The following is a 57,671-nucleotide window of genomic DNA, read 5'->3' as shown; positions in this document are numbered from 1 at the left end:
CGATCGTCAGTTCTCTAGCCAGGATCAGACAGACACCCACGGCTGGTACCAGATGAAGATCGATGAGGATCAGTAACGGAATCAAGATCAGTAGCTTATCTACCAAGGGATCGAGAAACTTGCCCAGATCGGTTACCAGATCCAGCTTGCGCGCCAGATAACCATCCAGCCAGTCAGTTGCAGCCGCCACCACAAATACGCTCAACCCAATCCATCGCACAGTTTGCTCGTGACTATAAAGACAATAAACTACTACAGGTAAACCGAGCAATCGGGACAGCGTGATCGAATTAGGTAAATTCATAGCTAGAGATGGTGGGAGAGGGTGATTTGCGGGAATACTAGTTAGGTCAGCATTCAATCTCACTACAGATAGCAATTCCGTGAGTTCGACACCGCCGCACCAACCGAGCGTTTCCCCATCAGCAGATTGCAACCGATAGTATGGACAACAGACACAACAACGTGCCGACACTGACACCGCTCTCAGTTCAAGAAGCGATGGCTTCAGTCCCCTTTTTGAGTGAATTACCGGCAGCAGCGATCGCCCCAGCACTAGCTCATGCGGCGATTCGCAATCATCCAGCCAACCAAATGATCTTACTCGAAAATGATTGGGGTAGTTCGGTTTACTTTGTGTTGAGCGGCTGGCTCAAAATTCGGACATATAATGCCGACGGACGCGAAATCACGCTCAATATTGTCGGGAGAGGGGAAATCGTCGGTGAGATGGCAGCCTTGGAGCAAGCACCACGTTCTACCGATGTCCTCAGTCTGACTCCAGCCACTATCGTCAATATCCCAGCGGATGATTTTGTCCGACTGCTCAAAACTGAGCCACTAGCCGGAATGCGCCTCGCCCAACTCATGGCAAGACGCTTGCGCCAAGTCAATCGCCGCCTGCGCCTGCGGGAATCCAATAGTGCGTCTAGAGTTGCCGATACGCTGTTATTTTTGGTTGAAGGACAGGGCAAAACCGGATCGCACGGCATGGAAATCCCCAATTTACCCCATCGCGAACTCAGCAGTATGAGCGGTTTAGCCCGCGAGACGGTGACGCGGGTACTCACCAAGATGGAAGCCGCAGGACTAATCTCGCGCAAGCAAGATATTTTGCTCATTCCAGATATAGCGGCACTGGAAGCAAGTATTGTGTAGGGGAGTGGTGGATGGTGAATGGTAAATGTAGGGTGTGTTAGGCACAAGCCGTAACGCACCAGTAGTAGGGTGGGTTGAAGTAGAGCAGAAATGTAGAAATGTAGGGTGGGCAATGCCCACAGACAATTTAGAGCTGAAGCAATCAGAGTTTAAACTGTGTTGTTCGATTACCTCCGGTACGCTACGCGAACGAACAATCTCTTCACGAATCGATCGATACTAATAAACCAAAATATTTATATTAGAAATGTAGGGTGGGCACTGCCCACAGACCATTTACAGCCAAGCAATAAGAGTTTAAACTGTTTGATTGGATCGCCATTTTTACACCAATCGGTCAACAATAGCTCTTCCAAATATTTGCATTACTAAATCGAAAATGGTGTTGGTGGGCAGTGCCCACCCTACAAAATATCTATCTTAAATTTAGGGTGAAAATCGCGATCTTTTCACTGCTTTGACAAAGCCAAGACTAGAACGTGAGGATCGATCGAATGGCTTTACCATCACGCATCGCCGCAAAGGCATCATTGACGCGATCGATCGGCATCACACTACTCACCAGATCGTCGATATTAATCTTCCCCTCCATATACCAATCAACGATTTTCGGCACATCAGTCCGCCCCTTAGACCCACCAAAAGCCGTGCCCTTCCAAACCCGTCCCGTCACCAATTGAAAGGGTCTGGTGGCGATTTCTTGCCCAGCTCCAGCTACGCCGACAACAACACTCACACCCCACCCTTTGTGACAGCATTCGAGAGCTTGACGCATCAAATTGACATTGCCCGTACATTCAAAAGTATAGTCCGCACCACCTTTAGTCAGATCCACTAGATAGGGCACCAGATCGCCCTCCACTTCCTGCGGATTGACAAAATGAGTCATCCCAAACTTTTCAGCCAGAGCGCGTTTAGCTGGATTGATATCCACACCGACGATCCGATCTGCTCCCACCATCCGCGCTGCTTGAATCACATTCAAACCCACACCACCCAACCCGAACACCACCACATTCGCACCCACTTCGACTTTGGCAGTATTGATCACCGCACCAATCCCCGTTGTCACCCCACACCCGATCAGACACACCTTCTCAAACGGTGCATCGGGACGAATTTTCGCCAACGCAATTTCGGGAACCACCGTATAGTTGGCAAAAGTAGAAGTCCCCATATAGTGGTGCAACATTTGCCCCTCATAGGAAAAACGACTGCTCCCATTTGGCATCACCCCCTGTCCCTGAGTAATCCGAATCGCTTGACAAAGATTGGTTTTGCCGCTGAGACAATAATCACAATTCCGGCACTCCGGCACATAGAGCGGAATCACTCGATCGCCCACTTGCAGACTCGTGACCCCCGCCCCGACCTCGACCACGACCCCCGCCCCCTCATGTCCCAAAATTGCCGGAAACAAGCCTTCTGGGTCAGCTCCAGAGAGCGTATAAGCATCGGTATGACAGACTCCAGTCGCCTTAATCTCGACTAATACTTCTCCCGCCTGGGGTGGTGCCAGATCGACGGTCGTAATTTCTAGAGGTTTGCCTGCTTGGAACGCAACGGCGGCTTTAACTTGCATGGTGAGTGTGGGGTGTGGGCTGTTTATTCTATCCTAATTGATTGGCAGATGCTTGAATTGCCGATCTCGCCGCTATTAGATCGAGGTTGAACCGATTACTCAGTTTTTAATGGCGATTTCCAAAGTCCGATCGATGGTTAAGCAAATTGCTAAATAACGCCAGTTCGGGATAAGGATTTGCGATCGATCGACTCCACTCACAGATCGATTCCCAGGCGAAGCTAATGCGAAGCGCGAATCGCTGCCCACGGATCGACCCTTGTGCAGGGGAGTTTGAGGGGCGGCACTCCGCTCCTCAACGGGGGGTCTGGGGGTCGGCGGCTCGCGCTCCTCGGCTTTGCCGAGGGTTTAGCGAGACAAGACAGTACCCCCAGATCCGGGTTCTGCCCACACCAGCAAAACTCGCATCCCACCAATTCTCTCCGTCTACTGCTGCGCTTATTACCAGCAGATTAGACATGACGAGATCGCCCGTCGCCCCAAACTCGCCACCTAGAAAGTTAAATTGTAAAGAAATGCAAATATAATTAAACTGATAAGAGTATTCATCAGAACATCGATCGTATAGGGGTAGTAGGAATAGATGCGTGTAGCCATTGCAGGAGCAGGTTTAGCCGGACTAGCTTGTGCTAAATATTTATCAGATGCCGGACATACCCCCATCTTGTTTGAAAGTCGGGATGTCCTGGGCGGTTTAGTTGCGGCTTGGCAGGATGAAGATGGTGACTGGTACGAAACGGGACTCCATGCCTTCTTCGGGGCTTATCCCAACATGCTCCAGTTGATGAACGAACTGGGGATTGAAGACCATCTGCAATGGAAAGAACACGCGCTGATTTTCAATCAGCCAGAGAAACCAGGCAAATATTCATATTTCAGCGTGCCGGACATCCCAGCCCCATTTAACGTCATCGTTTCGATCCTCCGAAACAATGACATGCTCACCTGGGAACAAAAAATCAAGTTTGCACTTGGATTGTGGCCTGCCGTCCTGCGCGGACAGAAGTATGTCGAAGACATGGACAAATATAGCCTACTTGAATGGCTCCGACGGCAGGGAATTGACGATCGCGTCAATTCAGATATTTTTGTCGCAGCATCCAAAGCTCTGACTTTTATCAATCCTGATGATGTGTCAGCGACGATTCCGTTGACAGCGATCAATAAGTTCTTGAAAGAACGCTATGGCTCTAAAATCGCCTTTTTAGATGGGTCGCCGACCGAACGCTTGTGTCAGCCTATCGTGGAGCATTTTCAAGCCCGTGGTGGCGAAATTCGGATGGAACGACCGCTCAAACAAATCGTCCTAGACGATGATGGTACGGTCAAACATTTTGTGATGCGCGGACTCAACGGTCAACCAGATGAAATTGTCGTGGCAGATGCCTATGTCTCGGCGATGCCTGTGGATGTCATCAAGACCTTAATGCCCGCACCATGGCGGGAGATCGAGTTCTTTGAGAAGATGCAGGAACTAGAAGGCGTACCAGTGATCAACTTGCATCTGTGGTTCGATCGCAAGTTGACAGATATCGATCATCTTTTGTTCTCGCGATCGGATATTCTCAGTGTATATGCCGACATGAGTGTCGCTTGCAAGGAGTATGAAGATCCGGACAAGTCTATGCTCGAACTGATTATCGCGCCTGCCAAAGACTGGATCGAGCGATCGGATCGGGAGATCGTCGCCGCTACTATGACCGAACTAGAACGCTTGTTCCCACAGCATTTGACGGGTGACAATCCTGCTAAATTACGTAAATCGAAGGTAGTGAAGACACCCAGATCGGTTTATACTGCATCTCCAGGGCGGCAAGATTGCCGCCCGAGCCAATCGACCCCAATTGCCAATTTCTTTCTAGCTGGTAGTTACACGATGCAAGAGTATCTGGGGAGTATGGAAGGTGCGGTACTTTCTGGTAAGCTTGCAGCACAGGAGATTGCGAATTATCAACCCGTAGTAGCAAAACCGCTAGCTACTGCCATGTAGAAGTAGGGGGTGGCGGATCGAAAGGAGCGTGTCACAATAGCGAAGTGTTGTTCGCGAAATCAACCGCCATCGCTCCAACAATTCACACTTTCACTCCCCTACCTGCCGACCCCCTACCCTCTCTGAAATGCTGCAACTGGAAAAGTCCCTATCGATCGTGACAATGCTAACATCAACCGAGGAATCGTATGAACTCTGTCGTCAAATAACTGCTGAATACGGCAAAACCTTTTATTTGGCGACACTATTGATGTCAGTCCCCAAGCGGCGGGCAATTTGGGCAATTTATGCCTGGTGTCGCAATACCGATGAACTGGTGGATGGAGCAGATGCAGATGAGACGACACCAGCGACACTCGATCGCTGGGAGAGCCAGTTGGAAGGGATATTTAGGGGTATCCCAACTGATAAATACGATGTAGCACTGGTCGATACGATCGCCAGATTTCCGGATCTGGAGATTCAACCATTTCGGGATATGATTACCGGACAACGGATGGATCTCCGCAAAAATCGGTACTACAGCTTTGAAGAATTATCGCTGTATTGCTATCGGGTTGCGGGTACAGTGGGGTTGATGTCCAATGCGATCGTCGGTGTCGATGAAAGTCAATTTACTGCACCCTGGAGCGAGCATCATCGGGATATTCCCACCGAACAGGCTGTAGCTCTGGGGATTGGCAAGCAGTTGACCAATATTTTGAGAGATGTGGGGGAGGATTCCGAGCGGGGGCGGATTTATTTGCCTTTGGATGAGTTGGCTTTGTTCAACTATACCGAGACAGATTTGATGAATCAGGTGGTCAATGACAATTGGCGGGCGTTAATGAAGTTTCAGATCCAACGCGCTCGCAAATATTATCAACAAGCAGAAAGTGGCATTAGCCGATTGAGTCCTGATGTGCGGTGGCCAGTTTGGGCGGCTTTATTGCTCTATCAACAGATTCTCGACTCGATTGAGCGCAATGATTATGATGTGTTTACGCGTCGCGCTTTTGTCAGTATGCCCAGAAAGTTGTGGTGTTTGCCAGGTTCGCTAATCCGAGCGCAGGTCAAATAACAGCAAGTGGCGGCACTTTAAGTCGTTCGCGATTGTCATCAATAGTATTCCGATCGATCTTTATTGCTCTAGTGTTAGTTGTCGGCTAATTGTAGGCAGTGTTCGTAACCGATTGCCTCAAATCGTGCCGCTGATTATGGGAGTGACGATCGCGAGTTAACGTTAATTTGGAAGCGAAGTTACCTAAAGATCTTCGCCAGAATTCAGCTTGATGATGTTTACTTATCAAAGGTATTTTATTCAATGGAAACTGCAATAAAAAAGTCTGATTTCGTGCTCAATCCATATATGAAGAGTAACGATCTATGGGCAACGTATCAGGTGTTAAATACTGTGGTTCCTTACTTACTGTTGTGGGTTCTGGCAATTCAAGTTTTCCCGATTTCTGGATGGTTGCTGATACCGATCGTTATTTTGATGGCACTATTTTCAGTACGGTGCTTTTCACTGATGCATGATTGCGGACATTATTCACTCTTTAGTTCCAAAAAAGTGAATAGATGTGTAGGGTTTGTGCTAGGAATTATCAATGCAATTCCGCCCTATGCATGGTCGCGAGATCATGCTTATCACCACAAAACTAATGGCGATTGGGAGCGGTATCGCGGGGTAGCTGATTTTATCTCTACTGAAGAGTTTTCGCAGCTAAGTTCAGCCGATCGCCAGTTTTATGAATTGCTACGTCATCCATTGATGGCTATTCCTGGTGGGTTTTTCTATCTCGCAATTCAGCCGAGACTGACCTTGGTACTCGGTATTTATGGTTTTTTCAGTCATGTAGCTACTGGCTTTGGTCGCACTCCGAGGCTCGGTTTAGCCGAAATTGTCTCCACTCACAAATCCAAGCACTGGCAATCGACAGGCGAATTTTGGGATCTGTTGTTGAACAATATCTGTGTATTGAGTAGCTGGATAATACTCAGCCATGTTTTGGGAGCAGGTTTCTTCTTGAGTATGTACTCGATCGTCTTGACGATTGCGGCAGTCATCTTTATTTATCTATTTTTCGTGCAGCATATTTTTGAGGGGACTTACGCTCACAAAAATGCCGATTGGGATTATCTATTGGGTGCGCTTGAAGGTAGCAGCTATCTAAAATTACCAGCAATCCTCAACTGGTTTACCGCCGATATCGGCTATCACAATATTCATCATCTGTCCGAACGCATCCCTAACTATCATCTGGCAGCTTGTCACGATCGCAATCGACATCTACTCTCGAATGTCAAAACATTAAGACTCGGTGACATGCTCGATTGTGCCAAATTTATCTTGTGGGATGCTGCTACCGATAGTTTGATATCAATCGAATCATTCGATCGCAGTGTCGCAACAGCAGCTATAGACGTAACATCTAAATTGCAACCAGTTCCAGTAAGTTCCAAATAATTACGATTAAGATCCCGCTCCTGTTAATCACTCAATTATCCAAACTTTGAGGTTCGCTCCCAATGAATTTATTACTATCTGCGCTGGTAATCTTTCTAGCAATCCTGACACTTGGGCTGTCTATCTATCTGCTGACAGCTCGTCCTTATCAGTCTGCCAAATCTGTTGCTACTTCCTATGATGATTGGACTGAAGATGGCATTTTGGAGTTTTATTGGGGCGAACATATTCACTTAGGTTATTATGGCTCACCGCCACAACAGCGAGATTTTCTGGCGGCTAAAGCTGATTTTGTGCATGAAATGGTGCGGTGGGGCGGTCTAGCTCGGTTGCCAGCAGGTACTAGTGTGCTGGATGTGGGTTGTGGGATTGGCGGTAGCAGTCGGATTCTAGGGCGAGATTATGGGTTCGCAGTGACGGGGATTACGATCAGTCCGCAGCAAGTGCAACGCGCTGGGCAGCTTACGCCACCGGAACTAGATGTCCATTTTCAGGTGGATGATGCGATGGCACTATCCTTTCCCGATGCGAGTTTTGATGTGGTCTGGTCGATCGAAGCTGGCCCACACATGCCTGACAAAGCGGTATTTGCGAAAGAGTTGCTGCGGGTACTCAAGCCAGGTGGGGTGCTGGTAGTGGCAGATTGGAACCAACGCGACGCTCGCCAAATTTCGCTCAATTGGTGGGAAAAACCCGTGATGCAGCAACTACTCGATCAGTGGTCGCACCCAGCCTTTGCGAGTATTGAGGGCTTTTCAGAGCTGTTGGCAGCGACAGGCTTGGTAGAGGGGCAGGTAACTACCGCAGATTGGACGGAGCAGACTCTCCCCTCTTGGCTGGATTCGGTCTGGCAGGGAATTGTCAGACCAAAAGGATTGGTGAGCTTTGGGGTCGGTGGGTTTATCAAATCTGTGCGGGAGGTACCGACGATTTTATTGATGCGGCTGGCATTTGGCGCGGGACTGTGCCGATTTGGGATGTTTCGAGCGGTACGCGGACATGGTAGCGAAAAAGTAGCCGCCAAATCAACAGCACATCAGCTCCCCGACTTCTCCAAGCAGTCGGGAATCTAGCCTCGTAGATATTGGATTGCGTGAGACTTGCATCATCAAAAATCGGGGAAATTAATGAATTGCCCTACCTTTCGATCGGTTGAGCGTACTTATACAGCGTGAGTCCGATACCAATCGATCGTGTTTTTCAAGCCTGATTCGATATCAACTTTGGCAGTAAATCCAAAATACTCTCTCGCTTTTTGAGTATCCAAACAGCGACGCGGTTGTCCATTTGGCTTATCAGTTTGCCAGACGATCTCGCCTTGGTAGTCCATCAATTTACAGATGAGAGTAATCAAATCCTTAATCGTAATTTCATAGTTGGTACCAAGATTGACGGGATCTTCGCGATCGTAACTAGTAGTGGCGATCGCAATCCCTCGCGCGGCATCATCGACATAAATAAACTCGCGACTGGGACTACCGTCACCCCAGACTGGAATCTGCTTGTCTCCAGCTTGCTGCGCCTCATGTACCTTCCGAATTAAGGCGGGAATGACATGCGAACTCTCAGGTTTGAAGTTATCAGCAGGGCCATATAGATTCACAGGCAAGAGATAAATACCATTAAATCCATATTGCTGACGATATGATTGCAATTGTACTAATAACGCTTTTTTAGCAACACCATAAGGGGCATTAGTTTCTTCGGGATAACCATTCCAGAGATCTGCTTCTTTGAATGGTACGGGTGTAAACTTGGGATAGGCACAAATTGTGCCAACGCATACAAATTTGCCAACTCCCGCTTGATAAGCGGCATGAATGAGTTGGGTACCCATCATCAAGTTGTCATAAAATAATTCGGCTGGTTTGAGTTGATTTAAACCAATTCCCCCTACATGTGCTGCGAGGTGGACGATGATGTCTTGGTCTTTGACTGCTGTGTGGCAGTTGGCGAGTACCCGCAAGTCACAATCGGCAGATCTCGGGACTGTAATGTGAGCACGATTGGCACCAGCCGCTAGTAGCTGGCTAATGACTTGTGCTCCGAGAAATCCGGCACCTCCAGTAACGAGAATACGCTTAGTAGATAAATCTAGATTTGTCATAAATTCGATTAATGCGGGTGTCTAAATGTTAACTGTAAAAGCGGGTATTAATAACTACGTCAGAAAGCGTAAATATTTGACGCTGCCAAGTCGCCCCAAATCTAGACAGTAGTCACCCGCTCCAAACCTTGGCTGGGGCGGATACAGCTCCGCCCCAGCCAACATGCTCGGTATGGGAGTCAACATGGTTGACGCTGAGAACGGCAACTGTGCAACGTTCTAATCGTGCATGGTAGCTAGTGCTTGACGGACGATCGCCACATCGGGTAATGTCTCTTCACCGACATAATTTGGCGACTTCAATCCGAGGGCATGAAGATCGGTATCGACCATCAGGTGGACTAGTTCGGTAAAAGTGACCGATGGTTTCCAACCGAGCTGTTGGTGGGCTTTGGTGGGGTCGCCAATCAGTAATTCAACTTCGGCTGGACGCAAATAGCGGGCGTCAAACTCGACATAATCTTGCCAATTGAGATTGACATAATCGAATGCAACTGTCAAAAACTCGTGGATAGCGTGGGTTTCACCAGTGGCAATCACATAGTCATCGGGCTGCTCCTGTTGCAGCATCAGCCACATGGCGACGACATAATCCTTGGCATAGCCCCAATCCCGTTTTGATTCGAGATTGCCCAAGTAGAGTTTATCCTGTTGCTTGGCAACAATGCGGGCGATCGCGCGAGTAATTTTGCGGGTAACGAAGGTTTCACCACGCCGAGGTGATTCGTGATTGAACAAGATCCCGTTACAGCCAAAGATATTATACGATTCGCGATAGTTGATCGTTTGCCAGTGCGCGAAGAGTTTGCCGCAGGCGTAGGGGCTGCGGGGGTAAAACGGCGTAGTTTCTGACTGCGGGACTTCTTGCACCAATCCATACATTTCGGACGAGCCAGCTTGATAATAGCGGACTTGGAGTTTAGTCCGCTGTTCGTAATCACGAATGGCTTCGAGCAACCGCAACGCACCCATCGCGACTGTATCGACGGTATACTCGGGGGCGTCGAAGCTCACTCGAACGTGGGATTGGGCACCGAGGTTGTAGACTTCTTGGGGCTGGGTGAGTTCGAGGAGGCGGCGGAGGGTCACGCCGTCGGCTAAGTCGCCGTAGTGGAGAAAGAGTTTTGCCCCAGGTGTATGGGGGTCTTGGTACAGGTGTTCGATCCGATCGGTATTGAAAGTCGATGTCCGCCGGATGATGCCATGAACTTCGTATCCTTTTTCGAGCAGGAGTTCGGCTAGATAAGAGCCATCTTGACCAGTAATACCAGTAATTAATGCACGTTTTGTTTCTGTCATTTTAATCGTTCTTCAGCGATTGGTAAGGTCGTTGGGGTCTAACTGTCCCATCATCATATATCCCAAGTGCGATCGCATCTTATCAGTTTTTCACCGAGAGATATTCGCTACTTTTAATATGCCCCATTATTTTTGGGTATTACCGTTAAGAGTACAGTTTTGCATACGATCCGCAGATCCAGCCAAAAGCTACGCCGCTTGACGTAGCTGACATCGATCCGAATTCGTTTGGCGTAGGGGAGATCGTTGCGACCGGAAACTTGCCATAATCCTGTAATCCCTGGTCTAATCGTCAATACTCGATCGATCTGATTTCCATATCGTTCGATTTCTTCAGGTACGAGCGGACGCGGACCCACTACACTCATCTCGCCTTTGAGGACATTGATAAATTGCGGAAACTCATCTAAGTTCGTGGTTCGCAAGAACTTACCAATCCGCGTAATTCGCGGGTCTTCCTTGAGCTTGAAATTTTCGGAAAACTCTTGACGCAGGTCTTCTGACGATGCCATCATCTCATGCAATAGTCGATCGGCATCCGGGATCATTGTCCTAAATTTGATACAGCCAAAGTGGCGATGATGCCTACCGACGCGTTCTTGGATGTAAAAAATCGAGCCTGATGAAGTACAAGCGATCGCGACAGCTAACACTAGGTAGATTGGGGCGCACAACACCAGCACTGAGAGCGAGAAGACAATATCAAATAGCCGCTTGACAACATCGCTAGATTTGAGATGCGCTATTTTTAGGGCTACCGACTTGACGGTCGTACTGGCAATAGGTTGACTATTTGCGGTCATTTTACTCCTCAATTTCACTCTATCACCAATATTTCCCAGATTATACAGAAAAAAAACCCACTCTCACCGCTCGATTGTCCATGCTTTTGAGTCACTCAGACTTCACAAGACCAGCGATTTAGCTCCCAATTTCCACTGGTGATAGTAGCGATCGACTAAACTCAGATATTGGGATTGAAAAACTGGCGTCGCAAAACCTTCGGCATGGGCGCGAATCACCTCGGCTTGAAACCGATCGTGGTAAGTTTCAAAGATGGAGATCGCCTCAACTATCGCTGCTGTAGTTTGAGTAGGAAAGAGGATTCCCGTGCCACCATCGGGATGCGCGCGAATATCCAACACAGTTTCAGCAGCACCGCCAACACCATAAGCGACAACTGGCGTACCACAAGCCTGTGCTTCTACCAATACAATACCAAAATCTTCGCAAGCTGCATAGACAAATGCTTTGGCACGAGCTAAATAATCTTGGACAACTGAGTCAGGGCAGAACCCGATTACTCTGACGTTAGATTTGGCAATTTGTTGCAATTTTTGTAATTCAGTGCCCGTACCAATCACCACTAGCTCTCTCCCATTGAGATTAAAGGCTTCGACAATGAGTGCGACCTGCTTGTAACCGACTAGACGACAAACTGTCAAGTAAAAGTCTTCTTTGTCAGCTTGACACGTAAACCTGTCGATCTTGACTGGGGGATAAATCACATCGGCCAGGCGGCGATAGCATCGCCAAATCCGGCTGGCTGTAAAATGAGAGTTGGCAATAAAATAATCTACCCGATTGGCAGAGAGGACATCCCACTGGCGCAAGCGATGCAAAAGGTAGCGGGTAAGGATGCCAGGGATGCCGTCTCCGAGCCGACTTTGGTGTAAATAATCAAAAGTCAAGTCCCAAGCATAGCGCATGGGCGTATGGCAATAGCACAGATGCAATTGTTGGGGTGTAGTGAGGATGCCTTTGGCGACTGCATGGGCGGAGGATAGAATCACATCATAATGCCGCAAGTCCAACTGTTCGATCGCGATCGGCATTAAGGGCAAGTATTTCTGAATCCCCCTTTCGGCTCCAGGTAAGTTTTGGAGGAAGGTGGTGCCAATTTGGCGATTGTAGAGGTAACTAGCGGGATTGGTGGATTCAAAGTCAATCAGGGCATAAAGATCGGCGTCGATACATTGCAAGATTTCTTTGACTACTAGTTCTGAGCCGCCAGTGGCTTGGGGTGTCAGCCATTCGTGGACTAGAGCATAGTTGATGTCTGTAGGGATGCTAGTATTCTCTTTTAACACAGCGGGGCACGGAGGTTGCACGGAGCAACACGGAGGGAGTTATTAGTTCATTTTAGGGGGTAAGGGGCGGATAATTTGGAGCGGTTTAGAGCTACACGGGGATCTGCTCGATCCAGGTTTTGATAATCAATGCGCGATCGAAATCTGGTTGAGTGAGATAAATCGCGACTAAGTTATTGAGCATTCGGAGCAAAAACTGCCGATTGGTAATTGGTTGAAGGATTTCTGGCGGTAAGAAGGGAATATCTTGTTGATAGATATCCATCAATTTTTGCCGACAGTCTTCCACAAATAAGATCTCGCCGCGATTGAAGACATCTACAAATATCCCCGCGCCTTCAAAGTTGGGACGAATCAAAAAATGTCCGGGCATTCCAATCCCTACCATCGGGAAGTCGATCGATTTAGCGATATGTAGATACATTAGGGCTAATGAGATCGGAATCCCAGTACGGCGATCGATGACATCATTGAGGAAGCTATTGCAGGGATTATAATAATCAGTGCCATTACCATAAAACTTGAGTTCTGTGTACAGATATTCATTGATAGTTTGGATGACTTTGAGCGGGTACTGTGTTTCGGGCAATCTTTTCGCTACTTCGGCTCCCATCGAGTCTAAAATTCGTAGGTAGCGATCGATCTCTAAATCTGGATACTCAATTTGGGCGACATATAATGCAGATGTTGATAAGTCAATATCTCGATCTGGTTTGTTTATTTCAGCGATGAATCGATCTAGGGGAGTAGTCATTTGGTGGATGGTGAATGGTGGATGGTGAATGGTGGATGGTAAATGTCGGGTGTGTTAGGCGACAGCCGTAACGCACCAAAGTTGCAAGCAGAGGATCTAACTTAGGATTGCAATACCTACTTATGAAGATCTTTTCCTGAACTATATTTCCACGATTGAAGCGGTATAGTATGATGTGGGCACTGCTCACCAGCTAGGTTCTAGGTACAATCTATCTGACAACTTATTGCATCTATGCTACTTATGAAGATCGTTTCCAGATCCATATTTCCATGCTTGCAAAAGTTGTTGATAATAATACTGTTGCGATGGTGGCAGTTGGGCGAGTAATGGGCTAACTAATTGGGCAAGTGGATAGAGTTGGCTATATGTACCCAAATTAAGATAGTTAATCAACCAATCGAGTAACGTCATGACACCCACATGAGGGACGATCGGAATGACAGCTTGGGGACTAGAAAGTGAGGTTTGAAATAATGTGCGGGAGAGTGCCGGAAACTGGACGACATCTTGCAGAAAGGGACGGAGGACATCATCGCCTAAGTACTGCATTGACTGGAATACTGCTGCTAATAAATTATTGATCCGATCAGGATTGATGTGTTGGTTTATCCCCACACTCATAGCACGTTGAAACATCCACGTAACGGCAATGTTGGGCTGGTAAGGTTGGAGTAATTGGAGATCGCGATGACTGAGGGCATCAGCATGAATCGCCATTTCAATCCCACTAGTCAGTCTAGACAAATGACGAATCATCGCGCCAAAACCCCCGAAACTCACTGGAGATTGACTACCACTACTATCGCCAATTAATAAGACTCGATCGGATGATAGTTTCAGCGGACTATCGCGATAGGAGGGAAAGCAGCCAAATAGACATCGCCCAAAATTGAGCTGGGATAATTCGACTTGCTGATATGTCGGCAGTAATCGCAAGTATTCCTCAAACAGAAATTCTAAACTAAACCTGTCAGGATGTGCATCCATGTAGGTAAATAGATAAGTCGTGCGCCCATCTCGTGCGGGAAATGCTTCCCAGAAATACTGACACTGATGTTGGATGGGGGTAATCGCCGCAAAAATATCACCCGTCTCATTGAGCGGGTATCCCGTCGCACAGCTCCCAACTACCAGACAAATACCCTCCGGTTTGACACCAGCTCTCGCTTGGGCTGCAATTGGGGAAAAATGTCCCATCGCATCAATGAATAACTTACTAGTCAATGTTGCATCCTTAACAGCAATTTCGACACCATTCGGATGAATCGTGACTCGATCGCATGAGGTATATTCGAGTAACTTACCCCCAGCATCCAAAAATTTTGCCTTGAGGGTGGCGAGTAGATAGATGGGATCTACGCCAATATTCAACACATCGCGCACCCAAATATCGGGTGTATTGGGAAAAGAGATGCGGGCTGGGTTGTACTCAGTGACGATCGCAATTGCTAATTCTGCCTCAGATAGTAGTTCCATCTCTACTAGCACCATCAATTCGGCGCGCGAGATATTCCACTCCTGCACTCGCCCTTGAAGTTCTCCCCGCTCGATGACAACCACTTGGAAACCACGCCGTTGGAGAGCCGCCGCGAGGATAATTCCCAATGTACCACCCGCGATCGCGATCTCGAAATCGGTGGTTTTTAAAAATTCATCGCTTGAAACGACCATTTCTGGTGGGGAAATCTGTCCCTGACGCAAATTTTGCCACATTTTATCGACGCGATCGAGATTGGCAATCGTATCGGCAGGAAATTTGGCAGCCATGTCAGTAGCGATCGGCATAGAATTAGAGCAGAGAATTACTCACTATGGTAGATCGTATGGATACTCAATCTCAACCACGATTGCTAATGAAAATCCTCATCGGTGTCGCTTGGCTCGATGGTGAAATCCAACCCCAAGAACGCCAATATCTGGCGAAAGTTGCTCAGACACATCACTTGGAGCAAGACACCCAGATCGATTCATTGTTGACTGGTAATCTCAAAGTTACCGCCACAGACTGCGAGCAGTGGATTCAAGACTATCTGGGAACTCGATCGATCTATGATGACGATCTACTCATCGAAGCAATTAGTGGCTTAATCTACAGCGATGGAGATGTAGCCACTGCTGAAGCCAAACTTCTAATCGATATTCAATCAGAGCCAACTGCGATATCATCACCCACACCACCACTCATCGCTAAAATTCAGCGACTTTATCAAAATTGGCTCCACAAAGTTTAGTTTGGTTTGGTTTTAGAGAGTGTTTAGAAATACAGAGATCTACCCCCCAACCCCCCTTGTGAAGGTGGGGCTTCTATCCCCGCTCGTAAAATGACTCGTTCCCTTTCAAACCGCCCGATTACAGCTCAGATTCAGGCTATTTTCACCAGTGAAACCTTCCTGTATATTGTCAAGCGATCGCTCCAGGCAATCTTAACTTTATTTCTAGCTTCAATTCTGTGCTTTGCGATCGTCCAGCTATCCCCAGGCAATTTTCTCGATACGCTCAAGCAAAATCCGAAGATTACGCCCCAACGGATTAAGGAACTGATGGAGCAATTTGGATTGAGTGATAATAAAGACTTTGGAACTTTGGTGCAGCAGTATTTTAAATGGCTATCTCAAGCCCTCCAGGGCAACTTGGGCTTGAGTATGCTTTACTTTCAGCCCGTGACATTGCTGATCGGACAACGAATTAGAGCAACTTTAGAACTAGCGATCGCGTCCATTATTTTAACATGGGCGATCGCGATTCCCTTGGGAATTATTGGAGCTGTCAATCAAAATAAATTTATCGATAAATTCTTGCGTGTCATCAGTTATACCGCCCAAGGATTTCCAAGCTTTGTAACAGCCTTATCGCTACTCATCGTCGCTCAAATTTGTTCGCCACTGTTACCTGTCGGTGGGAGAACTAGTATCAATCATGGCGAATTAACCGCGATCGGTCAGTTACTTGATATCCTGTGGCACATGATCCTCCCCACAATTGCGCTGACAGCGACGGGATTTGCGGGATTGCAACGGATTACCCGAGGTGAATTATTGGATGTCTTGCGTCAAGACTATATTCAGACAGCTAGAGCCAAAGGCTTATCAGAAAATCGGGTAATTTATGTCCACGCACTGCGGAATGCGATCAACCCACTCGTGACGCTACTTGGCTTTGAATTTGCCAGCTTATTGGGTGGTGCTTTTATTGCAGAATTTTTCTTTAATTGGCCGGGACTGGGTAAACTAATTTTAGCGGGAGTAACTGCCAAGGATCTCTATCTGGTGATGGGCAGTTTGATGATTGGTGCCATTATGTTGATTGTGGGAAATTTAATTGCCGACTTACTTTTGAAATTTGTCGATCCCCGCATCAAATTAGCAGATCTGAAGTGATGACTCGATCTGAGATATCGCTCCTAATACCTCTGTAAATGATTCGGCAATGAGATGTGGCTGATGTGCTGGAGTTGGAGGGCGGATGTGCCCATATTCTGATGCAGGATGTTTAAATTGGATTGTATACATCCCTAATTGGCGCGCACCCAAGAAGTCTTTGCGAGGATTGTCACCAATATAAACACTTAGGGGTGGTGATACTTGCAATTGCTGCAATACTAGCGCAAACGGAGCCGTACTAGGCTTCCAATTTTCTCTACCCAACTTATCCGAAAAAACTACCGCATCAAAGAATGAATCTAAATTTAGTGCCAGCCATTTTCGCTGTTGCACTGCTAAGTAACCATCGCTTACCAAGCCAATCTGATAAGATCCAATCAGGGTTTTCAACAAATCGATCGCATCAGCAAATGGAATAATATTCGGTGAATGTTGACGGTAAATATTAAGTAACTCAGGGATGATTTCAGGGCGATCGATCTGATGAATCTCCAGCCACCGATTGAAAGTATTGTTTCTAACTCCCTCACTATAAAGCTGGAATAACGTTGTATATCCTAATTCTGGATCGATCTCCAAATTTAAAGCTGCCCACTTAGCAACCGATCGAAAGCCACTCAATACAAAGTCTCGTTCTGAATATAGTGTATCATCCAGATCGAAGACGATCGCCTGTAACTTATGCATCGCTGATGATTTAATACTGAGTATTCACACAATTCAAGCGATCGAGCATTAATAATCCAAGCAAAATGTCGGTTGGTGACGTCAATTTTTAGCTGATAAAGCCAGCTCATCAGCCTTGACAAAAATCGCGTCATCATAACGGAGCATCGCTAAATCATCTTCCCATTCATCGATCGCCACTTTCGGATTATTGCCTGCTAATGACTGCACGATCCAACTAGGAAAATCTGCGCCAGCGCGATAAGATAACGGGTAACCACCACCAAAGCGGGGATTGATTTCGATAAAAACAATCTCACCATTTGCCTGTAGAAAGCACTGAATCGTGATGCAGCCGATCGCTCCAGGTAAAGAGTCTACCACATATTTTGCCGCTGTAATCAATGCTGGATTTTTGACAGTGACCCCCTTACTAACTTCTCCAGCTCTGGTTTCCAACCGCAATCTTGGCACGATTGAGATCGCATTTCCTTTGAAATCGACTAAAATGTCGATCGTATATTCATCGCCTACAATCAGCTCCTGGACGATCGCATCTTTGATATAAGTGACAAAAAAGTCTAACTCCGTACGATCTCGTACATAGTGTACGCCAATACTAGAACTACCTGTATTGGGCTTGACTATCAGTGGAAAAGTTAGCTCTAGATTTTGACTGAGATCGTGTATTTTGGGAGTCTTTACACCGATTTGTGCAAAGAAAATACCTGTCTCTTTTTTGCTGAAGCAGATTTCATTGGTTCTCTCTGACGATAGGAGTAGAGTTACACCCCGCTCCTTGAATTTCTGTCGATGCAGTGACAGTAGATGTAGCTCCGTATCGATCAATGGAATGAGTAAATCGATACAATGCCGATCGCAGATATCCAACAATTTTTCGATATAATTAGGATCGTCAATTCTTGGAACAAGTTCGACACGATCGGCTAGAAATGATGCTGGAGCACTACGTTTGAGATCGGCAGTAATTATCTGACCAGAAATATTCGAGCGATACATCGACTGCCGGAAAGCTTTGAGTAATTCGACTCTTCTACCTACACTTGTAAGTAAGATATTCATATAATATACCTAGTTTCAATAAACGTCCAATCGAACGTGTAGACTTGGTTGAAAAGATCTAGCCACTAATAATATAAGTTCTTGATAGACGATGCGATCGGCACTAAGAATCGACTCTGTGCGAAACTACACCCTTTTTTTGGGAGTATCGACCGAGCGTAGTGTCCAATTTACTCAAAATTCACAAAAATCTTATTTGAATATCTTAACAACGAGCATAGCATTAGTTCAATCTATCGATCGGTCGATCCATCACCTCAAAAAATCAGTAATAGATACTAATTCACGACACAATTGCAGTAATTTCAGTCAAATACAGCTAATGAATATTAGCGAATTTAATCGACTACAGCAGGAGGATTAGATCTGGTACAGATGTCCCCGCAATCTATCTACTATGGCGGTAATTTATACATTGCCGCTACCAGTAGATATAGTTAGCGGTTATTTAAGTTACCGCTGATATCTCATCCCTGGTAACTGCGTAACCAAACCAAGCAACTCTAATTGTAAAAGGATGCCAGAAACAGCAGCGATCGAGAGTTGGGAACGAGTGACAATCTCGTCTAAATTAGTCGGTCGATCGGTAATAATCAACCATATTTGCTGAAGATCTGGACTGAGATCTGGTGGTAGTTCTGACGCTATGGCGATCGCGCTGGTTCCCTCCAGCCCTGAAGTGGGCAAAATTGGCGATCCGGTAGGGAATAGTTGCAGTTGAGCAGGGGCGTCAAATTGTGGGATGAGGGAGAGTAATTCGAGGAGCTGTTCTAGCCCGAGGATGGGCTGTGCGCCCCGACTGAGGAGTCCCAGACACCCTAGCGAGTTGGGGTTGTCGATCGAGCCAGGAAGGACGTATACATCGCGTCCGAAGTCATTGGCTTGATGGGCGGTAATGAGTGCGCCCGATCTAGTCGGAGCTTCGATGACGATCGTCACGCGACTCAATCCTGCAATAATCCGATTGCGGGCGGGAAAATGACCGCGATCGGGTGGCGTTCCAGCCGGATATTCACTGACAATTAAGCCATGCTGAGCAATATTGGCGGCGAGAGTTTGATTGCGGGGTGGGTAGACGATATCGATCCCCGTCCCGACGACGGCGATCGTCCGCCCACCTGCTTCGAGACAGGCGGTATGTGCTTCCGTATCGATGCCCTGTGCCAACCCTGAGACGATCGGATAGCCTTTACTCGCGAGTAGAGTGGCGATCTTCCGCGCCCAGCGTCTACCATAATCTGACGGATCGCGCGTACCGACGATCGCGATCGATGGCAAATAGTCCCGATTGGCGGTAGCGATTTGCCCTTTGTAATACAAGACTCCAGGTGCGGAAGGAATTTCGAGCAATAACTGGGGATAATCTGGATCGACGCGCGTCCACCAGTGGGGATTGGCGATTGAATGTGTGCCAAATAATGTTTGGGGGTCGATTTTGGCACGAGCGGTGAGGATCTGCTCGACAGACTGAATCCCGATCCCGTCGATCGCTAGTAGTTGCTGACGATCGGCATTCCACGCAGCTGCGAGATTACCAAAATGCCGATCGAGCCGCTCGATTAAGATCGCTCCTACCCCCGCAACTTGCGACCAAGCCAACCAATAAATCCGTTCTTGTGACATCCGTTCCAGCCCACTTGCGTTCAGTCTAATATGCCCACAGTAGCCAGTGACGATCGACGCCAACCGCGAGTTGAGTGAGAAATTAAAATTCGGTATTTGGAGATCTACACAAATCGACCGCCAGATCGATATGATAAGGGACGATTGGGTTGATACTCAGAGCATCAACCCGCGATCGGTACATGTTGTTTGGGTAAAATCTTGACCGAATCTACTTACTTTGAATCAGAGCGTTACGTGCCATTACCACTGATTAGGAGCGCACCTACTCTTGTCGCCAGCACCACTAGTCCTAGTCAGAGTGAGCGACTCGCCTTAGCCAGATCGCCGCAACACCGAATTTTTCAAGCCCTTGCACAGGTGCTCAGTCCACTGGGGATTCGGTTTGAGTTGGAGATCGAACAGCTCCCCCAACCGTCAGCATTTACTAGTAGTAGCGACCAAGCTAGATTTCAGTCTCCAGACTCATACTTGCAGCCACAATATCAATTATCGGTATGCTGCTACGCTCAAAAGAGCTTAGAGTGTCAAATCCTCGCTGCACCGCTTGCCAAAGTGCTCCGTAGCATCGCGCTGGACAATTTTCAAGCAGCGATCGTGCAATACTATCGATTTGCGGGAGCTAGTCTCCCGACTACTCAAGTTGCCGACTGGCGGTTGAGAGTGGATCTGACTCCGCCGCCGATTAAACTCAAGAATTGGGCGCGGTGGGGTGATGTCCAAGCGATTACGCAGTTACTCAATTTGGCACTCGCCGAGGCGGACATTCAAGTCAGTGCGGTGTTAAAGAATCTCACCTTACAGATTTTTTGCACACTCAAGCATCCGCACTCGGCAAAATTTCCAGCCAAAAAGATCGTGCTTGATACGATCGCGCCATTGCTGCTCGAACTGACACCGCAAGGTATCCACGGTGCGACTATTCATGGCGTCCAATCTCAACCAGAGCAGAGCGGACAGATCGAGGAGCCACCCGTCTGGATTCATTGGCTCGATCTACCTGCTTTAAGCGACCCCAAGTTTTCACCAACATCAATAATTTTAGCAGGGCGCGGCGATGAAGCTGCCCTGACTTTCATCCTCGAACGCCTGCTCAACCCCGAGCTAGACCAGTGTTTGGCAATTGGTGGGATCGATATATCGCTACTTTACCGTCATCGCATCCTGCATGTGATGAGTGAAGCTCCGATTTGCCCGATCCAAAGTCAAGTAGCGACCACTGTTGTCAGGGTGCTGATGCAATTGCATCTGGTGGGGCTGCGTGGTATCCGCGTGCATGGGCGGATCTCCGGGCAATCGATCTCCCGCTGGACTTATGGGGTCGATTTTGACAACCAGCTCCTATTGCCATCGGTGACTTGGGCACCTCAAGTTGAGAGCGCGCCAGCGATCGAGATCGGTTTGAAGCAAAGAATGAGTGAATATCTGATGACTACTAAGATCTGGAAGCCGCAACCGTCGGGCGATAAAAATAACATGCTAGCTTATCAATCTCGATTCCGGTGGCAACCATCGATGCTGTTATTGGTAGTGGGATTAGGATTGGCTACACTGGGCGATTTAGGTATGAGGTTTAGTTTAGCTGCCAGAAATATTACCGCCAGTTCGATGCCAAATACCAGCCAATTATCATTTAATAATCCCCTACTCGAACAAAAGCTCGCTCAATATCAATTGCGTTGTTTGCAACATGGCGTCCCTGATGTGTTGATTGTCGGTAGCTCTAGAGCGTTGCGCGGGATCGATCCTGAAGTATTCCGGCAGGGTTTAATCGCTCGTGGCTATCCCAACCCCCAAATCTATAACTTTGGAATTAATGGCGCAACGGCACAAGTAGTGGACTTAATCCTTAGACAATTATTAACACCGCAGCAGTTACCAAAATTAGTAATTTGGGCAGATGGAGCTAGAGCATTTAATCACAGTAGGAGCGATCGCACTTACGACACAATTATCTCATCCGATCGCTATCGCCAGTTGGATTTGATGTCTGGGAAAAGGAACAGCAGCTCATCACTAATGCAAGTCCAGTCTACAGTTCAAAATACTTATCAGGCGATCGATGATGAGATCGATCGCCGACTGACCCAGGTATCATTGGCTTACCAACATCGCGATCGACTCAAAACTTGGTTACAGCGTCAAGTTCTGGCGATCGTTCAAATTGATGAACCTCGTAATGGGGTTGCCAGCGATGCGAGTGGTACGAACGAGCGAGATATCGACTTTAATGGATTCTTGGCACTCGACTTCCAATTCGATCCCGATACATATTTTCAGAAATATACTCAGGTCACCGGGGATAGTGATGGTGACTATGCAAGTTTTCAACTAGGTGGCAATCAGGATCTCGCTCTGCACCAGACGATCGAGTTATTGGCAACTCATAAAATCCCGTTAGTATTTGTAAATATGCCCTTGTCAGATATCTACTTAGATAAATTTCGCGCTCGACATGAAGTAGCATTCAAACTCTATATGCAGAAATTGATGAACTCACATCGACTGACTTTTATCGACTTAGATAGGTTACTAGCTAAACAATACGATCGGTTTTCAGATCCCAGTCACCTCAATCAACTGGGTGCAAGTGATGTCAGTAAACATTTAGCCAAGTTTCAAGAAATCTCCTGGCAAGTTAAAAATTAGCTAAATATTGTCGTTCTAAATGCACTTCATCTCATCTAGTTATGCGATCTTCCTCGGTCTAACTTTAGGCTGTTATTGGGGGATAGCTCGAACTCAAAATCAGAAATTATGGACGATCGTAGTTTCGAGCACTCTATTTTATATCTCTTTTCGGCAACTTCAATACTTTCCAATTATTCTCGTAATGATTCTGGTGAATTATTGGATTGGCAAGCTCTTATTAGAAAGCCAAATCATTGAATATAAAGAAGTTCAAGATCGGCTAGGTGAAGATTATTTTCATCGCTGGTTACCTCGCGGTAAACAGCAGCGCAGACGAGTTGCAATTGGCGGTATAGTTTTTAATATCTTACTATTAGTTCTCGCCAAATATATTCCTTTTTTATTGAGTATCTTAGCTCCAGCCAATCCACTAGCAATTCAGTCTTTAGCAACAGCGATTAAAATAAATTTCTTACCACCTTTAGGAATTTCTTTTCTCAGCTTTGAATCTATCGCTTATCTAATTGATGTCTACAAAGGTAGCCCTGCAACAGGTAACTTACTCAAATATGCTGCTTACAAATCATTTTTCCCCAAACTAGTATCAGGGCCAATTACTCACTATCATCAATTTGCACCTCAGTTAAACAATCTTCAGTTTCCATCGCTCGATCGACTGACCGAAGCTGGCTGGCTGATTGCCAGCGGTGCAATCAAAAAGACATTGATTGCTGATAATTTAGCAATGTTTGTCAGGCTCATATTCGATCCAAATAATCTCGATCGAGCTGGTAGTATCGATTTGTGGTTGGCGATTTTTGCGTATGGCTTGCAACTGTATCTAGATTTCAGTGGTTATGTCGATATCGTCCTCGGTACCGCAATTTTGTTTGGAATTAATCTACCCACCAATTTTAACTTTCCTTATCTGAGTACGAGTATCGCCAACTTTTGGCGACGCTGGCATATCAGTCTGGGAAACTGGTTGCGTGACTATATTTATATTCCGCTGGGTGGTTCGCGATTGGGACTCATCCGTACTTGTCTAAATCTATCGATCCTGATGCTAATTTCAGGAATTTGGCATGGTGCTGACTGGGGATATCTGATGTGGGGGGGTATTCATGGACTCGCGCTCATCGTCCATCGGTTGACATCTACACTCACAGCAAAAAATGAATCGATTGCCCAATTTTGGCAAAGTAAATTCGGACATATTTGCGGTTGGCTCTTGACTCAACCGTTTATTTTTGTGGCTTGGATTTGGTTTCGACTCCCCAATCTTCAGCAGTCAAATTTAGTATTTCGGCATCTATGGGGTTATCCTCGCGATGCTCAGTTTGTCACCAAAGTTTATGTAGAAAGTATCAAGCTAACTGATGGTCAAATTCTGTCAATCTTAGTAGGATTAACGATCGCGATGATGGTTGCTTATACATTCGATCGCTTATTAAAACTCGATCTCAATTGGCATTTTAAGCTGACACTGATCCCGATCTGCTTATATGTTGTCTGGTTATTGTCTCCGACAGAGAGTTTAGCTTTTATTTACTTCGACTTTTAGCAATCGACCTACTTTGCAGCCTGAGCTAGCAACCAACCATCGATCGCTATCCCGATGGTATTCGGCAACCAGCCCGCTAAGAATGGCGAAATAACCTCACCCTGACCCAAACTTTCGCAGATAAAGATCGTGAAATAGTAACCAAAAATCAGCAGCACACTCACGCCAAAACTAGTTGTTTTACCCGTGCGTTGGGGACGAATACCCATCGCCGAACCCATCAACCCAAACACCACGCAGATGAATGGAAAAGCCAATTTACTTTGGATTTTAACAGTTAAAGCAATGATTTTTTTCTTGTCACCGCCGAGCTTAATTTGTTCTAAATACTCTAGCGATTCAGCTATATTCATGTTGTCAGGATTTTTATCTGATGTTGTAAAATCCAAAGGGAATTTTGGTAATGGTATCGGTAAATGTTTAAAGTTGAGAATATTGGCAACAGAGTCATTGGCTGTGAGTTGATAAATAGTTCCATCATAAAAATCTCCTACGCCTTTATTGGTATCGAGGACGGCAGACTTGGCATTGATAATTCTGCTCATCCCTTTGGCTTGTTCCGAGCGATCGATGATTGTCAATCCAGTCATCGTTTTACCATCAAATTTCTCTGCATAAAATAGCCACTCTAATACCTGCTCTTTTTTGCCATTGCGATCGACTTCTTTGAACAGAGTTTTGACAATATTATCGGTATTAAATGTTGGCTTGTCCTGCTTCAAAGCTTGCCGGAGCGTCAGCTCTGCCTGTTGATTGGAAATCGGCACGATCGATTCACTAAACAAGAACGTAATTCCCGTTATCAGTACACTCAAAACTACCGCAGGTGCAATCAAGCGATAGATACTTAGTCCACAACTCCGAAATGCAATAATTTCACTATCTGCTGAAAATTTGCCGTATGTCATCATCCCCGCCAATAGCAGTGACATTGGGAATGAATAAACAATAAACAGCGGCATTTTCAGTGCCATGACTTCGATCGCAATCGAGATCGGCAATCCCACTTCGGCGATCTTTCGTACGATGTCAAACAACCCACCTACCGCTAAAACAATCGATGAAAAGGCACCAACGCCAAATAAAAATGGCAGCAGTAGTTGGGTGAAGATGTATCGATCCATCACCGAAATGCCTGGTAGTAAAACTCGCGATATTGGATTTCCCACGATGTTAATTTAGGTGAGTAGTGAGATTTGAAAAGTGGATAGTAAGTGTCTGCTGTTTGGGTGGCAAGTGAGGAAGATTGCGGCATCTTTTAGATCTGAAAATCACTGCCCAGATAATATTGTCGGACTAGGGGATTTGCATACATTTCTTCACTACTACCGGACGCAAATACCTGACCTTCCCGCATGATGTAGGCTCGATCTGTTACTGCTAGAGTTTCGCGGACATTGTGATCTGTGATCAAGATTCCCATATTGCGCTCGCGTAATCTAGCAATTATTTTTTGAATTTCGGCAACAGCGATCGGATCGACACCTGCAAATGGTTCATCTAAGAATAAAAATTTTGGCCCATTAATTCCGGCGGCTAAAGACCGCGCGATTTCGGTGCGGCGTCGTTCTCCTCCCGATACTTGATTTCCCAAGGTATATACTACCTTCTCTAAATTAAATTCAGTAATCAAATCGGTCAATTTTTGATTCCAGAGCTGGCGCGGGACTTGTGTCTGTTCCATCACCAACAAAATATTATCTAGCACCGTCAAACTCCGAAAAATACTCGGCTCTTGAGCTAGATAACCGATCCCCAATCGCGCCCGCTGGTGAATAGATAGACTCGTAATATCTTCGTCATCCAGCCAAACTTTACCCTGATTTGGCTTTTCCAATCCAGTCGCAATATAGAATGTTGTCGTCTTACCCGCACCATTGGGGCCGAGTAAACCGACAATTTCACCTTGGGAAACAGATAGACTGACGCGATTGACAATATTTCGCTTACCGTAGGATTTATGGATATTTTCGAGAACGATCTTCACAGGCTCAAATATTGACGGTCTGGTAAACTTAGATCTATTGGCGGCTAGTTCGATCGGGAATTACATAGATAGACTGCACGGGTAATCCTGGTTTTTGTTTGGCAATAAATCGCCCTTCATCAATAAGATAAGTAATGGTGTCTCCTTGCAGGCTACTGCCATTTTGGACGACGAGAACATTGCCCGAGAGGACGATTTGTTTGCCTTTGACATCGTATTGAGCGGTATTGGCTCGCGCCTGAAGCTTCTTGTCAGGATAGCCGATCCGCACATTACCACGCGCGGTGACCGTCTCGGTTTTGGAGTTGGCTTCTTGGGTATTTGCCAAAATTGTCATTCCTCTCCCACCTTGTGCGGGGTCGATATAGTTGCTACGAACTTGCTGCTTGGGTTTGGGAGTCGCGATAAATTTGCCTTCATCGATGAGATAAGTTACGCTTTCCCCTTCTAAAGTACTCCCCTCTCTAGCAATTAAAACATTACCAGTCAAGAGGATGCGTTTCTGCTTGATAAAGAACTGGGCGAGATTGGCTTGAGCTTGAACTTTGCGACTGGGATAGTTGAGTCGGACATTGCCTCTGGCGGTGACTACTTCGGTTTTGGAGTTGGCTTCTTGAGTGTCTGCTTGGATCGACAATCCTTGGGGATTGGACTGGGCGCGGACGGGTACCGTCTGCATCGGCACCATCATCGTACCGCCACCAGCGATCGCCAGTAGTAGCAACCATTGCCAATGGGTATTCCGGTGAGCTGAGCTGGAGATCGGACGTAGCCAAGGTTTGAGTGAGTTGAAAGTGGCAGTTAAGCGGTACATGTATTTAGATCTTACCCCCTTCCCAGTGTCAAATTTAGACGTTTAGGGTAGGAGGTGGATGGTGAATGGTGAATGGTGGATGGTGGATGGTGGATGGTGGATGGTGGATGGTGATTGGTTATTTCTTGAGTGGGTAGAGAGGATCTGGATGTGGTAATCCCGATCGATCGCCGCGAGAACGGGGATTGACATCGAGCTACCGTGGCAATCTCAGCTTCTTGACGCGCTCAATTTAGGATAAGTTTCGCACCAAATCCGACCGCAAAGGCGATCGTGTCACCAGCCATCAGATCTTGACTAAAATTAAATTTATGTATCAGCACTGGTCAACCGCTACCGATCGAACCATATAATTGTTAAAATTGATGAAGAATTTGCAACATACTGGGAACATGCAACCGTTATGGGTCGATTAGGGGTTTTACTACTGAATTTGGGCGGACCAGAGCAACTATCGGATGTGCGTCCGTTCTTGTTTAACCTGTTTTCCGATCCTGAGATCATTCGGATTCCGGTTGCGGCACTCCAAAAACCGTTAGCTTGGCTGATTTCGACTTCACGGGCAAAGAAATCACAAGCCAATTACCAGAAAATCGGCGGTGGTTCGCCCTTGCGGCGCATTACCGAAGCCCAAGCCCGCGCACTAGAAATCCAATTGCAAGCCCAAGGTGAGAATGCCAAGGTCTATATCGGGATGCGCTACTGGCACCCATTTACAGAAGCAGCACTCGCTCAGATCGAACAAGATGGGATCGAGCAGTTGGTAATTCTCCCCTTGTATCCGCAATTCTCAATCAGTACCAGTGGTTCTAGTTTTCGGCTGATCGAAAAAATTTGGGGCGAAAATCCCCAACTCAAGCCACCAAAGTATACAGTGATTGCGGACTGGTATAAAGAGGCAGGTTATCTCCAAGCAATGACCCAACTGATCGCCACCGAAATTGACAAATGCCCAAATCCCGACCTGGCGCATGTCTTTTTTAGTGCTCATGGTGTGCCTGTCAGCTATGTCGAAGAAGCTGGCGATCCCTATCAAACCGAGATCGAAGAGTGTACTGAGCTGATTATGCGGACACTCGGACGCTCGAATAGTCACTCTCTGGCATATCAAAGCAAAGTCGGTCCGATCGAATGGCTCAAACCCTATACTGAAGACGCGATCGTCGAATTAGCAGCACAGGGCGTCACAGAATTAGTTGTCGTCCCGATCAGCTTTGTCTCCGAACACATCGAAACACTCGAAGAAATCGACATCGAATATCGAGAAATTGCTGAGGTAGCAGGCATCCACACCTTCAACCGCGTCCCCGCTCTGGATACCAACCCGATCTTCATCCAAACCCTAGTAGATCTCGTCCTCAGAGCCGCCGCAGCCCCTAGTCTGGATATCGATCGCGTCACCCAGATGAAGAAGAAAATCAAGATGTATCCGCAAGAGAAGTGGGAAATGGGTCTGACCACTGCGGCGGAAGTCTGGAATGGTCGGCTGGCGATGCTAGGTTTTATTGGTATTGTCGTGGAACTAATCAGCGGTCGCGGCCCATTGCATCTATTTGGCATTCTATAGGCGTAGTTCGGGCGCAGGATATTGGCTAGATGTCAACCAGTTACGATTTATTCAACCACTGCAATCATCACCGATCGACATGAAATGGTCTACTGCCGATAACTATTCGATCGACCGCAAGGTCATCATGGCTGGTACTGGTTTATTTTTGATGCTCTTTCTGATCGTGCATCTGGGTTTGAATCTGACTATTTTTAGTGGTGATGGTGGCAAATTGTTCGATCGGACGGCGGAGATGCTGCATCAGAACTGGGGACTACGTAGCTTGGAGCTGCTGGTCTGGGGGGGCTTTGTGCTACACATCTGGCAGGGGATATCAATTGCGCGTGCCAATGGGGCAAAACGGAGCACTAGCTATGCTGTGAGTCCCAGCTTTTCGCTCGATCCCGCCCGCATGATGCCGATGTTAGGGGCGATCGTGTTAGCCTTTCTACTCCTCCATCTCTACCAATTTTGGTTGCCACAGGCGATCGGTAGTACGTCTCCCACTAGTGAATTGTCTCAACTGGTGCGATCGACTCTGAGCCAGTGGTGGGTAGTAGTTATTTATGTATCGGGCTGTCTGGCTGTCGCTGCCCATTTGTGGCATGGTTGGCGGAGTGCCGCCATCACGCTCGGTGTAACAGGTCTGTATTTTCAACCGCTCTCTGTGGTTGGTATTAGCTTGGCGATCGGTTTACCATTAGGATTAGCTGCGATTCCGATTGCCCTCTTCACTAGCACCCATGCTCGATTCTAAAATTCCCGCCGGACCACTTGCCCAACAGTGGCAAACTTACCAAGAAACCACGCGGTTGATAAGTCCGAGCAACAAACGCCAGCTCGAAATCATCGTCATCGGGACGGGATTGGCTGGGGCATCTGCTGCCGCCACCCTTGCCGAACAGGGTTATCGCGTCAAAGCCTTCTGCTTCCAAGATTCGCCGCGCCGCGCCCATAGCATCGCCGCGCAGGGGGGCATTAATGCGGCTAAAAACTATCAAAATGATGGTGATTCCGTTCAGCGGTTGTTTGCTGACACGATTAAGGGCGGTGATTATCGATCGCGAGAAGCCAATGTGTATCGGTTGGCAAGTATTAGTACCAAAATTATCGATCGCTGTGTGGCTCAAGGTGTCCCATTTGCCCGCGAATATGGTGGTACCCTGAGCAATCGCTCCTTTGGGGGTACACAGGTACAGCGGACTTTTTATGCGGCAGGGCAGACGGGGCAACAACTCTTGCTCGGAGCTTACCAAGCACTAGAGCGGCAAATCGCACTCGGTAATATCACCATGTATACCCGCCACGAGCTGCTGGAAATCGTCCAAATTGAGGGCAAAGCGCGGGGGATTATTGCCCGAAATCTGGTTACAGGTGCGTTGGAGCGGTATTTTGGTCATGCCGTTCTCCTCTGCTCGGGCGGCTACAGCAATGTTTTTTATCTGTCTACCAATGCGATGGGGAGCAACGTCAGTGCTACCTGGAAAGCTCACAAGCAAGGTGCCTTATTTGCCAATCCTTGCTTTACGCAGATTCACCCGACTTGTATCCCCGTCGCTGGCGCACATCAGTCCAAACTCACGCTGATGTCTGAGAGCTTACGCAACGACGGTCGGATCTGGGTGCCCAAAACTCCTGCCGATCCGCGACCTGCGGCAGAAATTCCCGATCGCGATCGGGATTACTTTTTGGAGCGGCGATACCCAGCCTATGGCAACCTCGTTCCCCGCGATATTGCCTCCCGCGCGGTCAAAGAGGTGTGTGATGCTGGTTATGGGGTGGGGCAGTCCCAGCGGGCGGTGTACCTCGATTTTGCGGCGACACTCGATCGCGATGGTCGCGAAGTCCTCGCTAGTAAGTATGGCAATCTGTTTGCGATGTATACCCAGATTACAGGTGAAGATCCCTACACGGTACCAATGCGGATTTATCCCGCCGTCCACTATACGATGGGCGGGTTGTGGGTGGATTATGAGTTGATGACAACGATCCCTGGCTTGTATTGTCTGGGCGAAGCCAACTTTAGCGAACACGGTGCCAATCGGCTCGGCGCATCAGCGTTGATGCAAGGTTTGGCAGATGGCTACTTCGTCATCCCCGCGACGATTGGTAACTATCTAGCCGCCGATCTCGGTATGCCGCCAGCATCACTAGAGCGTCCGGAATTTGTCCAAGCTGAAAATGCTGTCCGCGCTAGACTCGATCGCTTGCTTCAGATTCAAGGTAGCCAAACTGTGATTAGCTTTCATCAGCGATTGGGCAAAATCATGTGGGCGCATTGTGGAATCGTCCGCACTGCGGCAGGATTACAACTAGCAATTGAGCAACTCCACGCCTTGCAAGCAGAATTCTGGCAAGATGTCAAAATTCCTGGTCGGATCGACGCGCTCAATTCCGAACTCGATCTCGCCCAGCGGGTGGCTGATTTCCTCGAACTAGGAGAACTGATGTGTGTGGATGCTCTGCACCGTCAAGAGAGCTGTGGCTGCCACTTCCGTACGGAGTTCCAAACCGAGCTGGGTGAAGCCCAGCGGGATGACACTGCCTACGCTCACGTCGCAGCTTGGGAATATCAGCAAGACCATCAATGGCAGTTGCACTCAGAAGCGTTAAAATTTGAGCTAGCGCAGTTTAGCCAGCGTTCGTATAAATAGATCTTCTGCGAAAGTCAGAGGTTAACTGTGATGAGAGGGTAGAGGGTAGAGGGTAGGCTCAAACTGTTGCCGTGCCTATTTTAAAAACCTAATTATCAATTAATTTAGCAGGAGGTCTCATGAAACTTACTCTCAAGATTTGGCGACAGGATCATCCGCGCACAAAGGGGCGGTTGGTAACTTACCAGCTAGACGATGTATCGCCAGATATGTCGTTGTTGGAGACGATCGATTTACTCAATCAAGACCTGATTTTAGCAGGTGCCGAACCGATCGCTTTCGACCACGATTGTCGAGAGGGGATTTGTGGCTCCTGTGCGATGTATATCAATGGTCGTCCTCACGGCGCAGACCAGGCGAGTACTACCTGCCAGCTCTACATGCGATCGTACCAAGACGGCGACACGCTGACGATCGAACCGTGGCGGGCAAATGCTTTTCCAGTGATTAGAGACTTGATGGTCGATCGATCGGCGTTCGATCGGATTATCCAAGCTGGCGGCTATATTTCGGTCAATACGGGCAGTGAGGTCGATGCCAATACGATCGCGATCCCCAAAGAGCGCGCTGAGGCTGCGTTTGCCGATGCGATGTGTATCGGTTGTGGAGCTTGTGTGGCTGCTTGCAAGAATAGTTCGGCAATGTTGTTTGTCGCTGCCAAGATTTCACATTTGGCGCAGCTACCTCAAGGTCAACCAGAGCGTCAGCAACGGGTTGTCAAGATGGTGGCGCAGATGGATGCAGAAGGGTTTGGCAGTTGTAGTAATACTGGTACCTGCGCGGCTGTATGTCCCAAGGAAATTTCGGTACAGGCGATCGCTCAACTTAACCGCGAATATCTACAAGCTAAATCTTATCGGTGAGGTTAGCAGTGGTTACTGGTGCGTTAATGCTTGCGCCTAACATACCCTACATCAACTGATGTTAATTTATTAGTCCGCGAAGGCGGACTTGGCATCACGAGTAGTGTTTTTGACCACTTTGAGTGTCGGTAGCAACTTAGGTTATTTAGTACCTATTTTTTTAATTCAAATTTATCGATCGCCCCTTGAGAATAATCACTCAAATTCAAATCCTTAATTGTTTTGCCCAGACGTTGATATAGAACTTCCTTTACTTCCAAACCCTCACTTTCCTTGCGCATTCCGACGATCGTTAACCTGCGCTGCAAGGAATTTCCAGCCCCATTTCGCTGACAAGTATCACGTTTGAATTGACCCAGGTTGAGGATTGGATACTCTTTGACTTGAAATAATTGCTTGACAAGTTGGGAGTGAATTGTTTTGGCACGATTGAGCGCGCGCAGCTCTTCTTCCGCTGTACTGCCCTCACATGAAGCAGTCCCAATCGCGATAATTCGATTGGGATTATCCATGATTTTGAAGATACCTTGTTTTTCCAATTCCTGTTTCAGGATAGCAATCGGTAGGGATTGAGTTTGTCCCTTGAGTCTGACTTGATTATCCGAAGCCAATTGCCATTCATAGCGATCGCTCAGGACTGCCATATTGATCTCGGCTGACTTGCCCCGACTATCTTTAGTCGATAGATATGGATAGTACAGCACATCACCGATTTTTTGGGGCGATTGTGGTGCTACTACCTTGGCAATTGGCAGCGGACAAACTGAATTGTGTCTGCCGAATTGGCACTCAATTAGCTCTTTATTGCCATAAGCGACCAATCCCATTGAGGTGACTGCTGACAGTGCGGTTGCCACCATCGCTTTGAGTCGCCAATTGTTGACAGGTGGAGCAGCTAAGGCTGCAATAATACAAGAAATTGATTGATGGCGATCCTGCACCTCATTCATCAACATGCGATCGATCGCCGTGGCGAGTTGCTCGTCGATCTGGCGTTCTTGTGCGACTAATTCCTGTCGCCAAGTCCATTTGTTGGTCATGAAATCATACAATCGATCGGGCGTAATATCAGTCAGCAAATGGATGCAGGTCGCCCCTAGCGCATAGATATCACTCGCTGGATATGCAACCCCCGCCCGAATCTGTTCGGGGGGTGCGTAGCCCATCGTGCCGCCAGTTGTACCTCTAGACATGACCGTACTATTGAGGTGTTTGGACATCCCAAAATCGATGACGACAAGTTGTCCATTAGTCCGGCGCATGATGTTTTCCGGCTTGATATCGCGGTGAATGATGCCGCGATCGTGGACGAATTTTAAAATGGGTAATAAGTCGTCAAGAAGCTGTCGAATCTTCTCCGCTGAATAAGCACCATTTGCATCCAATTCTTTCAGCAGATTTTGCCCATCGATAAATTCTTGAATGAGATAAAATCTCCGCTCTTGCTCCAAATAAGCAAATAGTTGTGGAATTTGCGGAGAGTCAGCACCCAACCGATTTAATTGCTCACCTTCGCGCTGAAATAACTCGATCGATTTCTCAAACGCTTCGACATCATCCAATACCTGCGGAGCCGGAAAGAACTGCTTGATCACACAGCGTTTTTCTTCAGGCATATCGGTATCGATCGCCAAAAAGTTGCGACTCATCCCCCCGCTATCGAGAAAACTAATCGCTCGGTATCGATCTTTTAATAGTAATTGGCTACCACAAGCCTTGCAAATCTTCACCTCGCGATCGTTCTGGGGCTGAGGGCAGTTAGGGTTGAGACAATAGCTCATGGCTGTGATGGAGGACGATGCAATATGTGGATTTTAGCTTAATGTTACATACAAGATTGTCAGACTATTTACTAAATTATCAGCAATCCGATCGATTGGGTCAGTATGAGTGAATGGTGGATGGTGGAAAGAGAGTAGCAGATCGTAACTCTGATGGGAAATCGTTCCCAAACGCGAGATAATAATATATCTGACTGACGTATTGATTTTCTACAGATCGCGACTATATGCCTCAAATCAAGTCCCTCTTCGATTGGTTCGCCGATCGTCAAAGAACTAGTCCGAGTATCCAGCAACAACAGGAGCGGGAGATTGCTGATGGGCTATGGACGAAATGTGAAGATTGTAATGCGATCGCTTATACCAAAGATCTCGCCGCCAATCAGTTGGTATGTCTGGAGTGCGGACATCACAAGCGCGTATCTAGTCACGAGCGCATCAGTCAACTCATCGATGCCGATACCTGGGTACCCCTAGATGAAAATCTCCAACCGACAGACCCGCTCAAGTTTCGAGATCTCAAGGCTTATAGCGACAGATTACTCGATATGCAGCACAAGACAGGCTTGACTGACGCCGTACTCACTGGCGCGGGTAGTATTGAAGGCTTACCGCTGGCTCTAGGGGTGATGGATTTTCAATTTATGGCAGGGAGTATGGGTTCTGTCGTCGGTGAAAAACTGACGCGGGCGATCGAGTATGCTACCAAAAACTGTCTCCCCGTCGCGATCGTCTGTGCCTCTGGCGGTGCTAGAATGCAGGAAGGAATGCTCAGCCTGATGCAAATGGCGAAAATATCTGGCGCGCTAGAACGCCACCGAGAGGCGCGATTGCTCTATCTGCCCATCCTCACCAATCCCACTACAGGCGGCGTCATTGCCAGTTTTGCCATGCTGGGGGACATTATTCTTGCCGAACCCAAAGCCACGATCGCGTTTGCAGGCAGACGAGTGATCGAACAAACCCTGCGCGAAAAACTTCCCGATGACTTTCAAACCTCTGAATACTACTTCCAAAGGGGTTTCATCGATAAGATCGTCCCCCGTACCCAACTCAAGCATACGGTTGCTCAGTTGATTCGCTTGCATCAGGGTAGGTTTTAGGTTTTAGGTTTTAGGCTTTAGGTTTTAGGCTTTAGGCTTTCGGGTGGAAGTTTAGGTTGAGGGTTGATAGGTGGCGATGCCTGCGCCCTCTTATGTCCTAAGACCTAAGACCTAAAGCCTATCCCAAAGCCCAATTGTAAATTTTTCTTTACTTTATGAGGAAAAGTCGCCAGATCGGGGTCGAGATAATGAGATGATATGACTAATATAAGATAGCTGTGGCTTCGGTCTTGAGTTTAGCTGTGTTGTGTAATTATCATCTAATTTAAAGTTATCTTTTTTGAGGGAGAACCATGTTCAAGCGATTCCTGTTGCTGGCTGTGGCAACCATATTGTTTGTATTCCAAACCTTAGTTACCAGCGCGAGTGCGATCGAACTAGATACGGCAACGCGTACAGTCAAATTGAATGAGCAGGGTGAAACTGCCACCCTCAACCTAAAACAAGTCAACCAAGGTAGAAAACTCTTTGCGTCAACTTGTGCTCAATGCCATGCTGGGGGCGTTACCAAAACCGATTTCAACGTTAGTTTAGGGCCAGTAGATTTGGCTGGTGCAACACCTGCACGAGATAATGTAGTGGCACTAGTGGACTACATGCACCATCCCACGACTTATGATGGTGAAACACCGATCGCGGAGCTGCACCCGAGTATGGATAGTGCAGATATCTTCACCGAAATGAAGAATCTCTCCGAGGATGATATGTACAATATCGCTGGACATATCTTGATGCAGCCCAAAATCATGGGCGAACAATGGGGTGGTGGTAAAACAGTCAGATAATGACTGGCAGTGTAAGTATTTTGTGCAAGCTCAGCTAGCTTGGAGACTACCCGATCTTGACAGTCAATCTGCCCTAGTCAGCACATCTGAGTGAGGCATCCGCTAAAGTAGTGAATGATAGCTTGAGTCCAATCTAGAGGCAGAGCGGTACTTTCGCTGCTTACGATGCGCTCGTCAATCGACTAAAGGAACAACTCACATCTCATCACTTAAATTTAGACAGGAGAACCGTTTTGAAGAGACTAATTTCGATTTTTACACTGGCGATCGCATTATTTACAGTTACATTTAGTAACCCTGCGTTCGCAGCAGATGCGGCTGGTGGTGCCAAGATTTTTAGTGCCAATTGTGCGGCTTGTCATGCTGGTGGCAACAATGTCATCATGGCAAAAAAGAATCTCAAGAAAGAAGCTTTGGCTGAATATGGGATGAACACGGTTGCTGCCATCACCACCCAAGTCACCAAGGGTAAAAATGCCATGCCTGCTTTCGGTGGTAGACTGAGTGCTGCTCAGATCGAAGATGTTGCCACCTATGTCTTGGCTCAATCTGAGAAAGGTTGGTAGTTAAACAGTTGACAGTTGACAGTTGACAGTTGACAGTTGACAGTTAATAGCTGCTTCTTGGCTGGTAATTGTGGAGGGTCGATCGAGAAACTGCTCATCGTTGAGTTATTTTCGATCCCTATCTTCGATCGCCAGCCATTATGCTATCTAAATTAATTGATAATTGAAAAGCCTAAAGCCTAAAGCCTAATCCCTTCCCCATGCTAGATATCAACAAGGTTGCGAAACAATTACCTGGCATCGGGCAACATCTCGTCCGTGAAAATGCCGCAAATCAGCAGCGATTACAATTAGCAACCGCATCCCTCCAACAAGCAATCCAGAGACAGATAGAGCTAGCCGAGATCCAACAACAGTGGCACAATCGGCTATTTTTCAACACATCCATTCCCGTCGAAGCCCTCGATACTCGGATCGATATTGCCGCGCCCCCATCGCAACAAACAGTACTAGCCACAGATGGCTCTCAAATCGCTCCCAGTCACCACGAAATTGCCTATTGCTACCTGATCAATGTCGGAAGAGTGATGATTCATTACGGGCAAAATTTGCACCCGCTGCTCGACAGCATCCCAGAAGTTTTTTATCAGCAAGAAGATCTATATATCTCCCGTCAGTGGGGGATTAGCACTGAGGAATGGTTGGGCTATCGCCGCGCTGTTTCTGAGGCGACAGTCCTCGCAGAATTGGGCTGTAACTGGGTCAACCCACCATTCGACATCGGCAAGGTCGATTCAGCTTCGATCGTGCTCCAGCCCCGCGTACCCACCTTAGCGATGGTAGATGGTTCGCTCGTCTACTGGTTCCTCGAACAACTGCCGACAGATGCCCGCGAACAAATTCTCAATCCAATCTTAGCCGCATGGGAGGAGTTACGGTGTGTCGGAATTCCGATCGTCGGTTATCTCAGTGCCTCGCGGAGTATCGACAATCTCAACCTCCTTCGGTTATTAACCTGTCCCCATGATACACCTGACTGTCCGACACACTGTGCCGATGCAACTAAACTTCCCTGTCAGCAGTTTGAAGGGGTGCGAGATACCACATTATGGAATACCCAATTATCGCCAGGACAACGTAGTTGCTGGTGGCAGAGTACCGCCAAGATTTTGGACTGGTATGATGACTCTCACAAGGTGTATTTTTGCTATCTCCATGTCGGCACAGAGATCGCTCGTGTGGAAGTTCCCGCCTGGGTAGCGCAGGATGAAAAGTTATCCAGCACAGCATTGAGTCTCATCATCGCTCAAGTCAATAAAGGCTTTGGCTATCCTGTCGCCCTAGCAGAAGCGCACAATCAAGCCGTAGTCAGAGGCGCAGATCGATCGAGCTTTTTCGCCCTCCTCGAACAAGAACTAGTCAAAACAGGCATCAAAAACATCGGCACATCTTACAAGGAGACTAGAAAGCGCGGTAGTGTTGCGTAGGAAGGCTTTAGGCATTAGGCTTTAGGCATTAGGCTTTAGGTTTTAGGTTTTAGGTTTTAGGTTTTGGGTTTGAGACTCTAACAGATCGCCTCTACCCTCTACTCCCTACTCCCTACTCCCTAACCCATCACTTCTTCTTAGAAATTTGACGCTGCAAACTAGTCAACAGCTTCGGCTTGAGAGTTTCCAACTCTTCCTTGAGCGATCGTTTGCTTTCCTTGATTTGACCATGTGTGGCGGGGCTATTTTGACTCTCTGACAACCATTCCTTTAGTAATTGAATCTTCCTCGTTGGAATTTTGCCATCGATGGTGCAGATGCACCGTTCGTCACCTTCGAGCGCAAATAATACCAATCGATACGTACTTGTCTGAGTGAGGATTTGGAGAATTTTCTCACCGAGCGGTTTTTTGAGATCCAGGTAGCACGGTAACATGCGATGCTGCTGTTCGTCTTGATACAACGTCGTCAGCCATAACAGCATCGGATGTGGCGATCCGACAAAGAGAAACTGAGAATGTGGTTTATTGTCTTTGTATTTCTCAATATCCGTAGCAGAGAGCATGATCCACATGGTAACTAATTCAGAATTTTGATACTGGATCAGCTGTGGAAAGACGATTTCAGCTCTAGGCTTATCTTTGGGCCAGGTACTTTGACGGCAGATCTCATCTGCGGTCTGTAGGCTGTTGTGATGTCCGGTGGCTGCTCGCTCTCCACCATTATTGGGTGTAGTTTGAGCCGCTAATCGGGCTGAGTCTTGCTCGATTTGTACGAGAGTTTTGAGAATCTCATTGACACTGCCCGGACGTTGTGGGGCTGTTTTGGCCATACACTGATTGACAACATCCATCAATGCTTGCGGTAAGTCTAGTCTTGCCTTAACTTCATTAAATAACTTGGGCGTTTGGTAATGGTGAGATTGAAACCACCCTTCAAAGGAACTAGCTTTGGGCTTGAGGGGCAGTTCGCCTGTGAGCATTTGAAACATCATAATGCCTAGGCTATAGATATCGGCACGATTGTCGAGTGTTTTGCCATCCATCTGTTCGGGCGAACAGTAAGCAGGTGTCCCCATGAATCCAGTTGGGGATTCATCTGATTTGAGTAAGGCGATCCCAAAATCGAGAACTTTGACTAGTTCGCCCAGTGTCGCATCTTTGGTAATGATAATATTGCTGGGTTTGATGTCCCGATGCACTACTTGGGTAACATTTCCATCGATCTCAATCCCATCATGAGCGCATTGTAACCCCAGACAAATCTGCCGCATAAAGCTAAAAAACTTCGGGAGTGGCATGGGTTTGTTCTGCATCACATCTTTGAGACTAGAGCCTTTGAGGTACTCCATCACGTAGAATGGCATCTCCTCTTCATCGACACCATAGTCACGCACTTTAACGATATGAATACTTTGTTCGCCTAGTAGCGCACTGATCGTGGCTTCGCGCATAAATCTGTCGCGTACCCGTTGGGTCATTTTCGATCGCGACAAAAATTTGACAGCCACAATTACACCCCCAAGGAGTGTGTCTTTAGCTTGATATACTTGCCCCATCGAGCCTTTTCCTGCTATCTCCAACAGTTGATAGCGTTGCACCAGTAAGCGACCATAATATTCATCTCTCACGCGATTGATGCCTCCGTGCCGATCGCGAGTGGGATTGGCAGCCAATTAATAAGATTGATAAGTTGAGAATAAATATTGAACATTAAAACAAAAGCAATCGGGTTGAGCGCGATCGTCGCCGACCTTACTTCAAATATACCCAATTCATTTGCACGGATGGACATCACCTAATAGTACAGCCTGTTTTGCTCCGGTAGCCGTCGGTAAATTACCAGGGATTTGATGATATCGCCAGTAAGCTAAGACCGCAAAAGCGATCGCTTCTTTGAAATCGCCATCAATGCCAACATCATCAGTAGTCATGATTTGGGTGTCGAGCAGGTGGTGCTGGAGGCGCGATCGCAGATAGAGATTGCGACTACCCCCACCGCAGAGCAATACCCGCGCTGGCAATTGTGGTAAGCAGCGGCGGTAACTATCGGCGATACTACTGGCTGTCAAGTCTGTCAGCGTTGCCAACAGATCGGCAGACGCGAGCTGATAGTCGCTGGCGTCAGCGATGCAAGCCTGAAGATACTCCTGCCCGAATAACTCTCGCCCTGTCGATTTGGGGGGTGGGGCACTAAAGTAAGGTTGCATCAACCATTTTTGCACTAGCGGTTGACAGACTTTACCTGTGGCTGCCCACGCGCCATCCCGATCGAATGTCAATTGACCCTCGCTAAGCTGGGTGACGGCGAGATCGAGCAAACTATTACCAGGGCCAGTATCCCAGCCCCGCACCTGCTGCTCCCAGTCGGGCTGACTCGTAGGTGGCAGATAGGTGACATTGCCAATCCCACCGATATTCTGCACGCAGCGATGTTCGTGCGGATCGCTCAACAGATAAGCATCAGGCTTGGGGACGAGGGGCGCACCTTGTCCGCCTGCGGCAATATCAGCGGCACGGAAGTTGTCAATGGTGGTAATTTGAGCGATGGCAGCGATCGATTCGCCGCGCCCTAGCTGGAGACTGTAACCCATCTGGGTAGGGGTTGTCGGGCGATGAAAGACTGTTTGACCGTGAGAACCAATGAGGGTGGCAGTAGGCTCCTCACTCGCGGCAGCGGCTTGAAGCGAAATTACTGCTAGTGCAAAGCAATTGGCGATCGCATCATCCAAGGCAGCAACTTCCGGCATCGCTAATTTTGCCCCCGCACAGACAGCCAGAATTTGCGCTCGGAGATCCACGGGATAAGGATAAGTAGTTGCAGCCAGTAGCTCTACCCGCAAATCGAGTGTCGTGCCGACGATCTCTACCAAGGCAGCATCGATCCCATCCACCGATGTACCGCTCATTAAGCCGATTACTTTCATAAGTTTACATTTATTGGCAAGATGTTCGCTCTAGATTCCAGCAGATTAGCCAACTGCCATGTTAGAATAGAAAGGCTGTGGGTCAATCATGTCACTCACTCATATTATCAGTTAAATTGCTCCAAAATGATTAAAATACGGCTCAAAAGATTTGGTAAAAAGCGGGAAGTTAGTTACCGTTTAGTAGCGATGCAAAGTACCAGCAGACGCGATGGTCGCCCCCTGGAAGAATTGGGCTTCTACAACCCCAGAACCGATGAAATCCGTCTCGACAATGACGCGATCCTCAAACGACTCCAACAAGGTGCCCAACCCACCGAGACCGTCCGCCGGATTTTGGAAAAAGCGAATCTGCTAGAAAGAGCCAATCCGATCGAGCAAAAAACAGGTACCAAAGCATTGTGACAGTCTCGACCGATCGACCTAATTTACCTGACTATCCACAACTAGTCAAATTTTTATTCAAACCGTTTGTGAGTGCGCCAGAGGAGATCGGTGTCGATTGTGAATACACGATCGAACGTCATCGGGTCTGGATTCGAGTGGCTGTTGCGGAACCCGACCGAGGCAGTGCTTTCGGTCGCGGTGGTCGCAATCTCCAGGCAATTCGGACAGTGCTCCAAGCAGCAGCAGCCTCAGTTGGTCAATCTGTCCATCTTGATGTCTATGGGAGCAATTCCAATAGCTATTCAGACGCAGATCGATCGCGAGATGACGAGATCGATCCCGAGCGCGTACCCAGCAACAAACCTCGCAGTGCGCCACCAACTCGTCGCGCCCCCGATGGCGAAGATCGACGGAATGGTGAAGATCGCCCCAATGTAGCACCACCACGCCGCCGATGAGGTTAGCTGTGCTACAATCAAAATTAGCCCATTGTTACCTGCTGCGTCGCGATTAAGGCGGCTAGTCCGATCGCGCCGCGCTGGGAGCCATGATAATTAGACATTCCCAGCCAAATCCTGTCGCTACCCCGTTGATGGCGGTAAAAGCGCGGTGAAGCATTGATATAGACGCAAGCACTATTAACTCCAGCGACAAATTGCTGGGTTTCGAGATAAGAATCAGTAATAATCCCATCAGCATGTCCGCTACTGTGACGATCGATCGTGGCGATTGCTTCATCGACGCTTTTGACCGATTTGAAGGCGATAGTTTTGCGTAAATATGGTTGAGACCATTCGGCGTCTTCAGCGAGTTGCAGATACTCGCCATAGCTCGTGACCAACTCGCGATCGCCACGCAGTTGAAACCCTTTATCTTTTAAGCTTTTCCAGAGTGTAGTGAGCGAAGTCGAAGATCGATCGGTATGGACCAAGACTTTCTCGATCGCATTGACAGCATCTGGTTCACCCACATGACTGTCACAGAGCGCGTAGCGGACTAGATCCAAGTTTCCGTTTGCGCCCCAGTATAAATAACAATTGCCGATCGCTGCTGGCAAAATCGATACTGTTGCTTGTTGAGTAACTTGATGGATCAGGCTCGGTCGTCCATAGCAAACTGCCAAATTTACCTGCTGAGTGTGGGTCAATAGCTCGTACAACAGGCTGGGATTAGAGTCAATTAGTTGGATAGCATCGATCGGGAAACGAGCGCGCTCTAAGCCGCTTCTCAACGCGATCGAGATTGCCAGATTGGTATGTTGTGCCTCGATTCCCCCACGGAGGATGATGCTATTACCTGTTTTGAGACTCATCCCAGCGGCGATTGCCCCCAACTCTGGTAAAGCTTCATAGATGAAAGCGACCGTACCCAGCGGTTTTACCTGGCTGTAGCTATGCCGATCTCCCGATGGTGAGCCGAGGTCGGTACTTCCATACATTGACGACAGTTCGCCCAGGCGATGCAACAAGTCTATGTACCTTTGCAGCCGCTCGGGAGTCAGTTTCAACCAATCCAATAATAAATCGGAGATCCCTGATTCGCGGCTAGCTTCCAGATCGAGTGTATTGGCTTCGAGAATATCGTGAAAGGCACCACGCAGGGCTGTAGCCATCGAGCCGATTGCCTGTTCTCGTTGCTTGCTACTAGTGAGCGCGATCTGTCGTCCAGCTTGAACGGACTGATGCAATACGCTAGCTAGACTGAGGTTAGCACTTGCATTTTCCATAAAGTCGGGGTGTTAATCTTGGTCGAATAACCAGAACGTAATGACGGTGATGACCACAATAGCTATTGCCATTGATAGTACAAGATTTGAGATCGGATTAGTTAGGGTTATTCTACAATAAAGTTGATAACCGATCCAGAGTATCCCGATCGCACTTAGACATTGTAGCCACTGCCACCGCGCTGGTGAGCCGAGGTATGCCCATACAGTGCTTTTTGGCAAAGATCTCAGCACCCGAAAGCGGTTCCCATCCCAATAATAACGCCGCTTGTAGGGATAAGTAGCTGCTAGTTCCTCGATCGCCAAGCCGTCTTCTTGCAACACAAACAGCCGATGGCAGCGATTGCACCCAAACGCCTCAGTCAAGACGATCTCTTGCAATTTGCCGTGCAGATGGCAGGGACAGGGATACTCTTGGTTTAGATTGATTTTCTGCTGGTGGTGGGGTGACACAGGCGGTAAGCAGAGGAGAAAGGACGGGGAGATCGGGAAATTGATAATAGCCGCATCCTAGATCTCGATTTGATACTTCGGAACATTGTGGTGTCAAGCGTCAAGATTGACGATTGTTTTATCTTAACGTGTCTCAATTTAAGACAGCGGTCTTGCTAAAATCAGCAATGCCTTTACCAGATCTTACAAAAAAGTCTCCCAAGTTGAGGAGACTTTTGTGCTTTATTTACATATATCTAACAAGCGGGAGACGCGATTCGAACGCGCGACATCAACCTTGGCAAGGTTGCGCTCTACCACTGAGCTACACCCGCATCTGGTGTTTTTAACCACGTCTCTTATACTCGCATGAGTTTCATGATTTGTCAACATCCAGATCGTCGCCAATTGGGAGCTACCTGTTTAGCCAAGACTTTTGAGTCGATTGCCATCCTCCCCAGATCCACTCACTGAGACTGGTTTAGTCGATTTTCTGCAAACCGTCAATTTTAGGATCGATGATTTTTTGACCGAGATTTGGAAACTTAATGGCGATCGACTGCTTATTGCCAGTGCCAAATACATGGGAAATCTGACCGACTCCAAAATTGCGGTGAATCACGCGATCGCCGACGCGCCACCCTGTTGTTTGACTAGTGGAATTACCGACGGTCTTAGGGTCTTTTTGCTGGGTTTTGGCGGTAGTTTTCGCTATGGCTACACCACGCAAATTACTATTGAGTAGTTCGGGTGGTAATTCGCCGATAAATTGCGATCGAATGGCGGGTTCTCTGGAGCCATATAAGCGACGTTCTCGCGCGTGGGATAGATACAACATTTCTTGTGCGCGAGTGATGCCGACATAGCATAGTCGTCGCTCTTCTTCGACAGCTAGCGGATCGTTGAGCGAGCGAAAACTAGGGAATAATCCCGCTTCTAGTCCGACGAGGAAGACAATCGGAAATTCTAGTCCTTTGGATGCATGGAGTGTCATCAGCGAGACAGCTTCCTTACCTTCCTGGAGATTATCTAAATCGGAACTCAGCGCAGCACTACTGAGATATGCTTCGAGTGTGGGTGTCTCATTTTCTTCCTGAAATTGGAGCGTCGCGTTGACTAATTCTTGGATATTTTGAATCCGTTCGAGGGCTTCATCTGTCCCTTGCGTTTGGAGTTCGTGAACGTAACCAGTATCTTCAATAATGCCAGTGACAATATCGACAACCGGACGAGTTGCGGCTTCGTTACGCCATTTATTGATAATCTGTGCAAAAGTCAGTACGCCTTTTGACGATCGACCTGCTACTGTTTTAACCGAAGTATCATCATTCAGGATTTCCCACAGGGGTACGCCTAATTGATGCGCGGCATTTTGGAGATTATCGATCGTGGTTTGTCCGACTCCTCTTCTGGGTGTATTGATCGTGCGTAGCAAACTAACTGTGTCGCTAGGATTGGCGATCGCTCGTAGATATGCAATCATATCTTTGACTTCACGGCGATCGTAAAACTTCAGCCCACCCACGATTGTATATGGAACTTGCGCGCGGACAAATGCATCCTCGATCGGTCGGGATTGAGCATTGGTCCGGTATAGTGCCGCAAAGTTACCATAGTTCAGTTCGGGATTCTCGCGCAATAGTTTCCGAATCTGACTGACGACAAACTCGGCTTCATCTATTTCATTATCGGCTTTATATAAAAAGATTGGTTCGCCCTCACCACGCGTAGCGATTAGAACTTTATCGATCCGTTGAGTGTTGTGTTGAATGAGGTGATTGGCGGCTGCTAAAATATTCTCACGCGATCGATAATTTTCTTCCAGTTTGACCATTGTTTCGGTGACATCATCGGCTTTACTATCACCGAAGTCGTCTTGAAAATTCATCAAAATCGTGAAATCTGCCGCACGGAAGGAGTAAATAGATTGATCGGCATCGCCGACGACAAAGATCGATCGATGTTCCCAGGCATCGAAAGTTTTACTATCAACACCATTGGTAACCAAGAGTTGAATCAGATCGTACTGCGTTCGATTGGTATCTTGATATTCATCGACTAATATATGTCTGAATTTTCGATGCCAATAATCCAAGACTTGAGCATTTTGACGAAATAAATGAACGGGAACTAATAACAGATCGTCAAAATCGAGGGCATTATTTGCACAGAGCGCATCTTGATAATGCTTATACACATCTGCAATCACCCGCCCTCGATAATCATTTTGCTCTTTACTATACTCATCAGGCGATAAACCCTGATTCTTGGCTGTACTAATCGCATAGCGCACAGAGCGCGGCTCAAACTTCTTATCATCTAAATCTAACTGTTTGATAACGATTTGCTTAACTAGTCCTTGACAGTCAGCATCGTCAAAGATCGAAAAACTTTTATTCCAAGTTCGCCCCTTCTCATCTTGATATTTCTCGATATCATATCGGAGAACCTTACTAAACAAACCATGAAATGTCCCAATCCAGAGATCTTTAATAATTGTCTTGTAAACATGCGATCGCATCTGAGTTTGCTGATACTCATCCAATGCGCCCCACGCTTTGCCAAATTTTAATTCTGCCTGTTGTTGGGCGAATAAGATCTCGATTCGCGATCGCATTTCTTTGGCAGCTTTATTGGTAAACGTAACTGCTAAAATGTGCGAGGGATCGACGTGATGGGTGCGAATGAGATTGGCAATGCGGTAGGTAAGGGCGCGAGTTTTGCCACTACCCGCACCCGCAACTACTAATAAGGCTCCGCAATAGTGCTCGACGGAACGCCGTTGGGAAGGGTTGAGATGTGCGAGAAAGTCAGTATTAGCCATTGAGGGAGATGTGATGGGATTTCTGGATGCGGAGATCTACCCACCCCGCCCTTTGGGCACCCCTGTCTTGTCGGTTTTTTTATTCTGGGGAAACCCCAGAATAAAACCGCCGCTCCTGGGAGGGGATTTTTCATACTAGATTTTGAATAATAGATTTAGTTGTAGTTGTAGGGTGGGCAATGCCCACCAGCTGGGTTTCGGGCAATTATCATCAGATTGATGCTGATGCACTCTCAACCAATTTAAAGACAACCGAAAGATTATTTGCTGGCATCGGGTAAACTTTTTGAAGCTCTAAATTATGGCTGTGGGCGACACTAATTATTTCTTCCAAATCTCGAATCCCCCATTCTGGATTTTGGCTCTGAAGGCTGGCATCAAAGGCAGCATTGCTAGAAGCTGTATGAACTCCACCTTGCTTGAAGGGGCCATATAAATACAAGATACCATCGATCGGCAGAACGCGTTTCGCGCCAGCAAATAGCCCTAGACAAGCTGATTTTGGCGCAATATGAATCATGTTAATGTTCACGATCGCCGTGATTGGTTCTTTTAATTCTACCAACCATTGCGAACTACGAGCATCGAGATCGATCGGGGAATACATATTATCGCATGGCGCGGACTGTTGCCAAGCTCTGATACTCGCTCTGGCTTCTGGATTGGGATCTGAGGGTAACCAATAGCGCGGCGCGAGCTGGGGAGCCATAAAAACCGCATGTTCGCCAGTCCCGCTGGAAATTTCCAGAATCGTACCTGTCGGTGGTAATACTTGCCGCAAAACTGCGAGAATCGGTTCGCGATTGCGTTCGGTTGCGGGTGCGTACCGCCGGAGATCTGGGGTGTCTGACATCGATCCTGAACTGCTGAGATTTGATTACCTCAGTATAAGCTAGCCTGCGAGTGTTAAAATCCGATCGCTTACGGTACGCCGTGCGTTCGCACGGCGGCTAAAATAAGAGATCTCCGCTTTGAACCACTTCGATGCAAACGTTAGAATAAGTAGACTATAGATCTTAATTATTAGGATTACTATAAGCTAGATCTTCGCCTGTAAGTATCCTTAAACTCAGTATGGTTAACACTTCCGCCCCCAAAAAGCTCGCCAAAGTAGAACATTTAAAGACCGATAGTAACTATCTGCGGGAACCTGTTGCCAGCGAGCTACTCCTCGATACAAATTATTTCACCGAAGACGCGATTCAGATCCTCAAGTTTCACGGTTCCTATCAGCAGGATAATCGCGACAATCGCGTCAAAGGTGCCGAAAAAGATTATCAGATGATGCTCCGCACCCGCAATCCGGGCGGATTTATCCCACCCCAATTGTATCTGGCACTCGATCGATTGGCGAGTGACTATGGGAACGAAACCATTCGCGCTACTACCCGTCAGGGTTTCCAGATGCACGGCATCCTCAAGCACAACCTCAAGCCAGCGATTGCCGCGATCGTCCAGAACATGGGTTCTACCCTCGGTGCTTGTGGTGACTTGAACCGCAACGTGATGGCACCCCCAGCACCCTTCAAAAACAAGCCTGAATACGTCTACGCTTTGCAATATGCCGATCGGATCGCGGATCTGCTCACGCCCCAGTCAGGTGCGTATTATGAAGTGTGGTTGGATGGAGAAAAAGTCATCAGTGGCGAACCTGCACCGGAAGTAAAAGCGGCATTAGCACGCGACACCAACCATACAATTTTCCCTGGAGATTTAGAACCGCTGTACGGTATGCAATACATGCCCCGCAAATTTAAAATTGCGGTGACAGTTCCAGGCGACAACTCGATCGATATTTTCTCCCAAGATTTAGGATTAGTAGTTATAACTAATGCTAAAGGACAATTATTAGGTTTCAATGTTTATGCTGGCGGCGGACTAGGACGTACCCATAATAAAGAAGAAACATTTGCCCGCATTGCCGATCCGATCGGATATGTAACTAAAGCAAATATCTACGACTTAGTTAAAGCGATCGTGTCCACTCAGCGCGATTATGGCGATCGTACCAATCGCCGCCACGCCCGAATGAAATATCTGATTCACGATTGGGGCGTGGCTAAATTTAAAGCCAAAGTAGAAGAATATTATGGCAAAAAAATTCAACCCCTCAAGCAACTTCCAGCCTTTAAATATCTGGATTTCTTAGGTTGGCACGAACAAGGCGATGGTAAAGTATTTTTAGGTATTTCTGTTGTCAATGGACGGATTAAAGACGAAGGCGATTTCAAACTCCGCACAGCGTTGAGAGAAATCGTGCAGACGTATCAAATCCCGATGCGCGTCACGCCCCATCAAAACGTGTTGATCTACGATATCGATCCAGCCGATAAAGCAAAAATCGACAAAATCCTGCTCGATAATGGGATCGAACCAGATCCCCTCAAAATTGATACCCTTGTCCGCTACTCGATGGCTTGCCCGGCCCTGCCTACCTGCGGTTTAGCAGTCACCGAATCCGAGCGGATCGCCCCTAGCGTCAACGAGCGTTTCCGCGCTCTCCTGGACAAATTAGGCTTACCTGACGAGCAATTCGTCATCCGCATGACTGGCTGCCCGAACGGTTGCGCCCGTCCCTACATGGCGGAAGTCGGCTTCGTTGGTAGTTTCCCCGAAAGTTATCAAGTGTGGCTAGCTGGCTGTCCCGCTCAGACTCGTCTGGCGCAGGTGTATGTAGACAGAATGCACATCAACGATTTGGAGACTTTCTTTACGCCGATTTTGAACTATTTTAAGATCGATCGTAAGCCTGATGAAGGTTTCGGCGATTTCTGTAACCGTGTTGGATTAGAATCAATTCGCGAGGTTTGTAAGCATTAAGGATTACCGATTTGCGATTATATATAATCAAATGATAGGGGCAATTCATGAATTGCCCCTATCGTTTGATTAGGTTTGGTACCTTCTCACAACGAATAAAGCCACAAGTAATGGCAATGATTGACAATGATTGCCATAATTAAGGTATAGATATCAATAAGGCTATCCCATGACAATCAACGTTAGCTTGACCCCCCAACTCGAAGAAATGGTGCGGCAGAAAGTATCAGGGGGACTTTATAATAGTGTGAGTGAGGTTGTCCGCGAAGCTTTACGGCTGATGGATGCACAAGACCGTTTGCAAGCAGTTAAACTGGAGCAGCTTCGGCAAGACATTCAGAACGGTATAGAGAGCGGCGATCCGACTCCTTGGAATGCAGAAGAGATTAAACAAGCAGGTCGCCAGCGGAGATCCACTCGTAACGGTGACAAGGTTACAGGTGCCTAGAGAATGGCTAAAATCATTAAACTCTCCCGTGCCACAGATGACCTTGCCGAAATTTGGGATTACATCGCCGATGACAGTGAGGCACAAGCCGATCTGTTCATTGACACGATCGATCGAAAACTTCAACTTTTAGCAGAGCAGCCTAATCTTGGACGATCGCGTGGTGAATTGGCAGAAAATATGAGAAGTTTTCCAATTGGTCGTTATGTGATTTTCTATGTCGTCATGCCGTCCTGTATTCAGGTTGTCCGTGTTCTTCACGGTGCGCGCGATTTAGCCCCGATCTTTGAGGCCGATGATTAATTTATCATTTTAAGTCAATGAATCTCGACTTAATAATTCAACCGAAAATACAATTACTGCCAACCTGCTTGCATTGCTGAAATCTCATACTCATAATCATACGAGATAGATGGTCTCACATAAAACGCTAATTGCAACCCAATTTCTCCTGCTACCGTCACAAGCAGTGGAGAGAAAGATAGACATACAGAAGAAACCCCTGAGCTGATATGTATTTCTGGACTAATACCCAAGATGACAGCTTCTACATTTTCCCACTTCACTACTGCTTCTAACGCATCTCGATTTTGTCGGATGTATTTAATCGCAATCGTTTCTTGTTCATCAGTATCTAGATTAAATTCGTTGCCAAGATACTTTGAAAAGCCACTACTGGTATGTAGATTCTTTCCTCTATACCAAATAGAACTATAGTCAATACTGAACTGACTTAAATAAAGATCTACATCAAAAAATTCACCAACTGCATGTAATCCAAATCCACTCATATACAAGTTTCACAAATTTTAATCGAAGCTTTAACTTCTGCCCAAGTCATTACCTCGTCAGGATTTGCTTCGTAATCCTCAATCCGTCGATCGAGTTCCTGCTTTTGCGATTCTGTAAGATCGAGATCGACCTGTTCTGCTGCAATACTATCTAAGATGCCTTGTACCAGACGAATTCGATCCTGGATATCTAAGGCAATGATTTGATTTAAAGTGGTTGTGATGTCCATGAAGCTACCCTAAACACCAGAGGCAAGTTGGGCCTCTTAAATATAACAGACAGGACTCTGACCCACAAACCGAACGACACGATCTTAGCAACTCTTGGTAAAGGAATCTGTCTTGACAAAATAGATCGAGCGAGCGAACAGCATTAATACAGTCACTGTTTCATCGAAGTATTAAATTGTCATTCCCCAGCTAGATCGAAAATAACGATCGAGAAGTATGGTATAGATCGATCGACTATCGTGAGTTGGATGGAGTGATTATGACATCAGCCTGGTTTCGTTGGGTGCTATCGTTGGCAAAGCCGCTCCTGTGGAGCATCGGATTCCCTATATTATTAACAGCCTGTGGCACGAGTAGCAATGCGCCTAGTGCTGGGGAAAATACCTCTAGCACTGGTGGTGCAATTCCGATCGGGATTGCGGTCGCTCAGACAAGTAATGTGGCTCTATTGGGGCAAGAGCAGGTTGCTGGAGCTAAATTAGCTGAGAAATATTTTAATGATAAAGGTGGCATTAACGGTACGCCAATCAAGCTGGTATTGCAGGATACAGCGGGTGATGAGCAGGGGGCGATTAATGCTTTTCAAACCTTAATTAATCGCGATAAAGTAGTTGGGATTGTTGGCCCAACTTTGTCCCAGCAAGCCTTTAGTGCCGATCCGATCGCCGATCGAGCAAAAGTACCAGTATTGGGGCCATCGAATACAGCCAAAGGTATCCCAGAGATTGGTGACTTTGTAGGGCGGGTATCGGCTCCAGTCGCGATCGTTGCGCCGAATGCTGTAAAAGCGGCTCTTAAAATTAATCCCCAAATCAAGAAAGTTGCGGTATTTTTTGCTCAAAATGATGCGTTTAGTAAGTCAGAAACTGAAATTTTTCAGCAAACAGTGAAAGAGCAAAAACTAGAACTTGCCACTGTCCAAAAATTTCAGACTACCGACACGGATTTTCAGTCCCAAGTAACAGCCGGAATCAATGCTAAACCCGATCTGGTCATCGTCTCTGGATTAGCCTCAGATGGCGGTAATCTCATTCGCCAACTGCGGGAACTCGGCTATAAAGGGTTAATTATTGGCGGTAACGGATTGAACACTTCTAATCTGTTCCCCGTATGTAGAAAACTGTGCGACGGCATCTTGATTGCCCAAGCTTATAACCCTTCCCAGCCCAACGCTCTAAATAAGGCTTTTAGGGATGCTTATCTGGCGCAGTACCAGAAAGAACCACCTCAATTTAGTGCCCAAGCGTTTACGGGTGTGCAAGTTTTTGTCGATGCGCTCACGGCATTATCGAAAGCGAATCCTACGATAAAAGTTAATGCCCAACCAATTGCCGAGCTACGGGTAAGATTGAATAAACAATTGTTGGCGGGTAAGTATAGTACGCCTCTGGGTGAGATTTCGTTTACGCCAACAGGTGAAATCGTCCAAAAGGACTTCTATGTGGCACAGATTAAGATGGATGCCGATGGTACTAGTGGTAAATTTACATTCCTGAAATAAGTCTATCTATTTCAAGTCCCCGACTTCTGTGAGAAGTCGGGGATCTGTTGTGGCACCTACGGCTGATAGAATATAAAACTATGACGGTATTTCTACAAAATTTATTAGGCGGTTTGTCGATCGGTAGTGTCTACGCTATTTTTGCGCTGGGCTACACCTTGGTTTTTTCAATTCTGGGGATAATTAATTTCGCGCATGGGGCAATTTTCACCCTCGGTGCTTATTTTACCTATGCCCTCATCGGTGGGAAATTCGGCTTCAATGGCTTACTGGCAAACTTTTCGCTGGGTATCCAATTACCTTTCTGGCGCGCCGCAATTTTAGCAGCAATTTTAGCAGGTGGAGTAGCGGTAGCGATCGAACGATTAGCTTACCGTCCCCTGAGACGAAAACAGTCAGATCCACTGCTGATGGTGGTTTCTAGTTTGGGTGTCGCGCTAGTGGTAGTGAATTTAATTCAATATCTGGTTGGAGCCGAAAACTATAGATTTCCAGATGATATCTACGGGAGAATACCGACCGCGATTAATTTTGGGAGTGAGGCAAATCCGATCGCAATTCGGACAGTTCAGATTATTATTTTTGGCATATCAGGTATAATTCTCGCTGGATTGACTTATTTCATCACTGGCACTAAGTATGGTAAGGCGATGCGAGCAGTAGCCGAAGATCCGACTACAGCGAGTCTACTGGGGATCGATACCGAACGGTTTATCATGCTGTCCTTTTTTGTCAGTGGCTTCTTGGCGAGTATTGCGGGTACGCTCGTCGGCTCTAGTTTTGGGATTGCGGGGCCATATTTTGGGATTGGTTTCGGGTTGAAGGGTTTAGCTGTAATTGTGTTAGGTGGATTGGGGAGTATTCCAGGCTCGGTGATTGGTGGCTTATTAATTGGCATGGTAGAATCATTTGTCCCAGATTCGGGGTATAAAGATGCAATGGCTTTTGCAATTTTATTTATCATTCTCTTAGTCCGTCCTCAAGGGATATTGGGACAGAAATTAATCCAAAAAGTATGAATGATTTTTTATCTACCTATGGCTTTCTGATTGTCTCGATGCTATTTGGATCGATGTTGGGGATTTCCCTCTATTTACCACTGATGGCGGGACAATTATCACTGGCAAGTCCTGGTTTTTATGCTGTTGGCGGTTACATTGCGGCGATTTTGTCAACGAAAGTATTCGTGACGACGGGTATGTTTCCGATACCCTTATTGCTGCTAGAAATGGCGATCGCGGGGATTGTTTGCGGGATTTTGGGAATTCTAGTCGGAGTGCCAGCCCTGCGGCTACGGGGCATTTATCTGGCGATCGCGACGATCTCCTTTATCGAAATTCTCCGCATTCTTTCTCTCAATCTCGAAATAACTGGTGGCGCAGTCGGGATTTTTGGGATTCCCCAACCTTTTAATAGCCCGATCGAGTATCTATGGATTGCTTTACCGTTATTGTTATTGAGTATGGCATTTGTCTATCGACTCGAAAATATTCGCGTCGGACGCGCTTTAGTTGCCATTCGAGAAGATGAATTAGCTGCTGATGCGATGGGTATTAATCCCACTTATTATAAGGTTCTAGCATTCACATTAGGAGCGATTCTTGCGGGGGTTGTCGGTGCCGTCAGTGCCCACTTTCTCAACACTTGGAATGCTCGACAAGGTACTTTCGATGCAAGTATTGTCTACTTAACTTTTGTCTTAATTGGCGGTTCGCGCAGCTTTTTGGGCGCGGTACTGGGGGGCATGGTATTTACAGCGATGCCGGAATTGTTGCGGTTTGCAGCGGATATACCTAATTTACCGTTATTTATCGCGCAGTTTCTCAAGGATGGGCGATTAATGATTTTTGGATTATTAATCGTATTGGGTACGATATTTTTCCCTCAAGGTTTAGTACCTGCGGGGTTATTTAAGCGATCGACCGACCGAAAGCCAAAGTCGCTGAAATAATGATATGGCGATCGCTAAAGCTGTTAGGAAATAACAGCGATTTCAACTGTCAACTGTCAACTGTCAACTGTTTAAACTGTGTCTAAATCTGAGCGACTATTTTATAAATAGCACTAGTAATTGCTGTGAGTTCTGATGGTTGAATAATATACGGTGGCATCGTATAGATCAGTCGCCCAAACGGACGCAACCAGACACCCTCTTCTACAAAACGCGGCTGAATCGCTTGCATATCTATGGGAGCGTGCAGCTCTACGACCCCAATTGCGCCCAATACTCGCACATCCTTGACTGCCGCCAAACTCCGGCAAGGTTCCAACTCTGCGGTAAGCTGAGATTCAATCGATCGAATCGTGGATTGCCAATCATAACTTTCTAGCAAGGTTAAATTTGCTAAAGACACTGCACAAGCCAAGGGATTCGCCATAAACGTCGGGCCGTGCATAAATACCCCTGCCTCACCTGCGGCAAAACTCTCACTAATCTCTCGCGTCGTCAGAGTCGCTGCTAGCGAGATCATTCCTCCAGATAAAGCTTTGCCGACGCACAGAATATCGGGACAGATCGAAGCATAGTCGCACGCAAACATTTTGCCAGTTCGACCAAAACCAGTAGCAATCTCATCTAAAATCAGTAAGACATCATATTTTTCACATAATGCCTTGGCTTGTCGCACATATTCTGGATGATAAAAGCGCATCCCCCCAGCATTTTGCACCACTGGCTCAAAAATAGCTGCGGCGATCCGATCGTGATGTGCTGCTAACAACGCCGCAAAACTCTCAATATCCTGCTCTTGCCAATCTCGATCGAAGGTCATCTGCGGTGCGTCAGCGAAATATTGCGGGGTCAAAATGTTGCGAAAAAGATGGTGCATCCCATTCACCGGATCGCATACTGACATGGCTGCAAAGGTGTCCCCATGATAGCCATTGCGAATGGTGAGAAAACCTTGCTTCTGCGGCAAGCCGCGATTGTACCAATATTGCACCGCCATTTTCATCGCGACTTCGACAGCAACTGAGCCAGAGTCACAAAAAAAGACCTGTTGGAGTGGATCTGGCGTCATGGCAATCAATTTCATGGTCAAATCGACTGCTGGCTGGTGGGTTAGACCACCAAACATCATATGCGACATCCGATCGATTTGGGCATGAGCCGCTTGGTTGAGACAGGGATGATTATAGCCATGAATAGCAGTCCACCATGAAGAAATCCCATCAATGAGCGATCGACCATCCATTAACTCAATATATACGCCACGGGCGGATGCTACCGGAAATACTGGTAGCAGATTGGGCATCGCTGCGTATGGATGCCAGACGTGCAGGCGATCTAGATCGAGGAGTTGCTGTAAAGATTGCATGGAAGAGTGTGCGGGTTGGTATTCTCAGATCTTGCATTAAAACATAGTTATCAGTGGATAGTGGATAGTGGATGGTACCGATTGTGACATCGAGCGCGATATTTTTAATTGTAACTGCTCCAGACAGATGACGAAAGTATCAATGATTCAACCCATTTTGGCTTAATATGTAGTAGCTGATTTAGCAGCCCATTTACATCACTCGATCGATGACATCTATTCCCCCCCAGCCTGATGTTGTACTCACCGCCCAAGGACTTACCCGCCGATTTGGGGGTCTGGTGGCGGTAAATGATGTTTCTTTTGCGGTGAAAGAAGGGGAAATATTTGGCTTGATCGGCCCTAATGGTGCGGGTAAAACCACAACATTTAATCTGATGACGGGATTAATTCAGGCATCTAGCGGACAAATGTTGCATGAGGGTATCGATATTTCGCGCTTGCGTCCCTTTCAGATTGCCAAACGGGGGATTGCGCGGACGTTTCAAAATATTCGCCTGTTTGGTAATCTATCAGTATTGGAAAATGTGACGATCGCCCATCACATTCAGACTCACAGCGGGCTATTTCAAGGCATCTTTAATTTACCACCCACACCAGCCGAAGAACGCGATATCCGCGATCGATCTTATCAATTACTAGATTTAGTTGGTTTAGCCGATCTAGCCTCCAGTACGGCGAATAACCTTGCCTACGGCGATCGGCGGCGGCTGGAAATTGCCCGTGCTTTGGCATTGAAACCTCGGATTTTGCTATTGGATGAACCCGCAGCGGGGATGAATCCCAGTGAAAAAGGTCAATTGAGCGATTTTATTCTTCAAATTCAACAGCAATTTGAACTGACGATATTATTAATCGAACACCATGTCCCGCTGGTAATGGGTTTATGCGATCGGATTGCTGTGTTAGATTTTGGTCAATTAATTGCTATCGGTAATCCTGAAGTTGTCCGTAACAATCCAGCGGTGATTGAAGCCTATTTAGGTAGTGAGTAAACAGTTGACAGTTGACAGTTGACAGCGAAGTAATTAGAACGGAGATTTAAACTCCCTTCTAGTCACAATCTGCCTAAAGGCGGGTAGCTCTAAACCCCTACGATTCGGTAGTTAAAGAGTTGATATTGAATGATGTGCTTAATGGGTTAGAAGAAAATATGTTGACTGAATCACAATCTACACTGCCGATTCTAGAGATTAAGGAGCTTAATGTTGATTACGGCGGGATTCAAGCCCTGCAAAATCTCGATCTGATTGTCAACACTGGGGAAGTTGTTACCCTAATTGGCTCCAATGGTGCGGGTAAAAGTACGACCTTGCGGGCTATCTCGCGCATCGTTAAATCTCATAGTGGGCAGATTATTTATAACGGGAGAGAGATTACTCACGATCGTGCTCATGCGATCGTCAAGCTAGGGATTGCCCATAGTCCTGAAGGTAGACGGGTATTAACCAAGCAAACAGTACTAGATAATTTGATGCTAGGAGCCTATTGTCGTGGCGATCGACTGGGCATCAAGTCCGATTTAGAAGTACAATTTCAGCAATTCCCCCGACTAGCAGAACGCCGCAATCAATTAGCCGGAACACTCAGCGGTGGGGAACAGCAAATGCTAGCGATCGCTCGTGCCCTGATGAGTCGCCCCCAACTGCTACTATTAGACGAACCGAGTCTAGGTTTAGCACCCTCGATCGTGCGTGAAATCTTTGGAATTATCAAAAATCTTCGCGAGCGGGGTGTAACAATTTTGCTGGTAGAGCAGAATGCTAATCTCGCTCTCCAGATTGCCGATCGCGGTTATGTGCTGGAATCGGGACAGATTACCCTCTCAGGACATGCGGCGGATCTTTTGGCAGACGAGCGCGTGAGGCAAGCTTACCTGGGCTAGAGCGGTCAATTCAACTAAGTAACGTGAGTTCGGGTTAAGGATATTTGCTTCGATCGAGTCCCGCCACCGATTGAAATCGGGGCTAGCACTGCAAAGTCCGCCTTCGCGAACTAATATCCTAGTCCGCGAAGGCGGACTTTGCATCACAAGCCGAGACTTCCAGTCTCCAGGCTCTTCTTATCCCGAACTGACGTTCAGTAGTAATTAAATATAACCAATAAGAAGCCGACACACAGAACTTACCTGCTGGCATTGAGAACTTCTGATGCCTTCAATCCCAACGCTGGAAACGTCGGTGAAACGATCGTAACATCGCCTACAAATACCAGATCGGTATAAACCTGAGTTCGATGAGGCTAGCCTCATCATCAAATCAATTACCTGACTGTGTTTGAGCCAATCACTACCAATCCTCAAAAACTAAGTGTTTCATAAATTATTATCAATAAGCTCTGCTTGTTGATAATTAGCGGTC

Annotated in this window: 53 protein-coding genes and 1 tRNA gene (1 of these 54 running past the window's edge); 27 read left to right on the top strand and 27 right to left on the bottom strand. The window is 47.1% G+C overall.

Features of this window, described 5'->3' with window-relative positions:
* On the bottom strand, positions 1–304 hold the 5' portion of the coding sequence (gene pgsA, locus ACEW9I_RS07130; RefSeq protein ID WP_373539672.1) for a CDP-diacylglycerol--glycerol-3-phosphate 3-phosphatidyltransferase. The gene continues 233 nt to the left of window position 1, outside the view; 304 of the gene's 537 nt are visible here — the first part of the coding sequence; it begins with the start codon at positions 302–304; its stop codon lies beyond the left edge, outside the window.
* Between the two features lie 140 nt (positions 305–444).
* On the opposite strand from pgsA, the gene ACEW9I_RS07125 reads away from it, so the two are divergent.
* Complete coding sequence (locus ACEW9I_RS07125) at positions 445–1,158, top strand: Crp/Fnr family transcriptional regulator (protein WP_373539659.1); 714 nt, start codon at positions 445–447, stop codon at positions 1,156–1,158.
* Positions 1,159–1,630: 472 nt separating this feature from the next.
* Here the strand turns inward: ACEW9I_RS07125 and ACEW9I_RS07120 are convergent, their stop codons facing one another.
* On the bottom strand, positions 1,631–2,740 hold the full coding sequence (locus ACEW9I_RS07120; protein WP_373539658.1) for an S-(hydroxymethyl)glutathione dehydrogenase/class III alcohol dehydrogenase: 1,110 nt from the start codon (positions 2,738–2,740) through the stop codon (positions 1,631–1,633).
* A 583-nt stretch (positions 2,741–3,323) separates the two neighbouring features.
* Here ACEW9I_RS07120 and pds point away from each other — a divergent pair.
* The 4 genes from pds to ACEW9I_RS07100 all read left to right on the top strand — a co-directional run bounded on the left by pds (position 3,324) and on the right by ACEW9I_RS07100 (position 8,252).
* Complete coding sequence (pds, locus tag ACEW9I_RS07115; protein WP_373539657.1) at positions 3,324–4,730, top strand: 15-cis-phytoene desaturase; 1,407 nt, start codon at positions 3,324–3,326, stop codon at positions 4,728–4,730.
* Positions 4,731–4,857: 127 nt separating this feature from the next.
* Complete coding sequence (locus tag ACEW9I_RS07110; RefSeq protein WP_373539656.1) at positions 4,858–5,790, top strand: phytoene synthase; 933 nt, start codon at positions 4,858–4,860, stop codon at positions 5,788–5,790.
* Between the two features lie 243 nt (positions 5,791–6,033).
* Positions 6,034–7,179: a fatty acid desaturase gene (locus ACEW9I_RS07105; protein WP_373539655.1), complete on the top strand. Its 1,146-nt coding sequence runs from the start codon at positions 6,034–6,036 to the stop codon at positions 7,177–7,179.
* 62 nt (positions 7,180–7,241) lie between these two features.
* On the top strand, positions 7,242–8,252 hold the full coding sequence (locus ACEW9I_RS07100; protein ID WP_373539654.1) for a methyltransferase domain-containing protein: 1,011 nt from the start codon (positions 7,242–7,244) through the stop codon (positions 8,250–8,252).
* An 89-nt stretch (positions 8,253–8,341) separates the two neighbouring features.
* Here ACEW9I_RS07100 and ACEW9I_RS07095 read toward each other — a convergent pair whose 3' ends face one another.
* The 7 genes from ACEW9I_RS07095 to ACEW9I_RS07065 form a co-directional block, all read right to left on the bottom strand.
* Positions 8,342–9,286, bottom strand: a complete 945-nt coding sequence (locus ACEW9I_RS07095; protein WP_373539653.1) for a GDP-L-fucose synthase family protein — start codon at positions 9,284–9,286, stop codon at positions 8,342–8,344.
* A gap of 54 nt (positions 9,287–9,340) precedes the next feature.
* Positions 9,341–9,472: a hypothetical protein gene (locus ACEW9I_RS07090; protein WP_373539652.1), complete on the bottom strand. Its 132-nt coding sequence runs from the start codon at positions 9,470–9,472 to the stop codon at positions 9,341–9,343.
* A 33-nt stretch (positions 9,473–9,505) separates the two neighbouring features.
* The gene (gmd, locus tag ACEW9I_RS07085) at positions 9,506–10,585 is read right to left on the bottom strand and encodes a GDP-mannose 4,6-dehydratase (RefSeq protein WP_373539651.1); all 1,080 of its coding nucleotides are present in this window, start codon (positions 10,583–10,585) and stop codon (positions 9,506–9,508) included.
* Between the two features lie 113 nt (positions 10,586–10,698).
* Positions 10,699–11,388 (bottom strand): sugar transferase, encoded by a 690-nt coding sequence (locus ACEW9I_RS07080; protein ID WP_373539650.1) that lies wholly within the window; start codon positions 11,386–11,388, stop codon positions 10,699–10,701.
* 102 nt (positions 11,389–11,490) lie between these two features.
* Positions 11,491–12,675, bottom strand: a complete 1,185-nt coding sequence (locus ACEW9I_RS07075) for a glycosyltransferase (RefSeq protein ID WP_373539649.1) — start codon at positions 12,673–12,675, stop codon at positions 11,491–11,493.
* 91 nt (positions 12,676–12,766) lie between these two features.
* Entirely contained in the window at positions 12,767–13,429 is a 663-nt protein-coding gene (locus ACEW9I_RS07070) for a SirB1 family protein (protein WP_373539648.1), read from the bottom strand.
* A gap of 237 nt (positions 13,430–13,666) precedes the next feature.
* Positions 13,667–15,217, bottom strand: coding sequence for an NAD(P)/FAD-dependent oxidoreductase (locus ACEW9I_RS07065; RefSeq protein WP_373539647.1), 1,551 nt, complete (start codon positions 15,215–15,217; stop codon positions 13,667–13,669).
* Between the two features lie 38 nt (positions 15,218–15,255).
* On the opposite strand from ACEW9I_RS07065, the gene ACEW9I_RS07060 reads away from it, so the two are divergent.
* Entirely contained in the window at positions 15,256–15,663 is a 408-nt protein-coding gene (locus tag ACEW9I_RS07060) for a TerB family tellurite resistance protein (RefSeq protein ID WP_373539646.1), read from the top strand.
* Positions 15,664–15,753: 90 nt separating this feature from the next.
* Complete coding sequence (locus ACEW9I_RS07055) at positions 15,754–16,809, top strand: ABC transporter permease (protein ID WP_373539645.1); 1,056 nt, start codon at positions 15,754–15,756, stop codon at positions 16,807–16,809.
* Here the strand turns inward: ACEW9I_RS07055 and ACEW9I_RS07050 are convergent.
* From ACEW9I_RS07050 to dprA, 3 genes are all read right to left on the bottom strand, one after another.
* Entirely contained in the window at positions 16,792–17,499 is a 708-nt protein-coding gene (locus ACEW9I_RS07050; RefSeq protein ID WP_373539644.1) for an HAD family hydrolase, read from the bottom strand. The genes ACEW9I_RS07055 and ACEW9I_RS07050 overlap by 18 nt on opposite strands.
* Before the next feature lie 81 nt (positions 17,500–17,580).
* Complete coding sequence (locus ACEW9I_RS07045) at positions 17,581–18,561, bottom strand: ATP-grasp domain-containing protein (RefSeq protein WP_373539643.1); 981 nt, start codon at positions 18,559–18,561, stop codon at positions 17,581–17,583.
* A 453-nt stretch (positions 18,562–19,014) separates the two neighbouring features.
* On the bottom strand, positions 19,015–20,184 hold the full coding sequence (gene dprA, locus ACEW9I_RS07040) for a DNA-processing protein DprA (protein WP_373539642.1): 1,170 nt from the start codon (positions 20,182–20,184) through the stop codon (positions 19,015–19,017).
* A gap of 201 nt (positions 20,185–20,385) precedes the next feature.
* On the opposite strand from dprA, the gene ACEW9I_RS07035 reads away from it, so the two are divergent.
* Together ACEW9I_RS07035 and ACEW9I_RS07030 are read left to right on the top strand one after the other, a co-directional pair.
* The gene (locus ACEW9I_RS07035; protein ID WP_373539641.1) at positions 20,386–22,833 is read left to right on the top strand and encodes a DUF1574 family protein; all 2,448 of its coding nucleotides are present in this window, start codon (positions 20,386–20,388) and stop codon (positions 22,831–22,833) included.
* A 19-nt stretch (positions 22,834–22,852) separates the two neighbouring features.
* Positions 22,853–24,379: an MBOAT family protein gene (locus ACEW9I_RS07030; protein WP_373539640.1), complete on the top strand. Its 1,527-nt coding sequence runs from the start codon at positions 22,853–22,855 to the stop codon at positions 24,377–24,379.
* 8 nt (positions 24,380–24,387) lie between these two features.
* Here ACEW9I_RS07030 and ACEW9I_RS07025 read toward each other — a convergent pair whose 3' ends face one another.
* From ACEW9I_RS07025 to ACEW9I_RS07010, 4 genes are all read right to left on the bottom strand, one after another.
* A complete protein-coding gene (locus ACEW9I_RS07025; protein WP_373539639.1) occupies positions 24,388–25,548 on the bottom strand; it encodes an LptF/LptG family permease in 1,161 nt (386 codons plus the stop codon).
* 89 nt (positions 25,549–25,637) lie between these two features.
* Positions 25,638–26,366 carry an LPS export ABC transporter ATP-binding protein gene (gene lptB, locus ACEW9I_RS07020; protein WP_373539638.1) on the bottom strand — a complete coding sequence of 243 codons (729 nt, stop codon included), beginning with the start codon at positions 26,364–26,366 and terminating at the stop codon, positions 25,638–25,640.
* 34 nt (positions 26,367–26,400) lie between these two features.
* Positions 26,401–27,180 (bottom strand): LptA/OstA family protein, encoded by a 780-nt coding sequence (locus tag ACEW9I_RS07015; protein ID WP_373539637.1) that lies wholly within the window; start codon positions 27,178–27,180, stop codon positions 26,401–26,403.
* 42 nt (positions 27,181–27,222) lie between these two features.
* Positions 27,223–27,372: a hypothetical protein gene (locus ACEW9I_RS07010; RefSeq protein WP_373539636.1), complete on the bottom strand. Its 150-nt coding sequence runs from the start codon at positions 27,370–27,372 to the stop codon at positions 27,223–27,225.
* Between the two features lie 211 nt (positions 27,373–27,583).
* Between ACEW9I_RS07010 and hemH the strand changes: the two genes are divergently transcribed.
* From hemH to ACEW9I_RS06990, 4 genes are all read left to right on the top strand, one after another.
* On the top strand, positions 27,584–28,747 hold the full coding sequence (hemH, locus tag ACEW9I_RS07005) for a ferrochelatase (RefSeq protein WP_373539635.1): 1,164 nt from the start codon (positions 27,584–27,586) through the stop codon (positions 28,745–28,747).
* Positions 28,734–29,486 carry a succinate dehydrogenase cytochrome b subunit gene (locus ACEW9I_RS07000; RefSeq protein ID WP_373539634.1) on the top strand — a complete coding sequence of 251 codons (753 nt, stop codon included), beginning with the start codon at positions 28,734–28,736 and terminating at the stop codon, positions 29,484–29,486. The genes hemH and ACEW9I_RS07000 overlap by 14 nt, the downstream gene beginning before the upstream one ends.
* Positions 29,473–31,383 carry a fumarate reductase/succinate dehydrogenase flavoprotein subunit gene (locus ACEW9I_RS06995; protein WP_373539633.1) on the top strand — a complete coding sequence of 637 codons (1,911 nt, stop codon included), beginning with the start codon at positions 29,473–29,475 and terminating at the stop codon, positions 31,381–31,383. Before ACEW9I_RS07000 ends, ACEW9I_RS06995 begins: the two co-directional genes overlap by 14 nt.
* Positions 31,384–31,502: 119 nt before the next feature.
* Positions 31,503–32,246: a succinate dehydrogenase/fumarate reductase iron-sulfur subunit gene (locus ACEW9I_RS06990; protein WP_373539632.1), complete on the top strand. Its 744-nt coding sequence runs from the start codon at positions 31,503–31,505 to the stop codon at positions 32,244–32,246.
* Between the two features lie 152 nt (positions 32,247–32,398).
* On the opposite strand, the gene ACEW9I_RS06985 is transcribed toward ACEW9I_RS06990, so the two are convergent.
* On the bottom strand, positions 32,399–34,027 hold the full coding sequence (locus ACEW9I_RS06985; RefSeq protein WP_373539631.1) for a protein kinase: 1,629 nt from the start codon (positions 34,025–34,027) through the stop codon (positions 32,399–32,401).
* A gap of 227 nt (positions 34,028–34,254) precedes the next feature.
* Between ACEW9I_RS06985 and accD the strand changes: the two genes are divergently transcribed.
* From accD to ACEW9I_RS06965, 4 genes are all read left to right on the top strand, one after another.
* Positions 34,255–35,130, top strand: coding sequence for an acetyl-CoA carboxylase, carboxyltransferase subunit beta (accD, locus tag ACEW9I_RS06980; RefSeq protein ID WP_373539630.1), 876 nt, complete (start codon positions 34,255–34,257; stop codon positions 35,128–35,130).
* Positions 35,131–35,423: 293 nt separating this feature from the next.
* A complete protein-coding gene (gene psbV / locus ACEW9I_RS06975; RefSeq protein ID WP_373539629.1) occupies positions 35,424–35,915 on the top strand; it encodes a photosystem II cytochrome c-550 in 492 nt (163 codons plus the stop codon).
* 233 nt (positions 35,916–36,148) lie between these two features.
* The gene (gene petJ / locus ACEW9I_RS06970) at positions 36,149–36,481 is read left to right on the top strand and encodes a cytochrome c6 PetJ (protein WP_373539628.1); all 333 of its coding nucleotides are present in this window, start codon (positions 36,149–36,151) and stop codon (positions 36,479–36,481) included.
* A gap of 200 nt (positions 36,482–36,681) precedes the next feature.
* Entirely contained in the window at positions 36,682–37,908 is a 1,227-nt protein-coding gene (locus ACEW9I_RS06965; RefSeq protein ID WP_373539627.1) for a DNA double-strand break repair nuclease NurA, read from the top strand.
* A gap of 127 nt (positions 37,909–38,035) precedes the next feature.
* Here ACEW9I_RS06965 and ACEW9I_RS06960 read toward each other — a convergent pair whose 3' ends face one another.
* Together ACEW9I_RS06960 and ACEW9I_RS06955 are read right to left on the bottom strand one after the other, a co-directional pair.
* Entirely contained in the window at positions 38,036–39,538 is a 1,503-nt protein-coding gene (locus ACEW9I_RS06960; RefSeq protein WP_373539671.1) for a serine/threonine protein kinase, read from the bottom strand.
* Positions 39,539–39,682: 144 nt separating this feature from the next.
* The gene (locus ACEW9I_RS06955; RefSeq protein ID WP_373539626.1) at positions 39,683–40,834 is read right to left on the bottom strand and encodes an anhydro-N-acetylmuramic acid kinase; all 1,152 of its coding nucleotides are present in this window, start codon (positions 40,832–40,834) and stop codon (positions 39,683–39,685) included.
* Between the two features lie 126 nt (positions 40,835–40,960).
* On the opposite strand from ACEW9I_RS06955, the gene rpsP reads away from it, so the two are divergent.
* Together rpsP and ACEW9I_RS06945 are read left to right on the top strand one after the other, a co-directional pair.
* On the top strand, positions 40,961–41,239 hold the full coding sequence (gene rpsP / locus ACEW9I_RS06950) for a 30S ribosomal protein S16 (RefSeq protein WP_373539625.1): 279 nt from the start codon (positions 40,961–40,963) through the stop codon (positions 41,237–41,239).
* Positions 41,236–41,679 carry a KH domain-containing protein gene (locus ACEW9I_RS06945; RefSeq protein ID WP_373539624.1) on the top strand — a complete coding sequence of 148 codons (444 nt, stop codon included), beginning with the start codon at positions 41,236–41,238 and terminating at the stop codon, positions 41,677–41,679. The genes rpsP and ACEW9I_RS06945 overlap by 4 nt, the downstream gene beginning before the upstream one ends.
* 23 nt (positions 41,680–41,702) lie before the next feature.
* Here ACEW9I_RS06945 and ACEW9I_RS06940 read toward each other — a convergent pair whose 3' ends face one another.
* From ACEW9I_RS06940 to ACEW9I_RS06920, 5 genes are all read right to left on the bottom strand, one after another.
* Entirely contained in the window at positions 41,703–42,947 is a 1,245-nt protein-coding gene (locus tag ACEW9I_RS06940) for a gamma-glutamyl-phosphate reductase (protein WP_373539623.1), read from the bottom strand.
* A 12-nt stretch (positions 42,948–42,959) separates the two neighbouring features.
* Positions 42,960–43,400, bottom strand: a complete 441-nt coding sequence (locus ACEW9I_RS06935) for a hypothetical protein (protein ID WP_373539622.1) — start codon at positions 43,398–43,400, stop codon at positions 42,960–42,962.
* A gap of 242 nt (positions 43,401–43,642) precedes the next feature.
* Positions 43,643–43,714: transfer RNA gene (locus ACEW9I_RS06930), tRNA-Gly, on the bottom strand.
* Positions 43,715–43,860: 146 nt separating this feature from the next.
* Positions 43,861–46,203, bottom strand: a complete 2,343-nt coding sequence (gene pcrA / locus ACEW9I_RS06925; protein WP_373539621.1) for a DNA helicase PcrA — start codon at positions 46,201–46,203, stop codon at positions 43,861–43,863.
* A gap of 211 nt (positions 46,204–46,414) precedes the next feature.
* Positions 46,415–47,056 carry a DUF938 domain-containing protein gene (locus ACEW9I_RS06920; RefSeq protein ID WP_373539620.1) on the bottom strand — a complete coding sequence of 214 codons (642 nt, stop codon included), beginning with the start codon at positions 47,054–47,056 and terminating at the stop codon, positions 46,415–46,417.
* A 221-nt stretch (positions 47,057–47,277) separates the two neighbouring features.
* Between ACEW9I_RS06920 and sir the strand changes: the two genes are divergently transcribed.
* From sir to ACEW9I_RS06905, 3 genes are all read left to right on the top strand, one after another.
* Complete coding sequence (gene sir / locus ACEW9I_RS06915; protein WP_373539619.1) at positions 47,278–49,023, top strand: sulfite reductase, ferredoxin dependent; 1,746 nt, start codon at positions 47,278–47,280, stop codon at positions 49,021–49,023.
* Positions 49,024–49,192: 169 nt separating this feature from the next.
* Positions 49,193–49,471: a type II toxin-antitoxin system ParD family antitoxin gene (locus ACEW9I_RS06910; protein ID WP_373539618.1), complete on the top strand. Its 279-nt coding sequence runs from the start codon at positions 49,193–49,195 to the stop codon at positions 49,469–49,471.
* A gap of 3 nt (positions 49,472–49,474) precedes the next feature.
* Complete coding sequence (locus tag ACEW9I_RS06905; protein ID WP_373539617.1) at positions 49,475–49,774, top strand: type II toxin-antitoxin system RelE/ParE family toxin; 300 nt, start codon at positions 49,475–49,477, stop codon at positions 49,772–49,774.
* 53 nt (positions 49,775–49,827) lie between these two features.
* Here the strand turns inward: ACEW9I_RS06905 and ACEW9I_RS06900 are convergent, their stop codons facing one another.
* Positions 49,828–50,262, bottom strand: coding sequence for a hypothetical protein (locus tag ACEW9I_RS06900; RefSeq protein ID WP_373539616.1), 435 nt, complete (start codon positions 50,260–50,262; stop codon positions 49,828–49,830).
* The gene (locus ACEW9I_RS06895) at positions 50,259–50,492 is read right to left on the bottom strand and encodes an addiction module protein (protein ID WP_373539615.1); all 234 of its coding nucleotides are present in this window, start codon (positions 50,490–50,492) and stop codon (positions 50,259–50,261) included. The genes ACEW9I_RS06900 and ACEW9I_RS06895 overlap by 4 nt, the downstream gene beginning before the upstream one ends.
* Before the next feature lie 260 nt (positions 50,493–50,752).
* Here ACEW9I_RS06895 and ACEW9I_RS06890 point away from each other — a divergent pair, with 260 nt between their 5' ends.
* From ACEW9I_RS06890 to ACEW9I_RS06880, 3 genes are all read left to right on the top strand, one after another.
* Positions 50,753–51,994: an ABC transporter substrate-binding protein gene (locus ACEW9I_RS06890; RefSeq protein WP_373539614.1), complete on the top strand. Its 1,242-nt coding sequence runs from the start codon at positions 50,753–50,755 to the stop codon at positions 51,992–51,994.
* 80 nt (positions 51,995–52,074) lie between these two features.
* Positions 52,075–53,013 (top strand): branched-chain amino acid ABC transporter permease, encoded by a 939-nt coding sequence (locus ACEW9I_RS06885; RefSeq protein WP_373539613.1) that lies wholly within the window; start codon positions 52,075–52,077, stop codon positions 53,011–53,013.
* On the top strand, positions 53,010–53,945 hold the full coding sequence (locus tag ACEW9I_RS06880; RefSeq protein ID WP_373539612.1) for a branched-chain amino acid ABC transporter permease: 936 nt from the start codon (positions 53,010–53,012) through the stop codon (positions 53,943–53,945). Before ACEW9I_RS06885 ends, ACEW9I_RS06880 begins: the two co-directional genes overlap by 4 nt.
* Before the next feature lie 82 nt (positions 53,946–54,027).
* Here ACEW9I_RS06880 and bioA read toward each other — a convergent pair whose 3' ends face one another.
* Positions 54,028–55,311 carry an adenosylmethionine--8-amino-7-oxononanoate transaminase gene (gene bioA, locus ACEW9I_RS06875; RefSeq protein WP_373539611.1) on the bottom strand — a complete coding sequence of 428 codons (1,284 nt, stop codon included), beginning with the start codon at positions 55,309–55,311 and terminating at the stop codon, positions 54,028–54,030.
* A 209-nt stretch (positions 55,312–55,520) separates the two neighbouring features.
* Here bioA and ACEW9I_RS06870 point away from each other — a divergent pair, with 209 nt between their 5' ends.
* Entirely contained in the window at positions 55,521–56,306 is a 786-nt protein-coding gene (locus tag ACEW9I_RS06870) for an ABC transporter ATP-binding protein (protein ID WP_373539610.1), read from the top strand.
* A 158-nt stretch (positions 56,307–56,464) separates the two neighbouring features.
* A complete protein-coding gene (locus ACEW9I_RS06865) occupies positions 56,465–57,196 on the top strand; it encodes an ABC transporter ATP-binding protein (protein WP_373539609.1) in 732 nt (243 codons plus the stop codon).
* Positions 57,197–57,671: the final 475 nt, after the last annotated feature.

The organism is Chamaesiphon sp., assembly GCF_041738855.1.
GTDB lineage: Bacteria > Cyanobacteriota > Cyanobacteriia > Cyanobacteriales > Chamaesiphonaceae > Chamaesiphon.
The sequence above is the reverse complement of the archived record's forward strand: the minus strand, read 5'-3'. Positions and strand labels throughout refer to the sequence as shown.

What these genes read in the sequence shown, in the direction of transcription:
- ACEW9I_RS07080 (WP_373539650.1), bottom strand. Translation starts at nt 11,388, where the DNA reads ATGACCGCAAATAGTCAACCTATTGCCAGTACGACCGTCAAGTCGGTA.
- hemH (WP_373539635.1), top strand. Translation starts at nt 27,584, where the DNA reads ATGGGTCGATTAGGGGTTTTACTACTGAATTTGGGCGGACCAGAGCAA.
- ACEW9I_RS07050 (WP_373539644.1), bottom strand. Translation starts at nt 17,499, where the DNA reads ATGCATAAGTTACAGGCGATCGTCTTCGATCTGGATGATACACTATAT.
- ACEW9I_RS07065 (WP_373539647.1), bottom strand. Translation starts at nt 15,217, where the DNA reads ATGCCGATCGCTACTGACATGGCTGCCAAATTTCCTGCCGATACGATT.
- ACEW9I_RS06865 (WP_373539609.1), top strand. Translation starts at nt 56,465, where the DNA reads ATGTTGACTGAATCACAATCTACACTGCCGATTCTAGAGATTAAGGAG.
- dprA (WP_373539642.1), bottom strand. Translation starts at nt 20,184, where the DNA reads ATGTCACAAGAACGGATTTATTGGTTGGCTTGGTCGCAAGTTGCGGGG.
- ACEW9I_RS07100 (WP_373539654.1), top strand. Translation starts at nt 7,242, where the DNA reads ATGAATTTATTACTATCTGCGCTGGTAATCTTTCTAGCAATCCTGACA.
- ACEW9I_RS07030 (WP_373539640.1), top strand. Translation starts at nt 22,853, where the DNA reads ATGCACTTCATCTCATCTAGTTATGCGATCTTCCTCGGTCTAACTTTA.
- ACEW9I_RS07055 (WP_373539645.1), top strand. Translation starts at nt 15,754, where the DNA reads ATGACTCGTTCCCTTTCAAACCGCCCGATTACAGCTCAGATTCAGGCT.
- gmd (WP_373539651.1), bottom strand. Translation starts at nt 10,585, where the DNA reads ATGACAGAAACAAAACGTGCATTAATTACTGGTATTACTGGTCAAGAT.
- ACEW9I_RS07120 (WP_373539658.1), bottom strand. Translation starts at nt 2,740, where the DNA reads ATGCAAGTTAAAGCCGCCGTTGCGTTCCAAGCAGGCAAACCTCTAGAA.
- ACEW9I_RS07010 (WP_373539636.1), bottom strand. Translation starts at nt 27,372, where the DNA reads ATGTCAATCCCCGTTCTCGCGGCGATCGATCGGGATTACCACATCCAG.
- ACEW9I_RS06890 (WP_373539614.1), top strand. Translation starts at nt 50,753, where the DNA reads ATGACATCAGCCTGGTTTCGTTGGGTGCTATCGTTGGCAAAGCCGCTC.
- ACEW9I_RS06880 (WP_373539612.1), top strand. Translation starts at nt 53,010, where the DNA reads ATGAATGATTTTTTATCTACCTATGGCTTTCTGATTGTCTCGATGCTA.
- ACEW9I_RS07105 (WP_373539655.1), top strand. Translation starts at nt 6,034, where the DNA reads ATGGAAACTGCAATAAAAAAGTCTGATTTCGTGCTCAATCCATATATG.
- ACEW9I_RS06965 (WP_373539627.1), top strand. Translation starts at nt 36,682, where the DNA reads ATGCTAGATATCAACAAGGTTGCGAAACAATTACCTGGCATCGGGCAA.
- ACEW9I_RS07045 (WP_373539643.1), bottom strand. Translation starts at nt 18,561, where the DNA reads ATGAATATCTTACTTACAAGTGTAGGTAGAAGAGTCGAATTACTCAAA.
- ACEW9I_RS07110 (WP_373539656.1), top strand. Translation starts at nt 4,858, where the DNA reads ATGCTGCAACTGGAAAAGTCCCTATCGATCGTGACAATGCTAACATCA.
- ACEW9I_RS06895 (WP_373539615.1), bottom strand. Translation starts at nt 50,492, where the DNA reads ATGGACATCACAACCACTTTAAATCAAATCATTGCCTTAGATATCCAG.
- ACEW9I_RS06905 (WP_373539617.1), top strand. Translation starts at nt 49,475, where the DNA reads ATGGCTAAAATCATTAAACTCTCCCGTGCCACAGATGACCTTGCCGAA.
- pcrA (WP_373539621.1), bottom strand. Translation starts at nt 46,203, where the DNA reads ATGGCTAATACTGACTTTCTCGCACATCTCAACCCTTCCCAACGGCGT.
- ACEW9I_RS07095 (WP_373539653.1), bottom strand. Translation starts at nt 9,286, where the DNA reads ATGACAAATCTAGATTTATCTACTAAGCGTATTCTCGTTACTGGAGGT.
- ACEW9I_RS07090 (WP_373539652.1), bottom strand. Translation starts at nt 9,472, where the DNA reads ATGTTGACTCCCATACCGAGCATGTTGGCTGGGGCGGAGCTGTATCCG.
- ACEW9I_RS06900 (WP_373539616.1), bottom strand. Translation starts at nt 50,262, where the DNA reads ATGAGTGGATTTGGATTACATGCAGTTGGTGAATTTTTTGATGTAGAT.
- ACEW9I_RS06910 (WP_373539618.1), top strand. Translation starts at nt 49,193, where the DNA reads ATGACAATCAACGTTAGCTTGACCCCCCAACTCGAAGAAATGGTGCGG.
- bioA (WP_373539611.1), bottom strand. Translation starts at nt 55,311, where the DNA reads ATGCAATCTTTACAGCAACTCCTCGATCTAGATCGCCTGCACGTCTGG.
- ACEW9I_RS06870 (WP_373539610.1), top strand. Translation starts at nt 55,521, where the DNA reads ATGACATCTATTCCCCCCCAGCCTGATGTTGTACTCACCGCCCAAGGA.
- rpsP (WP_373539625.1), top strand. Translation starts at nt 40,961, where the DNA reads ATGATTAAAATACGGCTCAAAAGATTTGGTAAAAAGCGGGAAGTTAGT.
- ACEW9I_RS07125 (WP_373539659.1), top strand. Translation starts at nt 445, where the DNA reads ATGGACAACAGACACAACAACGTGCCGACACTGACACCGCTCTCAGTT.
- ACEW9I_RS06995 (WP_373539633.1), top strand. Translation starts at nt 29,473, where the DNA reads ATGCTCGATTCTAAAATTCCCGCCGGACCACTTGCCCAACAGTGGCAA.
- psbV (WP_373539629.1), top strand. Translation starts at nt 35,424, where the DNA reads ATGTTCAAGCGATTCCTGTTGCTGGCTGTGGCAACCATATTGTTTGTA.
- ACEW9I_RS07070 (WP_373539648.1), bottom strand. Translation starts at nt 13,429, where the DNA reads ATGACTACTCCCCTAGATCGATTCATCGCTGAAATAAACAAACCAGAT.
- ACEW9I_RS06940 (WP_373539623.1), bottom strand. Translation starts at nt 42,947, where the DNA reads ATGGAAAATGCAAGTGCTAACCTCAGTCTAGCTAGCGTATTGCATCAG.
- ACEW9I_RS06885 (WP_373539613.1), top strand. Translation starts at nt 52,075, where the DNA reads ATGACGGTATTTCTACAAAATTTATTAGGCGGTTTGTCGATCGGTAGT.
- ACEW9I_RS06990 (WP_373539632.1), top strand. Translation starts at nt 31,503, where the DNA reads ATGAAACTTACTCTCAAGATTTGGCGACAGGATCATCCGCGCACAAAG.
- ACEW9I_RS07060 (WP_373539646.1), top strand. Translation starts at nt 15,256, where the DNA reads ATGGATACTCAATCTCAACCACGATTGCTAATGAAAATCCTCATCGGT.
- pds (WP_373539657.1), top strand. Translation starts at nt 3,324, where the DNA reads ATGCGTGTAGCCATTGCAGGAGCAGGTTTAGCCGGACTAGCTTGTGCT.
- ACEW9I_RS07015 (WP_373539637.1), bottom strand. Translation starts at nt 27,180, where the DNA reads ATGTACCGCTTAACTGCCACTTTCAACTCACTCAAACCTTGGCTACGT.
- ACEW9I_RS06920 (WP_373539620.1), bottom strand. Translation starts at nt 47,056, where the DNA reads ATGTCAGACACCCCAGATCTCCGGCGGTACGCACCCGCAACCGAACGC.
- ACEW9I_RS06985 (WP_373539631.1), bottom strand. Translation starts at nt 34,027, where the DNA reads ATGAGCTATTGTCTCAACCCTAACTGCCCTCAGCCCCAGAACGATCGC.
- accD (WP_373539630.1), top strand. Translation starts at nt 34,255, where the DNA reads ATGCCTCAAATCAAGTCCCTCTTCGATTGGTTCGCCGATCGTCAAAGA.
- ACEW9I_RS06955 (WP_373539626.1), bottom strand. Translation starts at nt 40,834, where the DNA reads ATGAAAGTAATCGGCTTAATGAGCGGTACATCGGTGGATGGGATCGAT.
- sir (WP_373539619.1), top strand. Translation starts at nt 47,278, where the DNA reads ATGGTTAACACTTCCGCCCCCAAAAAGCTCGCCAAAGTAGAACATTTA.